57 protein-coding genes (2 of these 57 cut by a window edge) are annotated in these 55,657 nt (G+C 65.2%); 21 read left to right on the top strand and 36 right to left on the bottom strand.

The features are described 5' to 3' along the window. The 10 genes from YU9_RS45080 to sdhC form a co-directional block, all read right to left on the bottom strand. A protein-coding gene (locus tag YU9_RS45080; RefSeq protein WP_063623713.1) for an OmpA family protein crosses the window boundary here: on the bottom strand, window positions 1-1,915 show its 5' portion. 284 nt of this gene lie to the left of the window's left edge; only the first 1,915 of its 2,199 coding nucleotides appear in the window; it begins with the start codon at window positions 1,913-1,915; its stop codon lies beyond the left edge, outside the window. Window positions 1,916-2,101: 186 nt separating this feature from the next. Continuing rightward, complete coding sequence (locus YU9_RS49850; protein WP_027573045.1) at window positions 2,102-2,341, bottom strand: hypothetical protein; 240 nt, start codon at window positions 2,339-2,341, stop codon at window positions 2,102-2,104. A gap of 84 nt (window positions 2,342-2,425) precedes the next feature. Further along, entirely contained in the window at window positions 2,426-2,812 is a 387-nt protein-coding gene (locus YU9_RS0111945) for a VOC family protein (protein ID WP_027573044.1), read from the bottom strand. A 25-nt stretch (window positions 2,813-2,837) separates the two neighbouring features. Further along, window positions 2,838-3,662, bottom strand: a complete 825-nt coding sequence (locus tag YU9_RS0111940; RefSeq protein ID WP_027573043.1) for an FkbM family methyltransferase — start codon at window positions 3,660-3,662, stop codon at window positions 2,838-2,840. Window positions 3,663-3,876: 214 nt separating this feature from the next. Further along, a complete protein-coding gene (locus YU9_RS0111935) occupies window positions 3,877-5,829 on the bottom strand; it encodes an ABC transporter ATP-binding protein/permease (protein ID WP_027573042.1) in 1,953 nt (650 codons plus the stop codon). Between the two features lie 54 nt (window positions 5,830-5,883). Next, on the bottom strand, window positions 5,884-8,037 hold the full coding sequence (locus YU9_RS0111930; RefSeq protein ID WP_027573041.1) for a hybrid sensor histidine kinase/response regulator: 2,154 nt from the start codon (window positions 8,035-8,037) through the stop codon (window positions 5,884-5,886). Window positions 8,038-8,224: 187 nt separating this feature from the next. Beyond that, entirely contained in the window at window positions 8,225-9,007 is a 783-nt protein-coding gene (locus tag YU9_RS0111925; protein ID WP_027573040.1) for a succinate dehydrogenase iron-sulfur subunit, read from the bottom strand. A gap of 107 nt (window positions 9,008-9,114) precedes the next feature. After that, on the bottom strand, window positions 9,115-10,944 hold the full coding sequence (gene sdhA / locus YU9_RS0111920) for a succinate dehydrogenase flavoprotein subunit (protein WP_027573039.1): 1,830 nt from the start codon (window positions 10,942-10,944) through the stop codon (window positions 9,115-9,117). A 2-nt stretch (window positions 10,945-10,946) separates the two neighbouring features. Further along, the gene (sdhD, locus tag YU9_RS0111915) at window positions 10,947-11,351 is read right to left on the bottom strand and encodes a succinate dehydrogenase, hydrophobic membrane anchor protein (RefSeq protein ID WP_027573038.1); all 405 of its coding nucleotides are present in this window, start codon (window positions 11,349-11,351) and stop codon (window positions 10,947-10,949) included. Then, on the bottom strand, window positions 11,348-11,746 hold the full coding sequence (sdhC, locus tag YU9_RS0111910) for a succinate dehydrogenase, cytochrome b556 subunit (RefSeq protein WP_027573037.1): 399 nt from the start codon (window positions 11,744-11,746) through the stop codon (window positions 11,348-11,350). Before sdhC ends, sdhD begins: the two co-directional genes overlap by 4 nt. Window positions 11,747-12,256: 510 nt before the next feature. On the opposite strand from sdhC, the gene YU9_RS0111905 reads away from it, so the two are divergent. Next, on the top strand, window positions 12,257-13,117 hold the full coding sequence (locus tag YU9_RS0111905) for a sulfite exporter TauE/SafE family protein (protein ID WP_027573036.1): 861 nt from the start codon (window positions 12,257-12,259) through the stop codon (window positions 13,115-13,117). Window positions 13,118-13,235: 118 nt separating this feature from the next. Here YU9_RS0111905 and YU9_RS0111900 read toward each other — a convergent pair whose 3' ends face one another. Continuing rightward, a complete protein-coding gene (locus YU9_RS0111900; protein WP_027573035.1) occupies window positions 13,236-14,765 on the bottom strand; it encodes a malonyl-CoA synthase in 1,530 nt (509 codons plus the stop codon). A gap of 87 nt (window positions 14,766-14,852) precedes the next feature. Between YU9_RS0111900 and YU9_RS0111895 the strand changes: the two genes are divergently transcribed. The 4 genes from YU9_RS0111895 to YU9_RS0111880 all read left to right on the top strand — a co-directional run bounded on the left by YU9_RS0111895 (window position 14,853) and on the right by YU9_RS0111880 (window position 18,055). Next, window positions 14,853-15,614, top strand: coding sequence for an SDR family oxidoreductase (locus tag YU9_RS0111895; protein WP_027573034.1), 762 nt, complete (start codon window positions 14,853-14,855; stop codon window positions 15,612-15,614). Window positions 15,615-15,893: 279 nt separating this feature from the next. After that, window positions 15,894-16,448: a fasciclin domain-containing protein gene (locus tag YU9_RS0111890; protein WP_027573033.1), complete on the top strand. Its 555-nt coding sequence runs from the start codon at window positions 15,894-15,896 to the stop codon at window positions 16,446-16,448. A gap of 183 nt (window positions 16,449-16,631) precedes the next feature. Beyond that, a complete protein-coding gene (locus tag YU9_RS0111885) occupies window positions 16,632-17,261 on the top strand; it encodes a cytochrome b/b6 domain-containing protein (protein ID WP_027573032.1) in 630 nt (209 codons plus the stop codon). A gap of 11 nt (window positions 17,262-17,272) precedes the next feature. Next, complete coding sequence (locus YU9_RS0111880; protein WP_027573031.1) at window positions 17,273-18,055, top strand: molybdopterin-binding protein; 783 nt, start codon at window positions 17,273-17,275, stop codon at window positions 18,053-18,055. 120 nt (window positions 18,056-18,175) lie between these two features. Here the strand turns inward: YU9_RS0111880 and YU9_RS0111875 are convergent, their stop codons facing one another. Continuing rightward, window positions 18,176-19,375, bottom strand: a complete 1,200-nt coding sequence (locus YU9_RS0111875; RefSeq protein ID WP_027573030.1) for a YbfB/YjiJ family MFS transporter — start codon at window positions 19,373-19,375, stop codon at window positions 18,176-18,178. Window positions 19,376-19,620: 245 nt separating this feature from the next. On the opposite strand from YU9_RS0111875, the gene leuB reads away from it, so the two are divergent. Next, on the top strand, window positions 19,621-20,733 hold the full coding sequence (gene leuB / locus YU9_RS0111870) for a 3-isopropylmalate dehydrogenase (RefSeq protein WP_027573029.1): 1,113 nt from the start codon (window positions 19,621-19,623) through the stop codon (window positions 20,731-20,733). 182 nt (window positions 20,734-20,915) lie between these two features. On the opposite strand, the gene YU9_RS0111865 is transcribed toward leuB, so the two are convergent. Then, the gene (locus tag YU9_RS0111865) at window positions 20,916-21,299 is read right to left on the bottom strand and encodes a hypothetical protein (RefSeq protein WP_027573028.1); all 384 of its coding nucleotides are present in this window, start codon (window positions 21,297-21,299) and stop codon (window positions 20,916-20,918) included. Window positions 21,300-21,455: 156 nt separating this feature from the next. Continuing rightward, a complete protein-coding gene (locus YU9_RS0111860) occupies window positions 21,456-22,238 on the bottom strand; it encodes a hypothetical protein (RefSeq protein WP_027573027.1) in 783 nt (260 codons plus the stop codon). 116 nt (window positions 22,239-22,354) lie between these two features. Between YU9_RS0111860 and YU9_RS0111855 the strand changes: the two genes are divergently transcribed. Continuing rightward, window positions 22,355-23,389 (top strand): aspartate-semialdehyde dehydrogenase, encoded by a 1,035-nt coding sequence (locus tag YU9_RS0111855; protein WP_027573026.1) that lies wholly within the window; start codon window positions 22,355-22,357, stop codon window positions 23,387-23,389. Between the two features lie 236 nt (window positions 23,390-23,625). Here the strand turns inward: YU9_RS0111855 and YU9_RS0111850 are convergent, their stop codons facing one another. After that, a complete protein-coding gene (locus YU9_RS0111850) occupies window positions 23,626-24,270 on the bottom strand; it encodes a carbonic anhydrase (RefSeq protein WP_027573025.1) in 645 nt (214 codons plus the stop codon). A 104-nt stretch (window positions 24,271-24,374) separates the two neighbouring features. On the opposite strand from YU9_RS0111850, the gene YU9_RS0111845 reads away from it, so the two are divergent. Together YU9_RS0111845 and YU9_RS41335 are read left to right on the top strand one after the other, a co-directional pair. Further along, window positions 24,375-25,253, top strand: coding sequence for a CoA ester lyase (locus tag YU9_RS0111845; protein WP_027573024.1), 879 nt, complete (start codon window positions 24,375-24,377; stop codon window positions 25,251-25,253). 179 nt (window positions 25,254-25,432) lie between these two features. Beyond that, on the top strand, window positions 25,433-26,911 hold the full coding sequence (locus YU9_RS41335; RefSeq protein ID WP_051380380.1) for a tetratricopeptide repeat protein: 1,479 nt from the start codon (window positions 25,433-25,435) through the stop codon (window positions 26,909-26,911). 135 nt (window positions 26,912-27,046) lie between these two features. Here the strand turns inward: YU9_RS41335 and YU9_RS0111835 are convergent, their stop codons facing one another. From YU9_RS0111835 to YU9_RS0111825, 3 genes are all read right to left on the bottom strand, one after another. Beyond that, complete coding sequence (locus tag YU9_RS0111835; protein WP_027573023.1) at window positions 27,047-27,832, bottom strand: hypothetical protein; 786 nt, start codon at window positions 27,830-27,832, stop codon at window positions 27,047-27,049. Window positions 27,833-27,913: 81 nt separating this feature from the next. Continuing rightward, window positions 27,914-28,519, bottom strand: a complete 606-nt coding sequence (leuD, locus tag YU9_RS0111830; RefSeq protein ID WP_027573022.1) for a 3-isopropylmalate dehydratase small subunit — start codon at window positions 28,517-28,519, stop codon at window positions 27,914-27,916. A gap of 228 nt (window positions 28,520-28,747) precedes the next feature. After that, entirely contained in the window at window positions 28,748-29,146 is a 399-nt protein-coding gene (locus YU9_RS0111825; protein ID WP_027573021.1) for a metallopeptidase family protein, read from the bottom strand. Window positions 29,147-29,302: 156 nt separating this feature from the next. Here YU9_RS0111825 and YU9_RS0111820 point away from each other — a divergent pair, with 156 nt between their 5' ends. Together YU9_RS0111820 and YU9_RS0111815 are read left to right on the top strand one after the other, a co-directional pair. Continuing rightward, window positions 29,303-29,584, top strand: coding sequence for a hypothetical protein (locus YU9_RS0111820; protein WP_027573020.1), 282 nt, complete (start codon window positions 29,303-29,305; stop codon window positions 29,582-29,584). Between the two features lie 52 nt (window positions 29,585-29,636). Further along, entirely contained in the window at window positions 29,637-29,903 is a 267-nt protein-coding gene (locus tag YU9_RS0111815; RefSeq protein WP_027573019.1) for a hypothetical protein, read from the top strand. On the opposite strand, the gene YU9_RS0111810 is transcribed toward YU9_RS0111815, so the two are convergent. Continuing rightward, window positions 29,900-30,199, bottom strand: coding sequence for a DUF1330 domain-containing protein (locus YU9_RS0111810; RefSeq protein WP_027573018.1), 300 nt, complete (start codon window positions 30,197-30,199; stop codon window positions 29,900-29,902). The genes YU9_RS0111815 and YU9_RS0111810 overlap by 4 nt on opposite strands. A 179-nt stretch (window positions 30,200-30,378) precedes the next feature. Between YU9_RS0111810 and YU9_RS0111805 the strand changes: the two genes are divergently transcribed. After that, window positions 30,379-30,918: a hypothetical protein gene (locus YU9_RS0111805; protein WP_027573017.1), complete on the top strand. Its 540-nt coding sequence runs from the start codon at window positions 30,379-30,381 to the stop codon at window positions 30,916-30,918. Window positions 30,919-31,016: 98 nt separating this feature from the next. Here YU9_RS0111805 and YU9_RS0111800 read toward each other — a convergent pair whose 3' ends face one another. The 7 genes from YU9_RS0111800 to ffh form a co-directional block, all read right to left on the bottom strand. Next, window positions 31,017-31,226 carry a hypothetical protein gene (locus tag YU9_RS0111800; RefSeq protein WP_027573016.1) on the bottom strand — a complete coding sequence of 70 codons (210 nt, stop codon included), beginning with the start codon at window positions 31,224-31,226 and terminating at the stop codon, window positions 31,017-31,019. 90 nt (window positions 31,227-31,316) lie between these two features. Continuing rightward, window positions 31,317-32,723, bottom strand: coding sequence for a 3-isopropylmalate dehydratase large subunit (gene leuC, locus YU9_RS0111795; RefSeq protein WP_027573015.1), 1,407 nt, complete (start codon window positions 32,721-32,723; stop codon window positions 31,317-31,319). A gap of 406 nt (window positions 32,724-33,129) precedes the next feature. Continuing rightward, complete coding sequence (gene rplS / locus YU9_RS0111785; protein WP_027573014.1) at window positions 33,130-33,510, bottom strand: 50S ribosomal protein L19; 381 nt, start codon at window positions 33,508-33,510, stop codon at window positions 33,130-33,132. A gap of 109 nt (window positions 33,511-33,619) precedes the next feature. After that, window positions 33,620-34,375 (bottom strand): tRNA (guanosine(37)-N1)-methyltransferase TrmD, encoded by a 756-nt coding sequence (gene trmD / locus YU9_RS0111780; protein ID WP_027573013.1) that lies wholly within the window; start codon window positions 34,373-34,375, stop codon window positions 33,620-33,622. A 125-nt stretch (window positions 34,376-34,500) separates the two neighbouring features. Further along, on the bottom strand, window positions 34,501-35,058 hold the full coding sequence (gene rimM, locus YU9_RS0111775) for a ribosome maturation factor RimM (RefSeq protein WP_027573012.1): 558 nt from the start codon (window positions 35,056-35,058) through the stop codon (window positions 34,501-34,503). A gap of 9 nt (window positions 35,059-35,067) precedes the next feature. Next, on the bottom strand, window positions 35,068-35,400 hold the full coding sequence (gene rpsP / locus YU9_RS0111770) for a 30S ribosomal protein S16 (RefSeq protein WP_027573011.1): 333 nt from the start codon (window positions 35,398-35,400) through the stop codon (window positions 35,068-35,070). 86 nt (window positions 35,401-35,486) lie between these two features. Then, window positions 35,487-37,034 (bottom strand): signal recognition particle protein, encoded by a 1,548-nt coding sequence (gene ffh, locus YU9_RS0111765; RefSeq protein WP_027573010.1) that lies wholly within the window; start codon window positions 37,032-37,034, stop codon window positions 35,487-35,489. A 434-nt stretch (window positions 37,035-37,468) separates the two neighbouring features. Between ffh and YU9_RS0111760 the strand changes: the two genes are divergently transcribed. Then, window positions 37,469-38,533: an MBL fold metallo-hydrolase gene (locus tag YU9_RS0111760; protein WP_027573009.1), complete on the top strand. Its 1,065-nt coding sequence runs from the start codon at window positions 37,469-37,471 to the stop codon at window positions 38,531-38,533. A 177-nt stretch (window positions 38,534-38,710) separates the two neighbouring features. Next, window positions 38,711-39,121: a hypothetical protein gene (locus tag YU9_RS0111755; protein ID WP_027573008.1), complete on the top strand. Its 411-nt coding sequence runs from the start codon at window positions 38,711-38,713 to the stop codon at window positions 39,119-39,121. 89 nt (window positions 39,122-39,210) lie between these two features. Here the strand turns inward: YU9_RS0111755 and YU9_RS0111750 are convergent, their stop codons facing one another. Next, window positions 39,211-39,912: an SIMPL domain-containing protein gene (locus tag YU9_RS0111750; RefSeq protein ID WP_027573007.1), complete on the bottom strand. Its 702-nt coding sequence runs from the start codon at window positions 39,910-39,912 to the stop codon at window positions 39,211-39,213. 5 nt (window positions 39,913-39,917) lie between these two features. After that, window positions 39,918-40,691 (bottom strand): GyrI-like domain-containing protein, encoded by a 774-nt coding sequence (locus YU9_RS45665; RefSeq protein ID WP_027573006.1) that lies wholly within the window; start codon window positions 40,689-40,691, stop codon window positions 39,918-39,920. Window positions 40,692-40,938: 247 nt separating this feature from the next. On the opposite strand from YU9_RS45665, the gene dapF reads away from it, so the two are divergent. Both dapF and mtaB read left to right on the top strand, forming a co-directional pair. Further along, a complete protein-coding gene (gene dapF / locus YU9_RS0111740; RefSeq protein ID WP_027573005.1) occupies window positions 40,939-41,814 on the top strand; it encodes a diaminopimelate epimerase in 876 nt (291 codons plus the stop codon). After that, the gene (gene mtaB / locus YU9_RS0111735) at window positions 41,814-43,067 is read left to right on the top strand and encodes a tRNA (N(6)-L-threonylcarbamoyladenosine(37)-C(2))-methylthiotransferase MtaB (RefSeq protein ID WP_027573004.1); all 1,254 of its coding nucleotides are present in this window, start codon (window positions 41,814-41,816) and stop codon (window positions 43,065-43,067) included. The genes dapF and mtaB overlap by 1 nt, the downstream gene beginning before the upstream one ends. Window positions 43,068-43,225: 158 nt before the next feature. On the opposite strand, the gene YU9_RS0111730 is transcribed toward mtaB, so the two are convergent. After that, window positions 43,226-44,335 (bottom strand): DUF2336 domain-containing protein, encoded by a 1,110-nt coding sequence (locus tag YU9_RS0111730; protein WP_027573003.1) that lies wholly within the window; start codon window positions 44,333-44,335, stop codon window positions 43,226-43,228. Window positions 44,336-44,618: 283 nt separating this feature from the next. Then, the gene (locus YU9_RS0111725; RefSeq protein WP_027573002.1) at window positions 44,619-45,320 is read right to left on the bottom strand and encodes an RluA family pseudouridine synthase; all 702 of its coding nucleotides are present in this window, start codon (window positions 45,318-45,320) and stop codon (window positions 44,619-44,621) included. Between the two features lie 58 nt (window positions 45,321-45,378). Between YU9_RS0111725 and ftsY the strand changes: the two genes are divergently transcribed. Together ftsY and YU9_RS0111715 are read left to right on the top strand one after the other, a co-directional pair. After that, on the top strand, window positions 45,379-46,323 hold the full coding sequence (gene ftsY, locus YU9_RS0111720; RefSeq protein WP_027573001.1) for a signal recognition particle-docking protein FtsY: 945 nt from the start codon (window positions 45,379-45,381) through the stop codon (window positions 46,321-46,323). A 122-nt stretch (window positions 46,324-46,445) separates the two neighbouring features. Beyond that, entirely contained in the window at window positions 46,446-47,048 is a 603-nt protein-coding gene (locus tag YU9_RS0111715; protein WP_027573000.1) for a septation protein A, read from the top strand. 30 nt (window positions 47,049-47,078) lie between these two features. On the opposite strand, the gene YU9_RS0111710 is transcribed toward YU9_RS0111715, so the two are convergent. The 5 genes from YU9_RS0111710 to ccmA form a co-directional block, all read right to left on the bottom strand. Continuing rightward, window positions 47,079-47,672: a DsbE family thiol:disulfide interchange protein gene (locus YU9_RS0111710; RefSeq protein ID WP_027572999.1), complete on the bottom strand. Its 594-nt coding sequence runs from the start codon at window positions 47,670-47,672 to the stop codon at window positions 47,079-47,081. Beyond that, window positions 47,669-47,854: a heme exporter protein CcmD gene (gene ccmD, locus YU9_RS0111705; protein ID WP_027572998.1), complete on the bottom strand. Its 186-nt coding sequence runs from the start codon at window positions 47,852-47,854 to the stop codon at window positions 47,669-47,671. Before ccmD ends, YU9_RS0111710 begins: the two co-directional genes overlap by 4 nt. Continuing rightward, entirely contained in the window at window positions 47,851-48,582 is a 732-nt protein-coding gene (locus YU9_RS0111700; RefSeq protein ID WP_027572997.1) for a heme ABC transporter permease, read from the bottom strand. Before YU9_RS0111700 ends, ccmD begins: the two co-directional genes overlap by 4 nt. Window positions 48,583-48,659: 77 nt before the next feature. Beyond that, on the bottom strand, window positions 48,660-49,328 hold the full coding sequence (ccmB, locus tag YU9_RS0111695) for a heme exporter protein CcmB (protein WP_027572996.1): 669 nt from the start codon (window positions 49,326-49,328) through the stop codon (window positions 48,660-48,662). Between the two features lie 328 nt (window positions 49,329-49,656). Then, complete coding sequence (gene ccmA / locus YU9_RS0111690) at window positions 49,657-50,259, bottom strand: heme ABC exporter ATP-binding protein CcmA (protein WP_027572995.1); 603 nt, start codon at window positions 50,257-50,259, stop codon at window positions 49,657-49,659. Between the two features lie 242 nt (window positions 50,260-50,501). Between ccmA and acnA the strand changes: the two genes are divergently transcribed. The 3 genes from acnA (at window position 50,502) to YU9_RS0111670 (ending at window position 55,220) form a co-directional block, all read left to right on the top strand. Beyond that, window positions 50,502-53,222: an aconitate hydratase AcnA gene (acnA, locus tag YU9_RS0111685; RefSeq protein WP_027572994.1), complete on the top strand. Its 2,721-nt coding sequence runs from the start codon at window positions 50,502-50,504 to the stop codon at window positions 53,220-53,222. Window positions 53,223-53,455: 233 nt separating this feature from the next. Beyond that, the gene (locus YU9_RS0111680; protein ID WP_027572993.1) at window positions 53,456-54,232 is read left to right on the top strand and encodes a thioredoxin family protein; all 777 of its coding nucleotides are present in this window, start codon (window positions 53,456-53,458) and stop codon (window positions 54,230-54,232) included. A gap of 619 nt (window positions 54,233-54,851) precedes the next feature. Next, complete coding sequence (locus tag YU9_RS0111670; protein WP_027572991.1) at window positions 54,852-55,220, top strand: DUF2794 domain-containing protein; 369 nt, start codon at window positions 54,852-54,854, stop codon at window positions 55,218-55,220. Between the two features lie 145 nt (window positions 55,221-55,365). On the opposite strand, the gene YU9_RS0111665 is transcribed toward YU9_RS0111670, so the two are convergent. Next, on the bottom strand, window positions 55,366-55,657 hold the 3' portion of the coding sequence (locus tag YU9_RS0111665) for a GNAT family N-acetyltransferase (protein WP_027572990.1). The gene runs 239 nt beyond the window's last position; 292 of the gene's 531 nt are visible here — the last part of the coding sequence; the start codon falls outside the window, past its right edge; its stop codon occupies window positions 55,366-55,368.

The following is a 55,657-nucleotide window of genomic DNA, read 5'->3' as shown; positions in this document are numbered from 1 at the left end:
CCTCGCGCGGATTGCGCTGGATCGCCTGGTTGAGGCCGTCGGCGATCACCTGCAGCCGGGCCGCCTGGTCCGGCGGGATGGTCCACGATCCCGTCTCGAAGTTGATCGTGTTGACGTCGATGCTCGGCATCTGCATGCGGACATTGGGGCTGTAGCGGATCTCGTCGAGCGAGTAACGCCGCTCGATCCGCTGCACCGGCGGTGCCTGCATGGTCGCGTAGATCACGTCCGGCGACGCCTCCTCGGCGTCGACGATGTAGCGATCATAGGGAATGTTCACGACCGGCGGCGGCACGTCGACATAGAAGCCGCCGACTGCGCGCGGATCGCGGTAGCTGTTGTCGATGATGACGATCTCGCGTCCGCCGGGGTCCCTGCGGATTCGACGCAGCAGCGAGCCGTCCGGACCGACGACGGTGATCACCTCGCTGCCATCGGGGCGGATCACGACGGTGCGGGTTTCGCCGCCGACGGTATCGGTGCGGATGTCGCGGGCGCCATAGCGGAAGCGATAGAGATCGTTGCCGCGGACATAGGCCTGCCCGCCCGGATCGCGGATGATGATGCGGTCCGGCTCGGTGTAGACGGTGCGGCCGCCTTCGACGACCTCGCGTCGCTGGTTATGGAGATCGGCGATGGTGGCGCCGATCACGGCGCCGGCCACCACGCCTGCACCGATCGCGAGCGGCGTCAGGTCACGCTGCGGCGGACGCGGCGGTGGCGGCAGCGGTGCTGCAACGGTGGGAGCGGCCTGGAACGCCGGTGCGACCGTCGGCGGCGCGTATTGCGCCCGGTTCGGCGGCGGTGCTGCGGCGGGCGAGCCGGGGACGACCGTCGGCGCCGCGGCGCCGGCCGGAGCTGTGGGCCGGGGCGGGAGGTTGCCGGCCTGAGGCGGCGCAGCCGGAGTTCCGGCAGCGGGCGCACCGGCAGGAGGCGTTCCACCCTGCTGGCCGGGGGTTGGCGTCGCCGTCGGGGTCGGGGTTGCGCCGGGAGCGGGCGTTGCCGACCCCGGACGTCCGGCCGGCGGCGTCGGAGTGCTGCCGGGAGCCGGCGTCGCGGTTGGAGCGGGCGTGGCGCCGGGGGCCGGCGATCCCGCCGGCGGCGGCGAGCCAGGGCGTGCGCCGGGCGGAGGTGCGCCGGGGCGGCCAGCCGGCGGCGCGCCAGGCGTGCTGCCCGGAGCCGGCGTTGCAGTCGGCGCAGGTGTCGGCGTGGGTGTCGCCGTCGGAGCAGGCGTGGCTGCCGGCGCAGGCGCGCCGGGGCGGGCCGTGGGCGCAGCTGTCGGAGCAGGCGGTGTTGCCGTGGGCGCAGGCGTCGGTCGAGCCGATGGAGGCGCTGGCGGGGGCGGCGGAGGCGTCGGAGTCGGGCGAGCCGCAGGCGGCGGCGTGGCGGGCGCGTGCTGCTGCGGAGCCGCGGCAGGAGGCGGTGCCGGCGGCGTGGGAGTCGGGCGCGCGGCCGGCGGCGCCGGAGGGGGCGGCGTCGGGGCGTGCTGCTGCGGCGCTGCAGCCGGCGGCGGCGAAGGCTGCTTCGGGGCGGCGGCCGGCGGCGGCGGTGAAGGCTGCTTCGGAGCGGCTGGCGGCGGGGGCGGCGGAGGCGCCGGACGGGCCGCAGGTGGAGGCGGTGGCGGCGCTGCCGGGCGTGGCGGTGCGGCTGCCGGCGGGGGCGCTGCGGGCGGGTGAGGCGGCGCAGCCGCGGGCGGCGGTGCCGCCGGGCGCGCGGGTGCTGCAGGCGGAGCGGCCCCTGGCGGTCCCTTCGGCGGCTGCTTCGGTTTTCCGTCAGGGCCCGTCTCTTGAGGCTGGGCCGGCTGGGCCTGCGCGACCACGAGCGGCGAAGCGCCTTGCGCATGCGATGCGGTGTTGGCCAATTGCATCGCGGTCAGAGCCGTCGTCGCAAGCAGCACGAAACGAAGGTTGGTCATGGTGGTGAACTTCCCCGGAAGGTTCTTTGACGAAGTGTTGGGATGAACAGCTACGCGTTAGGCCGCATTGTGGCGGGCGAAGCGACCGCGGCCCGATTTATTTCTGCACGCAAATCACCTCACTATGGTGACGTTCATTGCGCATTCAGACGCAGGTTGCAATCGCCTCACCTGTGATGCTTCGCCTCATACGCGATCCTGCGGAGTTGCGTCCGTCGCAGGATTTGGCGTGAGCGGACCGTTCGGTCCGCGTCGTGGAATCTCTTCCGGCATATGGCCGGGCAATTCATCCGGCCGCGGTGCTTCGCCGGGCTCGCGCGTCGGCGGCGCGATGTCGGGTTGCGGATTGCCCGGCGGAATTCCCGGAGGCGGCTCGGTCGGAGTCCCCGGTGTTGCCGGCGGAATCTCAGGCGGCTCGATTGGCATCGGCACCTTCGTGATCAATTGTCCAGAGGACGATAACGATGATGCCGTGCCGATGTTCCCTTTACGCGTGACCTGGAACGCGGCTTATTCGGGCGCGTGACAGACGGCCTCGATATTGTGGCCATCGGGATCGAGCACAAACGATCCGTAATAGTTCGCATGATAATGCGGGCGGACGCCCGGAGGCCCGTTGTCGCGGCCGCCGGCCGCGATCGCCGCCTTGTAGAAGGCATCCACAGTGGCGCGGTCCTTGGCTGCGATCGCAATGTGCACCGGCTTGTTCATGGCGCCTTCCGCGCCGAACCAGAAGTCCGGCTTGCCGTCGGCGCCGAAACCTGCGGCCGCAGCGTGACCGGCCTGCTCGGCCGTCACTTCCATGATCAGGCCATAGCCGAGCGGCGCCAGCGCCCTTGCATAGAACGCTTTCGCGCGCTCATAGTCGGAGACCGAGAAACCCAAATGGTCGATCATCGCTAGCCTCCCTTGTTTGTCCTTGTCAGCGTGACAGGAACGTATTGCTCCGTGTCTTGCGTGCGATCGTAAAGCCGCGCGCGACCATGTCGGCAATACAATCCTGCTGCCATTCGTTTTGTGACAGGTGTTCGATCACCACCGCGCGCGGCCAGAGCGATTGCGGCGCGTCGCGGAAGAAGCCGATCAGCACGCGGTCCTCAAAACCCTCGACGTCGATCTTGAGCGAATCGACTTGGCCGACGCCGGCCTCCTCGAGAATGCGCATCAAGCGCAGCGACGGCACCTTGATGGCCTCGGCACTGGCCGTGCCGGTGACGACATGGGTGGCGCCGAGATTGCCGCCACCGCTCTCGATCATCAGCTCGCCGTCGCTGTCGCCGGCCGCGGCCTGCACCAGGCGCACCTGCGGCGTCTTCGAGGCGGCGTGATTGAAGGAGAGCCGCCCAAACGTCAGCGGATGCGGCTCGATCGCGACCACCTTGCCTGATGGCCCGACCTGCCGCGCCATCACCAGTGCAAAGGTGCCGACATTGGCGCCGACATCGACGAACACGCCGCCCGCAGGGGTGTGCTGGCGCAGGAAATCGAGCTCGTCGAGATTGTAGTCGGGGTTGAACAGCGCGCCGCGCTCGGTCGCGCTGCCCTGATGATAGAAGCGGAACGAGGCGCCCTGATATAGCACGTCGACCGGACCGCTACGCAGCAGATTGACCAGCCGCGACATCCACGGCCGGAACGCGCCGCGCTTCAGCCCCGACGCTTGCGCGAGGCGAATAATTGCAGCCTGCGCCGCGTTGGGCGCAAACGCGCCGAATGGCGCGGACGAATGGGCGTTGTCGGACGTCAAGCAGCAGGTCCTCGTTGCAGGCGGCGCATGCATAGCCGGTTTTGATGGGGGCCACAATTTCGGTGTCGTCCCGGGCAAGCGCAAGCGCGGATCCGGGACCCATACCCACCGGACGTCGTTATGGCGCGAGATGCCCACTCCGGGTCTTCGCCACACCAATCCTGTGGCTGGGTCCCGGATCGGCGCGCGCTTGTCCGGGACGATGGAGAGAGCCTCACGCCGCCTTCTTCGGGGGCTTGCGCTGGCGCAGGAAGCGCCCGAGCAGCTTGCGCTTGCCCTTGCGCGGAATCAGGTCGACGTCGCTGACGAGCTTGGCGCCGCCCTTGCGGCGCTCCAGCACGATCTTGCGGCTGTGGAAAGCCTCCAGCTCGGCGCGATGCGCGACGCTGACGATGGTCGCCTTCGGCAGCTCGTCGGTGACCATCTTCATCATCTTGTCCTGGCTCTTCTCGTCGAGCGCCGAGGTCGCTTCATCGAGCACGACGATATCAGGGCGGTGCAGCAGCAGCCGCGCGAAGGCGAGGCGCTGCTTCTCGCCGCCCGACAGCGTCTGGTCCCAGGGGCCTTCTTCCTCGATCTTCTCCTTGAGATGATCGAGGCCGACCTTGTGGAGGGCCTCGCCGATCTCCCTGACGGTCCAATCCTCCGCAGCCCCGGGATAGGCGACGGCGCGGCGCAGCGATCCGGATGGCACGTAAGGCCGCTGCGGCAGCATGAACAGCCGCCGGTCGGGATGAAAGTTGACGCTGCCGTCGCCCCACGGCCATAGCCCCGCAATGGCGCGCACCAGCGTGCTCTTGCCGGTGCCGGATTCTCCGGCGACCAGCAGCCGTTCGCCGGGCTCGATCACCACCTCGGTCTCGCCGACCACCGCGGTGCCGTCATCGAGCGTGACGGAGAGATCGCGCAGCTCCAGCATCGCCTTGTGCGTCTCGCCGCGCTTGATGCGGCCGAGGCCGTCGCCCTGCTCGGCACGCTCGAGCGCGTCGAGCGACATCATCAGCGAGGCGATGCGGCGCGCACAGGCGTTCCAGTCGGCCAGCCGCGGATAATTGTCGACCAGCCAGCCGAACGCGCTCTGCACGATGGTGAAGGCGGAGGCCGCCTGCATCACCTGCCCCAGCGTCATGCTGCCGTCGAGGTATTTTGGTGCGCAGAGCAGGAGCGGCACGACCGGCGCAACGAGGCCCGACCCCTGCGACACCAGCGTCGTGCGCATGTGCTGACCGGCCAGCCGCGCCCATTGCCGCAAGACGCTGGTGAAGTTGCGGTCGAGGCCGTCGCGCTCCTCCTGCTCGCCGCCGAGCAGCGCGATGCTCTCGCCGTTCTCGCGCACGCGCGTCAGCGTGTAGCGGAAATCGGCTTCGGCCTGGTTCTTGTCCCCGGAGACCTGCACGAAGCGCCGGCCGATCACCACGATCGAGCCGGACGCGATCGCGGCGTACAGGATCGCGGCGATCACCAGGAAGCCGGGGATGGTGATGGTGGAGCCGCCGAGCGTGACGGTGAGTGCACCGCCGATGGTCCAGAGCACGACGATGAAGGTCACCGCCGACAATAGCGCGGACGTCACGCCGGCGAGGAAATCGACGGGCGAGTCGGTCGCGATGCGCAGGTCCTCGGCGATGCGGTATTCGGGATTCCCGTGATCGCCGCCGACGAGGTTCAGCTGATAGTAGCGCCCGTTGGCGAGCCATCGCGTCAGCACGCTCGCGGTCAGCCAGGCGCGCCAGCGCCGCTGGATTCCCATGCGCGCGAACACCTGGGCGACGCCGAGCGCGATGCTGCCGATCGCGAGCGGGAAGAACACCGCCGTGAGATGGAAGACACTCGTCGCATCGCGCTGCTCGATGGCATCGAAGATCGCGCGATTCCAGACATTGATGCCGTATTGGAAGCAGACGGTGAGGACGATCAGCACGCCGAGACCGATCGAGAACGGCCAGGCGAGGCGGTCGCCGTTGTGGCCCCAGAAGCCGCGCGCGCTGATCCAGAACCGCGTCAGCAGATAATCCTTGCGGGCCTGCTCGGCTTCCTCGGGTGAGAGCTCGGGGTCGGGTTCGACCAGCTCGGGCGGCGGCGGTGTCACTTCATCGCCGTTCTCGCCTTTGGTCTCGACAATGGGCGGCTGTTTACTCTGTTCGCGCGTCGCGGCCGGCTTGTGCATGAGCTGACAACGCAAAGGGAAATCAAACGGTTCCCTTGAGTTCCGGCCAGCGAATCACTCGGCGGCGCCGTCGCGCACGCGCCGCGGCCGCGCAGCCTGGTGCAGAACGCGCGACAATTCCTCGATCGAATAGGGCTTTTGCACGAGATCGAAGCCGGCGGCGCCGTCCTGTGACAGGGCCTGGCTGTAGCCGGTGGTCAGCACGACCGGCACGCCGATGCCCCGGCCGCGGATCGCCTGCGCCAGATCGAGCCCGGTCATCCCGGGCATCACCACGTCCGAGAACACGACATCGAAACGATCTGCGTCCACGGCGAGCTCGGCGAGTGCGTCGGTTGCATTATCGACCAGCGTGATGGTGTAGCCGAGTCCGGTGAGGCCATCGGCGGCGAAATTGGCAAGCTCGATATTGTCCTCGACCACCAGCACCGACATGCCGCTGCCGGCCACCGCCGGCGCAGTGTTGGGCGCCTGGCGCTGCGGCAGCAGGTCCGGCGGCACGCGCGGCAGGTAGAGCGAGAAGGTGCTGCCGTGCCCAACCTCGCTCGTCACGGTCACTTCGCCGCCGGACTGCCGGGCGAAGCCGAACACCTGGGACAGGCCGAGACCGGTGCCGTGGCCGACCTGCTTGGTGGTGAAGAACGGCTCGAAGATGCGCCCTAATCGCGCGGCGGGAATGCCGACGCCGGTGTCGCTGACGGTCACGCGGACGAAGCCATGGTCTGCTGAGGTCTGGCCGGCCGAAAGCTGCGCCAGCGTGTCCGCAACGGTCGTTGTGGCCTCGACCTTGAAGACGATCCTGCCTTTGCCCTGCATGGCATCGCGCGCATTGGTCGCCATGTTGATCAGCGCGGTCTCGAATTGGCTCGCATCGGCATTGACGAGGCACGGTTCCGCCGGCAGCTGCATGACGATCTCGATCGCGGGACCCAGCAGCGTGGCGAGCATATCGTGCAGCGACTGCACCCGCGCACCGACGTCGAACACCTCCGGCTTGAGGGTCTGGCGCCGCGCAAAGGCGAGCAGCTGCGAGGTCAGCTTGGCCGCGCGCGCCACCGAATCCGCAATCGCCGTGATGTAGCGCTGCCGTCTCTCCTCGGTCAGCTGCGGGCGGTTCAACAGATCGACCGAGGCGCGGATCACGGTCAGGAGGTTGTTGAAGTCGTGGGCGACGCCGCCGGTGAGCTGGCCGAGCGCCTCCAGGCGCTGGCTGTGCTTGAGCGCCTCCTCGGCTTCGCGCCGCTTTGCAGCTTCAGCCTGAAGATGCTGGGTGCGCCGCAACGCGAGCGCCAGCAGCAGAAACAGCAGCGCGGTGGCGGGAATGCCGAACACCAGATGCTGGCCCATGGTGGCGAACCAGCGCGCGCGGATCGCCGAGGTCTCGAGCCCGGCGCTGACATAGATCGGATATTCGGCGACACGCCGGTAGGCGATGCGCCGCTCGATGCCGTCCGAGGGCCAGGCGATGGTCATGAGCCCCTGCGCGGGGTGCGCGGCGATCTCGCGGCCGACCGGTCCGCCCGGATCGAGGCGGAGGTCACGGTCGAGCCGCGGGAAGTGCGCCAGCACGACGCCGTCGGTGCGACCCATCGCGAAGAAGCTGCCGGGATCGGAGCCGATCCTGGCGTAGAAGCTCTCGAAATATTCCGGCAGGACGGAGGCCTGGATCACGCCGATGAAGCGGCCGTCATCGGAGTCGCGGCGACGGCTCATGCCAAAAAAGCGCGCCCCCTGGTAGGGCGGACGTGGGGTCAAGGCCATGCCAATGAAAGTGCCGATGCTCTGGTCGATATGGGCATAGAAGTAATCGCGGTCGGCAAAGCTCAGGTCCGGCGGTGGCGAGACAAGGCTGTTGACCAGCGCTTTTCCGTCCGCATCGAAGATCCAGGCCGATTTGAGCTGCGGCAACGAATCGGTCAGGCGCTTCAGCCGGCGATGCAGTGCCGGTTCTCGCGCGCGGATGGCCTCGTCCGGCAAGCCGCGCACGACCTCGTTGAGCTCGGCGAGGCTGCGGTCGATGGTCTCGAACACCTTGAGCGCGTGCTCATGCGCGACATCGACCGTGCGCTCGATCTCCCGGTCGGCGATATCCTTGGTCGATGTGTAGGAGATCGTGGCGGCAACGACGAAGAGCGCAATCGGCAGCGCCAGGGATGCCGCCATCATCCACTGCAACAGCCTCAGCGAGTTGCGTTGCGCCCTCTGCACAGTCGCTCCGTCCCGGGTAGGAGCTTAACCGAATCTTGTGCAGGGGAGGAAGTAGCTTGTGTTGGAACCGCTGGTTGCGATCCGAAAATTTGCCCGCGAAGCGGGACGGAGAAAATTCTGCTCGAATTGATCGCAATTGCAGAACACCCCGGCCGGTCTGGCCCGGGTGGAAGGGATGGCCTTCGTCTCAGATCTGCCGCTCGACCATCTTGAGCTTGAGCTCGGCGATGGCTTCGGCCGGGTTGAGGCCTTTCGGGCATGCCTTGGCGCAGTTCATGATAGTGTGGCAGCGATAGAGCCGGAACGGGTCCTCGAGATTGTCGAGCCGCTCGCCGGTCGCTTCATCCCGCGAATCCGAGACCCAGCGGTTGGCCTGGAGCAGCGCGGCGGGACCGAGATAGCGCTCGCTGTTCCACCAATAGCTCGGGCAGGAGGTCGAGCAGCAGGCGCACAGGATGCACTCATAGAGGCCGTCGAGCTTCTCGCGGTCCTCGTGGCTCTGGCGCCATTCCTTCTGCGGCGTCGGCGAGGTCGTCTTCAGCCACGGCTCGATCGAGGCGTACTGCGCGTAGAAATTGGTGAGGTCAGGGACGAGGTCCTTCACCACCGGCTGGTGCGGCAGCGGATTGATCTTCACGGCACCGTCCTTCACGTCGTGCATCGAGCGGGTGCAGGCCAGCGTGTTCTGGCCGTCGATGTTCATGGCGCAGGAGCCGCAGACGCCTTCGCGGCAGGAGCGGCGGAAGGTCAGCGACGGGTCGATGTGGTTTTTGATCCAGATCAGGCCGTCCAGCACCATCGGACCGCAATCATTGGTGTCGACGTAATAGGTGTCGACGCTCGGATTTTTGCCGTCGTCCGGATTCCAGCGATAGACCTTGAACTCGCGGAGCTCGGTCGCGCCCGCGGGCTTCGGCCAGGTCTTGCCGCCAGTGATCTTGGAGTTCTTCGGAAGTGCGAATTCAACCATTGCTCTAACCTTTCGTCATTCCGGGGCGATGCGCAGCATCGAACCCGGAATCTCGAGATTCCGGGTCTGGTCCTTCGGACCATCCCGGAATGACGGCTAATGTTCGATCAATACACGCGCGCCTTCGGCGGGATGTACTGCACGTCGTTGGTCATGGTGTAGTCGTGAACCGGGCGGTACTCGATCTTGACCTTGCCGGTGTCGTCCAGCCAGGCCAGCGTGTGCTTCATCCAGTTCTTGTCGTCGCGCTCGGAGAAGTCCTCGCGGGCATGCGCGCCGCGGCTCTCGGTGCGGTTGGCGGCCGAGTTCATGGTCACCACCGCCTGCGAGATCAGATTATCGAACTCCAGAGTTTCGACGAGGTCCGAATTCCACACCAGCGAGCGGTCGGACACCGCGATGTCGGTGATGCCGCTGTGGACTTTTGCGATCAGGTTCTGGCCTTCGCTCAGCACTTCGCCGGTGCGGAACACCGCGCAATTGTTCTGCATCACGTGCTGCATGCCTTCGCGCAGCTTCGCGGTCGGCGTGCCGCCGGAGGCGTAGCGGTAATGGTCGAGACGGCCGAGCGCCATCTCGGCCGAGTTCGCCGGCAATTCCGGCTGCTTGGCATTGGGGGTGAGCTTCTCGGCGAGGCGGAGCGCTGCGGCACGGCCGAACACGACGAGGTCGATCAGCGAGTTGGAGCCGAGGCGGTTGGCACCATGCACGGAGACGCAAGCGGCTTCGCCGATCGCCATCAGGCCCGGGATCACCGCGTTGTCGTCGCCGTCCTTCTTGGTCAGCACTTCGCCGTGATAGTTGGTGGGGATGCCGCCCATGTTGTAGTGCACGGTCGGCACGATCGGGATCGGCTCGCGCGTCACGTCGACATTGGCGAAGATCTTGGCAGATTCGGAGATGCCCGGCAGCCGCTCGGCCAGCACCGCGGGATCGAGATGGTCGAGGTGCAGGAAGATGTGGTCCTTCTTCTTGCCGACGCCGCGTCCCTCGCGGATTTCGATCGTCATTGCGCGCGAGACCACGTCGCGCGAGGCGAGGTCCTTCGCCGACGGCGCATAGCGCTCCATGAAGCGCTCGCCCTCGGCGTTGACGAGATAACCGCCTTCGCCGCGGGCGCCCTCGGTGACGAGGCAGCCCGAGCCGTAGATGCCGGTCGGGTGGAACTGCACGAACTCCATGTCCTGCATCGGCAGGCCGGCGCGCAGCACCATGCCGCCGCCGTCACCGGTGCAGGTGTGCGCCGAGGTGCAGGAGGCATAGGCGCGGCCGTAGCCGCCGGTCGCCAGGATCGTGGTCTGGGCGCGGAAGCGGTGCAGCGTGCCGTCGTCGAGCTTGAGCGCGATGACGCCGCGGCAGGTGCCCTGATCGTCCATGATCAGGTCGATGGCGAAGAACTCGATGAAGAACTCGGCCGCGTGGCGCAGCGACTGGCCGTACATCGTGTGCAGCATGGCATGGCCGGTGCGGTCGGCGGCGGCGCAGGTGCGCTGCGCCTGGGCCGTGCCGAACTCGGTGGTCATGCCGCCGAACGGGCGCTGGTAGATCTTGCCGTCCTCGGTGCGCGAGAACGGCACGCCCCAATGCTCGAGCTCGTAGACCGCCTCCGGCGCGTTGCGCACCATGTATTCGATCGCGTCCTGGTCCCCTAACCAGTCCGACCCCTTCACGGTGTCGTACATGTGCCAGCGCCAGTCGTCCTTGTGCATGTTGCCGAGCGAGGCCGAGATGCCGCCCTGCGCCGCGACCGTGTGCGAGCGGGTCGGAAACACCTTGGTGATGCAGGCGGTACGCAGTCCGGCCTCGCTGCAGCCGACCACGGCGCGCAGGCCGGCGCCGCCGGCGCCGACCACGACGACGTCATAGGTGTGGTCTTCGATCGGATAGGCTTTGCCGTTGGTGGCGGGAGCGCCCGTGCCATTCGTTGTGGCGGCCATGGTTACACTCCGGAAGAAAGTTTCAGGATCGCATAGGTCGAGGCGAGCGCCACGGCGACCGAGAAGAAGTTGTTGAGCATGATCGCGCTGAGCTTCAGCTTCTCGTTATGGACGTAGTCCTCGATCACCACCTGCATGCCGATTTTCATGTGCCAGGCGCAGGCGAGGATGAAGAGGAGCAGGATCACCGCGACAGGAATGGAGCTGAGAATCTGCGCGGCGCCGACCTGATTGCGGCCGAGCAACATCATGATGATCACCAGCACCGGGATCATCAGCAGCGTCATCGCGACGCCGGTGATGCGCTGGCGCCAGAAATCGGACGTGCCCGAATGCGCGGCGCCGAGATTGCGGACGCGGCCGAGCGGGGTACGCATGCTGCGCTTCGGCGTATCGGTTGCGCTCATCGTCCACCTCCGATCGCATAGGCGATGATCCAGATCAGCACCGTCAATGCGATGCCGCCGATCAGGGCGCCCCAGGTCAGCGCTTCCCGCTCATTGGCCTTGAAGCCATAGCCGAGATCCCACACGAAATGCCGGATGCCGCTCAGCATATGGTGCATCAGCGCCCAGGTGTAGCCGAACACGATCAGACGGCCGATGATGCTGCCGGTGAAGGCCTGGACGTGCGCGTAGGCGGCCGGGCCGGAGGCCGCGGCGATCAGCCACCAGACCAGCAGCAGAGTTCCGACATAGAGGGCGATACCGGTGGCGCGATGGACGATGGACAGAGCCATCGTCAGCGTCCAGCGGTAGACTTGCATGTGTGGTGAAAGCGGTCGTTCGATCCGTGCGGTCATGGGCTTTGATGTTGTATGGCGGCCCTTGAGGGCGCGCGCGGGGATCGCGAAAGGTCGGCTCTATTTACGGAGTCGATTTCGCCTGCGCAATCACCAAATGGCCATAAATCGAACGTGGGTTCAGCTCTATGGCCTTGATGAACCAAGGCCAATCAGGGCCTTGGTATACCAGGCCGCCGGTCCGCCAGCAAACAATCGAGCATTGATTCATCTCTTGCGGGCCGGCCAAGGCGCATTGAAATCACTATTGGAACGCCTCTAAGCGCCGGCGGTTCGAATGTCGCTCGAGCCAGCCACGTCATGACGCCGGACGCCGCTTAGGCAAACCACAAGCCATCTTCGGTTTCCGCCATGTGCACCGATCTCCGCGCCATGGCGGATATGCGCGACCTGCATCCCACCCCCGACCGCGGGCGCGACGTGTCGACCGGGCAAATCAGATCCCCTACAGCTGGACCTGCGGCCGAATCCGAGCGGACGATTCGGGCGCGCCGCCGGAGCAGGTCAGGGGTGATTGCGGGTCTTGATATCAGGGAGATCATCGAGCTCGCGCTGCTGCTGATCGCAACCGGCGCACTTTCCGGATTCCTGGCCGGCGTGTTCGGCATCGGCGGCGGCGCTATTCTCGTGCCGGTGTTCTACGAATGCTTCCGCATCGCCGGCGTGCCGCTCGAGGTGCGCATGCCGCTCTGCGTCGGCACCTCGCTCGCGGTGATCATCCCGACCTCGATCCGTTCGTTCCAGGCCCACTACAAGCGCGGCGCCGTTGATATGAGCATCCTGCGCGCATGGTGGCTGCCGATCCTGATCGGCGTCGTCGCCGGCAGCGTGGTCGCGCGCTACGCGCCGGAGCGGCTGTTCAAGATCGTGTTCGTCTGTGTCGCCTGGTCCGCCGCGGTCCGGCTCATCTTCGCGCGCGAGACCTGGAAGCTCGGCGATAATCTGCCGAAGGGCCCGTTGATGCGCGTCTACGGCTTTTGCGTCGGAATACTCTCGACGCTGATGGGCATCGGCGGCGGCCTGTTCTCGAATCTGTTGATGACCTTCTACAGCCGTCCGATCCACCAGGCGGTCGCGACCTCGTCGGCACTCGCGGTGCTGATCTCGATCCCCGGCGCGCTCGGTTACATCTATGCCGGCTGGCCCGCGGCGACGACTTATCCGGCCGTCGCCGCGCTGCAAATCCCGTTCGCGCTCGGCTACGTCTCGCTGATCGGCGCCGTGCTGGTGATGCCGATGAGCCTCGTCACGGCACCGCTTGGGGTGAAGGCCGCGCATGCGATGTCGAAGCGGACGCTGGAAGTCGCGTTCGGCTGCTATCTGTTCATCGTTGGCAGCCGGTTTGTGATGAGCCTGGTAGGCGGGCAGTAGCCGTAGAACTCCGTCATTGCGAGCGCCGCGAAGCAATCCAGAATCTTTCGGCGGCGGGCAGTCTGGATTGCTTCGTCGCAAGGGCTCCTCGCAATGACGGGGAAAGAGCCGAATCCCCTCACTTCTTCGCGTAAATATCCTTGTACGTATCCCGCAGCACGTTCTTCTGCACCTTGCCCATGGTGTTGCGCGGCAGCTCGTCGACGACGAAGACGCGCTTGGGCATCTTGAATTTTGCCAGGCGCCCGTCGAGCGCCTTCAGCACCGAGGCTTCGCTGACGTCGGCACCCTTGTTGCAGACCAGCACCGCCGTGACGCCTTCGCCGAAATCGGCATGCGGCACGCCGATCACGGCGGACTCCACTACGCCCGGCATGGCGTCGATCTCGCTCTCGATTTCCTTCGGGTACACGTTGAAGCCGCCGGAGATCACGAGATCCTTGCCGCGGCCGAGAATGTGGACGTACCCCTTGGCGTCGATCTTGCCGAGATCGCCGGTGATGAAGAAGCCGTCGTCGCGGAATTCAGCCTTGGTCTTCTCCGGCATGCGCCAGTAGCCCTTGAAGACGTTCGGGCCCTTCACCTCGATCATGCCGATCTCTTCGCGCGGCAATTCCTTGCCGGTCTCGGGATCGGTGACGCGGAGGGAGACGCCAGGCAGCGGGAAGCCGACCGCGCCGGGCACGCGCTCGCCGTCGTAGGGGTTCGACGTGTTCATGTTGGTTTCGGTCATGCCGTAGCGCTCGAGCACGGCATGGCCCGTGCGCGCCGACCATTCGCGATGGGTCTCGGCGAGCAGCGGCGCCGAGCCCGAGATGAACAGCCGCATATGTTTTGTGGTCTCGCGCGACAGCGCCGGATTTTGCAGCAAGCGCGTATAGAACGTCGGCACGCCCATCAGCACCGTGGCGCGCGCCATCAGCTTGATGATCAGGTCCGGATCGAGCTTGGGCAGGAAGATCATCGAGGCGCGGGCGAACAGCGTCACGTTGGTCGCCACGAACAGGCCGTGCGTGTGGTAGATCGGCAGCGCGTGGATCAACACGTCCTTGTCGGTGAAGCGCCAGTAGCCGACGAGCGAGAGCGAGTTTGATGCGAGATTGTCGTGTGTCAGCATCGCGCCCTTGGAGCGGCCGGTGGTGCCCGACGTGTAGAGGATCGCGGCGAGATCGTCATTCGCGCGGGGCACGGTCGTGAACTCGCTGCTCGCCTTGTCAGCGGCCTCGGTCAGTGAGCCCTTGCCATCGGGCCCGAGCGTCTCGACCTTGGCTTTCACCTTGGCGGCGATCGGCGCGAGCCCGTCCGCCTTCGAGGGATCGCAGATCACCAGCGACGGCTCGGCATCGCCGATGAAGTAGTCGAGCTCGTTCAGCGTGTAGGCGGTGTTGAGCGGCAGATAGACCGCGCCGGCCCGCACCGTGGCGAGATACAGCACGATATTGGCGACGGATTTCTCGACCTGCACGGCGACGCGGTCCCCAGGCTTCACGCCGCGCGCGACCAGCACGTTCGCCATTTGCCCGGCGCGCGCGATCAGATCGCCATAGCTGATATGGGCGCCATCATGCGTCTCGATCGCAAGCCGTTTGGGATCGTTCACGCCGTCGAACAGGCGGGAAAACAGGTTGGCGTTGGCAGCTTGGTTCATGCAACATTCCTCGCCGGCGAAGGCCGGTCAAAAACCGAGGGCTGGATTAGCAAAAACCGCCCCGATGAAGCAACGGAGACAGTTGGCATGACAAGAAACGGGAAACGCGTGGCCTGGGTCACGGGCGGCGGCAGCGGGATCGGGGAGGCTGGCGCCGAGGCGTTAGCTGCCGACGGCTGGACGGTGGTGGTATCCGGGCGGCGCAAGGACGCCCTGGATACGGTGATTGCTAGGATCAGTAACGCGGGCGGAGCGGCCGAGGCCATTGCACTCGACGTGGCCGACGCCGCAGAGGCCCAGAAGGCGGCCGATCAGATCGTCGCCAGGCACGGCCGCATCGACCTCCTCGTCAACAATGCCGGCATCAATGTTCCCAAGCGCAGCTGGAAGGACATGGAACTGGAGGGCTGGGACAAGCTGGTCCAGGTCAATCTCAACGGCGTGCTCTATTGCATGCGCGCGGTGCTGCCGACGATGCGCAAGCAGCAAGATGGCTCGATCATCAACGTCTCGTCCTGGGCCGGGCGCCACGTCTCGAAGATGCCGGGCCCGGCCTACACCACGACCAAGCACGCGGTGCTGGCGCTGACCCATTCCTTCAACATGGACGAATGCGTCAACGGCCTGCGCGCCTGCTGCCTGATGCCGGGCGAAGTCGCCACCCCGATCCTGAAGCTGCGTCCCGTGGTGCCGAGCGAAGCGGAGCAGGCCAAGATGCTGCAACCCGAAGACCTCGGCCGCACCATCGCCTTCATCGCCAGCATGCCGCCGCGCGTCTGCATCAACGAGCTGCTGATCAGCCCCACGCATAATCGCGGATTCATTCAGACGCCGAACAACAGGGATTGAGGCGCGTAGAGCACGCCGCAATCTCCGCTCGTTGTCCCGGATCAGCGCTTCGCTTGTCCGGGACGACGGCGGAGTATGTGGATCGCGCATCCACCCCACGAACATCCGCGCCTATAGTTTCACGCATCACAAAGAATTTTTCCCCGAAACCGCATCGCAAACCGTCCCGTAGTTCGGTCCAACGACGGCACTGCTGCATCACTTCACACTGTCGCAGCCGCCGTTGTTGCCCAACTCAACACCGGCCCCGCCGGTCACAATTCAATCGGGAGACTTTCCATGTCGAAGCGCATTGCCTATCTCGCTGCCGCCGCCTTCAGTGCCCTCGCCATCACCGCGACCGTGGTCGCGCCTGTGCGCGCCGAGGAGAAGACCGTCATGGTCGGCGGCGCCGCGATGTTCCCGTCCAAGAACATCGTTCAGAACGCGGTCAACTCGAAGGATCACACCACGCTGGTGGCGGCGGTGAAGGCGGCGGGCCTGGTGCCGACGCTGGAGAGCAAGGGCCCGTTCACGGTGTTCGCGCCGACCAACGCCGCCTTCGGCAAGCTGCCGGCCGGCACCGTCGACAATCTGGTCAAGCCCGAGAACAAGGCCACGCTGACCAAGATCCTCACCTACCACGTCGTGCCCGGCAAGCTCGAAGCCTCCGATCTCACCGACGGCAAGAAGCTGAAGACAGCGGAGGGCGAGGAACTGACCGTGAAGAAGATGGACGGCAAGACCTGGATCGTCGATGCCAAGGGCGGCACCTCCATGGTGACGATCTCCAACGTCAACCAGTCGAACGGCGTCATCCATGTGGTCGACACCGTGCTGATGCCGGCGACGTAACACCGCGTGCCCCTGTTTCATCCCCCGAACAGGGCGCTTTGAGACGGCGAGCCGGGGGCCCCCGGCTCGCTTTTTTGTGACCGCAATAGCCTCACGGCATCGATTCGATGGCTGACAGGGCGTAACGAAAGCGGACGCAACGGCGTATAATTGTTGTCACGCGACCTTCAGGACGGAACCACCATGGCGAGCCTCACAGTCACCGACGAGCAGGTCAGGGCCACCCCGGCCAAAGTGATCCAGCCGGCCTGGGTGCGGGTCATGCACTGGATCAACGCCCTCGCCATGATCCTGATGATCCTGTCGGGCTGGCAGATCTACAACGCCTCGCCGCTGTTCGGCTTCAGTTTCCCGCGCGAGTACACGCTCGGCGGCTGGCTCGGCGGCGGCCTGCTCTGGCACTTCGCCGCGATGTGGCTCTTGATGATCAACGGCCTCGCTTATCTCGTCACCGGCCTTGCCACCGGCCGTTTCCGCAAGAAGCTGCTGCCGATCACGCCATCGGGCGTGCTTCACGATGTCAGGGCCGCCCTGACTTTCAAGCTCGGCCATGACGATCTCACCGTCTACAATTACGTGCAGCGCCTGCTCTATGCCGGCATCATCGTCGTCGGCGTGCTGATCGTGCTCTCCGGCCTCGGACTGTGGAAGCCGGTGCAGCTCTATTATTTGGTGATGCTGTTCGGCGACTATCCGACCGCGCGCTACGTCCACTTCTTCTGCATGGCCGCGATCTGCGCCTTCCTCGTCATCCACGTCCTGCTCGCGTTGCTGGTCCCGAAGAGCCTGCGCGCGATGATCATCGGGCGTTAAGGGAGTAAGTCATGGCCAAGCGCTCATTCCTGATCCCCGGCGTCGACAAACGCCTCTTGATCAAGGACTCCATCAAGACGATGCCCGACGTGACCCGCCGCCGCTTCATCGCGGGCGGCGCCAGCCTCGGCGCGCTGACGCTGCTCACCGGCTGCGACGTCGTCGATTCCTCTTCGGCCGAGGAGATGCTGAAGCAGGTCTCGAAATTCAACGACGCGGTGCAGGCCTTCATCTTCAATCCCGATGCGCTGGCGCCGACCTTCCCCGAAAGCGCGATCACGAAGCCGTTCCCGTTCAACGCCTATTACGATCTCGACGACGCGCCCGATATCGATGGCAAAGACTGGAAGCTCGAGGTGCGCGGCCTCGTCGACAACAAGAAGTCCTGGACGCTGGACGAACTCTATCAATTGCCGCAGGTCACGCAGATCACCCGCCACATCTGCGTCGAGGGCTGGAGCGCGATCGGCAGCTGGACCGGCACGCCCTTGCGCGATTTCTTAAAACTGATCGGCGCCGACACCCGCGCCAAGTACGTCTGGTTCCAGTGTGCCGACAAGGACGGCTACAACTCGCCGCTCGACATGCGCAGCGCGCTGCATCCGCAGACCCAGATGACGTTCAAATATGCGAACGAGATTTTGCCGCGCGCCTACGGCTTCCCGATGAAGATCCGCGTGCCGACAAAGCTCGGCTTCAAGAACCCGAAATACGTCGTCTCGATGGAAGTCACCAACGACTACAAGGGCGGCTATTGGGAAGACCAGGGGTACAATTCGTTTAGTGGGAGCTAGCGAGGCTGCCGTAGGGTGGGTTGGCTTTGCGGATGCGCGAAGCGCAGTCCGCAAGGCGTAACCCACCTCTTTGGTTTCTGCGGTGACAGAAGTGGTGGGTTACGCTGGCGCTCACCCACCCTACGGCACCGGTTGTTTGGCCGGCCCCACCTTGCGCTGGCATAGCGCCGCCACCGCCCCCAACGCCAGTAGCACGGCCGACACATTCAGCGCGTAGCTCAAGCTCCCCAGCGCATCCGTGATCGCGCCGACCACGATCGGGCCGAGCGTCTGGCCGACGCCGAACGAGATCGTCATCGCCGCGATCGCGGTCGGCCACACCTCTGGCGGATAGTTGAAGCGCACGAAGGCGGTGGTCGAGCCGACCACGGCGAAGAAGGCGACGCCGAACACGACGGCCGAGACCGCGAGCCAGGCCGGCGAATGTCCGAGCATCGGCAAGGCGGCACCCAGCGCGTTGGTGCCGAGGATGATCGCGGTGGCGAGCCCGCCGCGGTCGAGCGCCAGCACGCCGCGCCAGGCCCACGGCGTTACGAAGGCGGACAGCCCGATCAGGCTCCAGAACGCCGCCTGCGCCGCGGCCCCGCCGCCGCCGTCGCGCACATAGGCGATCATGAAGGTCATGTAGGCGATGTAGCCGGCGCCGAACAGGAAGTAGCCGGCCAGATAAATCAGCACAGGCAAAATCGCGAACGACGCGTGACCGCCTTCCGAGAAGCGGACACTGCTCTCGATGCGGATCAGGAACAACGGGATCGTCATCGCGACCGACAGCAGCGTCAGCGCCCACCACACGATCCACCATGAGCCGGGTCCGAAATATTGCAGCGTGAACGGGGCGATCAGTCCCGAGGCGAGAATGCCGATGCCCGGGCCGGCGTAGAACAGGCTCAGCAGGAAATTGGCCCGCTCCGGCCGCGACTGCGCAACGGTCGCAGCCAGCGCGCCGCCGGCGACGAAGCCCGCCGCCGCGCCCAAGCCCAGCACGAGGCGCGCCAAGCTCAGCGCGACGAAATTGCCTGACAGCGCGCAGGTGGCGAGCGCGGCAACGCAGGCGAGGGTTCCGCCGCGGATCGCGGCCGCCCAGCCGACGCGCTGGATCAGCCTGGATGCCACAAGCGCGCCCACGAGGTAGCCGACAGCGTTGATGGTGTTCATGAAACCGGCCGCCGAGTAGGACCAGCCGAGGTCCTCCCGCATGTCGGGCAGCACCAGCGCATAGGCAAAACGGCCGATGCCGAGCCCGACCGTCGCCGCCAGCGACAGCGTCAGGATCAGCCGCGCAGGATGCGGGTTCGGTGGACGGTCAGGGGCGTGCAAGGGGTACTCCGGCATGCGCAGTGTGGCAGGCCCTGCCCGTCTTGCACAGCCGCGAGGCGGCAATGGTGTCTTGCCAAGCGCGCAACGCCGCTCTAGCACTCCGGCCACCCGTCATTCCGGGGCGCGCCTCTTGGCGCGAACCCGGAATCCATTTCCCCGCTTGCGCTGTGGCCCGATGGATTCCGGGTTCGCTCGCCTTGCTCGCGCCCCGGAATGACGACGCAGAGTTAAGAAGGAAATCGACCATGGCGACCCACAAATTGCTGCTGCTCCCCGGCGACGGTATCGGCCCCGAGGTGATGGGCGAGGTGAAGCGGCTGATCGATTGGCTCAATTCGGCCGGGATCGCCAAGTTCGAGACCGACACCGGCCTCGTCGGCGGCTCGGCCTATGACGCCCACAAGGTCTCGATCTCCGAGGGCGACATGGCCAAGGCCAAGGACGCTGACGCCGTGATCTTCGGCGCGGTCGGCGGCCCGAAATGGGATGCGGTGCCCTATGAGGTGCGCCCCGAAGCCGGCCTGCTCCGCCTGCGCAAGGATCTCGCGCTGTTCGCCAATTTGCGTCCCGCCGTGTGCTATCCGGCGCTGGCGGATGCCTCCAGCCTGAAGCGCGAGGCGGTCGAGGGCCTCGACATCGTCATCGTGCGCGAGCTCACCGGCGGCGTCTATTTCGGCGAGCCCAAGACCATCACCGACCTCGGCAACGGCCAGAAGCGCGCCATCGATACCCAGGTCTACGACACCTATGAGATCGAGCGCATCGGCCGCGTCGCTTTCGAGCTTGCCAGGAAGCGCAAGAACAAGGTGACGTCGATGGAGAAGCGCAACGTCATGAAGTCGGGCGTGCTCTGGAACGAGGTCATGACCCAGGTTCACAAGCGCGAATATCCGGACGTGACGCTCGAGCATCAGCTCGCCGATTCCGGCGGCATGATGCTGGTGAAATGGCCGAAGCAGTTCGACGTCATCGTCACCGACAATCTGTTCGGCGACATGCTCTCCGACATCGCGGCGATGCTGACCGGCTCGCTCGGCATGCTGCCCTCGGCCTCGCTCGGCGAGGTCGACGTCAAGACCAAGAAGCGCAAGGCGCTGTACGAGCCCGTGCACGGCTCGGCGCCCGACATCGCCGGCAAAGGCCTCGCCAATCCCATCGCGATGATCTCGTCCTTCGGCATGGCGCTGCGCTACTCCTTCGACATGGGCGATCTCGCCGACAAGGTCGACGCGGCGATCGCCGCCGTGCTCGCCAGCGGCCTCCGCACCGCCGACATCAAGTCGGAGGGCACCACGGCTGCGTCCACCACGCAGATGGGCGAAGCGATCCTGAAGGAATTGCAGAAGCTGCACGCGTAAGCGGCGCTCGCCGTCATTCCGGGGCGATGCGTAGCATCGAACCCGGAAATCTCGAGATTCCCCGGTGCGCAATTGCGCACCTGAGGTCTGGTCCTTCGGACCATCCCGGAATGACGGTGCGAGAAAAAACAAAAATGGCCGGGCGTTGCGCCCGGCCATTTTGATTCAGAAAGATCCGTCGCTCAGTACAGCGGGAAGTTCTGCGGATAGCCGCCGACATCCTGCGGCGGCGAGAGCGGCTGGCGGTCGATCGGGCGGTTGAGGTTCTCGCGGGCGAAGGACGGATAGCCCACTGCCGGCGGGAAGGCGTAGTCGGAGAACTTGCGGTCGCCCGGATTGACCTCGGTGCCGCCGTCGAGCCAGGAGCGCTTGCTCACATAGATGCGGGTGCGGCCCTGCTGATAGACCGCGTTGGGGCCGCTCGGGCCGTAATAGGGGCGGCCGCGCTCGTCATAGCGCTTGGTCCTGGTGTCGGCGGAGGCCGGCGTCGCGACGGACATGGCAATCACGGCGCCCGCCGCAAGCCAGGTCGCCAATTTGTTCGCCGCAGAAAATTTCGAGCTCATCACGTCCCCTTCAGGCGGCAAGCCGCCAGTCGATTTCACCCCATACTAGCCCGCCCGGGGTGACCGCAACTAGGTCAATTGGGTCACACCAGCTCGGAATAATCGTGCGTGCCGGCAAAAGTTGCATGCAAACCAGCCACTTGAGCTTGATGCCGGTCAAAGCGCCCCACGCAATTGCGCATTCGCCGCGCCGAGCAGCCAGTCCGACGAGCCCTGCGAATCGCAGGACCGGCGCTTCAGCTCGGCATGGGCGAACATTTCCGCCAGCTTCGGCTCGTTGCCCGAGGCCAGCAGCGTCAGCCGGTTCAACGTGCAGGCGATCGCCGCGCGCGTCGCGGGCACGCTGCCGCCCTGGCAGGAGAAGCCGGAGATCTGCAAGCCCGGCTCCTCGCTGCGCTTGAGGTAGCCGAGGCAGGCCCCCTTCGCCGTGCCGATTGGCCGGAACAGGACGGCGGGCCCGAATTTGGTGTCGATCAGGCCAGCCTGCTCGAGCAGGGTGGCCGTACCCAAGCCCATCCGGGCGGCCAGACCCGCGGCCGCCGGCCGTGTCACGTCGAATTCGGCGCCTTGGCGGTAGATTTCGAGCTCGGCCACAGGCTTGTCCGCCGTGTCGGTCCAGCGCAGCACGTCCCGTCGGCCGCCTTCGGGATGTCTGAGGATGGTGTAAGAGGCTGTTTTCTCTGATGAATCGAGCCGGCTGATGGCGAAGGCCGGGTGCGAACGGTCGGCCACGCTCCAGCCCGGCTTGTCCGCCGGCTCATCGTCGTGCAAGTCAGGCAGCTGGCCGAGCGCTGCGAGGGCGAGGATGGCAAACAGGGCGAGCGCCCCCACATAGGCGATCAGGCGCGCCAGCGTGCCGACGACCTCGTCGGCGAAGGCTAAAAGCGTCAGCTGGATCTGGGTAGGGCTAACGGCCGTGCTGGCCTCAGGCGACTGCATCCACGGCCTTCAGGCATGGTCCCACGTTGTCTTGCGGCCGGTTCTCGCATAGAAGCGCTGCTCTTCCTGTTTAAGCGTCAGCTTCAGGAACGGGCTTTTTCATCGGAGAGTGAACGATGGGTTACAAAGTCGCAGTCGTCGGCGCGACCGGCAATGTCGGTCGGGAAATGCTCAACATCCTCGACGAGCGCAAATTCCCCGCGGACGAGGTCGTGGCCCTGGCGTCGCGCCGCAGCGTCGGCGTCGAGGTCTCCTATGGCGACCGCACCCTGAAGGTCAAAGCGCTCGAGCACTACGACTTCTCCGACGTCGATATCTGCCTGATGTCGGCGGGCGGCTCGGTGTCGAAGGAATGGTCGCCGCAGATCGGCGCCGCCGGCGCGGTCGTGATCGACAATTCCTCCGCCTGGCGCATGGACCCGGACGTGCCGCTGATCGTGCCGGAGGTGAACGCGGCCGCGACCGAAGGCTTCAAGAAGAAGAATATCATCGCCAACCCGAACTGCTCGACCGCGCAGCTCGTCGTCGCGCTCAAGCCGCTGCACGACAAGGCCGGCATCAAGCGCGTCGTGGTCTCGACCTATCAATCGGTGTCGGGTGCCGGCAAGGACGCGATGGACGAATTGTTCTCCCAGACCAAGGCCGTCTACACCAATGACGAGCTGGTCGCGAAGAAATTCCCCAAGCGCATCGCCTTCAACGTCATTCCCCACATCGACGTCTTCATGGAGGACGGCTACACCAAGGAAGAGTGGAAGATGATGGCGGAGACCAAGAAGATCCTTGATCCCAAGATCAAGCTCTCCGCCACCTGCGTGCGCGTGCCTGTCTTCGTCGGCCACTCCGAGGCCGTCAACATCGAGTTCGAGAATCCGATCAGCGCGGACGAAGCGCGCGAGATCCTGCGCAAGGCGCCCGGCTGCCTCGTCATCGACAAGCAGGAGCCCGGCGGCTACGCCACTCCTTACGAAGCGGCCGGCGAGGACGCGACTTACATCAGCCGCATCCGCGAGGACGCGACGGTGGAGAACGGTCTCGTGCTGTGGTGCGTGTCCGACAACTTACGCAAGGGCGCAGCGCTCAACGCGATCCAGATCGCGGAAGTGCTGATCAACCGCAAGCTGATCAGCGCGAAGAAGAAGGCGGCGTAAGGCTTCGTTCGGCTGTCACTCTCGTCGTCCCGGACAAGCGCGCCAAAAGCGCGCGCCGATCCGGGACCCCAGCGCGAGCGCTTGCGCTCGTCGCGATAACCACAGGACGTGGTTTGGCGAAGACTCGTGGTGACCAGCTCGCGCGACAACGCAAGCCTGTGGCTATGGGTCCCGGATCGGCGCTTGCGCTTGTCCGGGACGACGATCTCGTTTGACGCGCCAGTTTACGAAATCGCTCAAGCCACGCTTTGCGCGTTGCGAAATTCCTTCGCCTCTTTGTCCAGCACGAACAGCGATCCCTCCGCGACGCCGAAATAGGCGCCGTGGGTCTGCATCTGGCCGCTCTCCACGGCCTTGCGCACGAACGGGAAGGTCATCAGGTTCTCGAGGCTGCGGAACACCGCGGCCTTCTCGATGCGCTCGACGAACTGCGCCATGGTCTCGTGGGCGCGCTGCTCGACCACCTCGCCGGGCTTGATGAACATCTGCATCCATTTGCCGATGAAGTCGCCGGGCGTCAGCGGCTCGATCTTGTCGACGAAGGCGCGGATGCCGCCGCATTGCGCGTGGCCGAGCACGACGATGTGCTTCACCTTCAGCACCGTCACCGCATATTCCAGCGCCGCCGAGACGCCGTGCGCATTCTCGTCGGGCTGATAGGTCGGCACCAGATTGGCGATGTTGCGGACCACGAAGAGCTCGCCCGGGCCGACGTCGAAGATCACTTCCGGCGAGACGCGGCTGTCGCAGCAGCCGATCACCATCACTTCCGGCGACTGCCCCTTCACCGACAGCTCGCGATAGCGGTTCTGCTCGGTCGGCAGCCGCTGGGTGGCAAATGCCTTGTAGCCTTCCAGCAAATGCTTCGGGAATGTCGTCATGGCCTATGCCTAACCATATACCGCTGGGGTGAACAAGCCTTTCGAATGGGCAGGCCAAGTGCTATCGGCTGAGGTCAGACGACAGACGAGGAAGGAACGCTTGCATGACCCGCCCGCGCCGCAGCCATCTGTTCATGCCCGGCTCCAACCCCCGCGCGCTGGAAAAGGCGCGCAATCTTCCCGCCGACGGCCTGATCCTCGATCTGGAAGACTCCGTCGCCCCCGAGGCCAAGGCGGTGGCCCGCGACGGGATCGCCGCTGCGATCGCCGCCAAGGGGTTCGGCAAGCGCGAGATCCTGATCCGCACCAACGGCCTCGACACGCCCTGGTGGGCCGATGACGTCGCCATGGTCGCCAAGGCCTCGCCCGACGGCATCCTGGTTCCAAAAGTTTCAAGCATCGAAGATCTCGACACGATCGGCCGCAAGCTGGCCGAGCTCGGCGCCGCGCCAACGGTGAAGGTCTGGGCCATGATCGAGACCGCGCGCGCAGTGCTGCATGCCGAGGAGCTGGCCGCCGCCGGCCGCGATCCATCGAGCCGCCTCTCCGGTTTCGTGTTCGGCCCGAACGACATCTCGCGCGAGACGCGCATCCGCATGCTGCCCGGCCGCGCCGCGATGATCCCGATGATCACTCATTGCATCTTGGCGACGCGCGCCCATGGCCTCGAAATCCTCGACGGCCCCTACAGCGACATCGCCAATTCCGACGGTTTCGCCACCGAATGCGCGCAAGGCCGCGATCTCGGTTTCGACGGCAAGACGCTGATCCACCCCTCCCAGATCGACGCCTGCAACGCGATCTTCACGCCGCCTGAAGAGGAAGTCGCGCGCGCCCGAAAGATCATCGCGGCGTTCGAGCTGCCGGAGAACGCCTCGCGCGGTGCGATCCGGCTCGACGGCGCCATGGTCGAGCGCCTGCACGCCGACATGGCCCGCCGCACGATCGAGATCGCGGACGCGATCGCGGCGATGAAGGGCTGAAGACAGATCCTGGCTCTGGATATCCGCCTGGCGCGGATTTCCCGTCAGTATCGATAAGCCGCTCGCCGGGTGCGCCGGGATTCCTGTAATTTAGATCACACAGTCCGGCTGGTTACTCCGATAAATTTGCGTTGTTTGAATACTGCTTCCCGCCCCCGCTATGACGAGCAGGCTTTCGTATGCTTCGCAAATTATTCTATTGCTTTGCAATTCTTGTCCTCGCGGGCCCCGCGGCCGCCATCGATCGCGTCAAGGGCGACGCCAACCCCGCCATCGCCGCCGCTTCCGAGGCAATACGGCGAGATCCCAAGGACGCGAATGCGTATTACAACCGAGGCAATGCTTATGCCGCCAGCGGCGATACGGATCGCGCCATAGCCGATTACACCGCCACGATCCGGCTCGATCCGGCCTACGCCAACGCCTACTACAACCGGGGCAACGGTTACAGCAACAAGGGCGACATGGACCGGGCCATCGCGGACTACACGGCCACGATCCGGATAGATCCGGCCTATGCCAACGCCTACTACAATCGAGGCAATGCCTACAGCAACAAGGGCGATAGGGATCGCGCCATTGCCGACTACACCGAAGCAGTGCGCCTGCAGCCCTCCAATGCGAACGCGTATTTCAATCGCGGAAACGCCTACGGCACCAAAGGCGACACGGACCACGCCATCGCCGACTACACTGACGCGATACGCGTGGATCCCACCTATGCGAACGCCTATGTCAATCGTGGGCTGGCTTACGAGAAGCGCGGCGATTTCGCCAAGGCGAGGGCCGACTTCAACGCCACGCTTGGATTGACCCATGGCGTCACAAGATGGGCACAGGACAAGGCACGCGAGCGGCTTGCTGTCCTGCCTTCGCGACCGGCAACGGTCTTGGTCGAGAAACCCAGCATCGCCCCGACTGTCGTGGCGTCCGAGGCGCCGAGCAGTGAACGCCGCATCGCCCTCGTCATCGGCAATTCGGCTTATGAAAACGTCGCCGCCCTGCCGAACCCCGTCCGCGACGCAACCCTCGTCGCTGACGTGCTGAGACTGACCGGATTCGAAGCCGTGACTCTGCTGACCAATCTCCGCAAGGATGCGTTGGTGAATGCCTTGCGCGAGTTCGCGGCACGTGCGGAGACGGCGGATTGGGCCGTCGTGTATTATGCCGGACACGGCATGGAGGTCGGCGGAGTCAATTATCTCATTCCGACGGACGCGAAGATCGCGGCAGATCGCGAGATCGGATTTGAAGCCGTGCCGGTCGATCAGGTTCTCAATGCGGCAGAGCGCGCCAGGAAGCTGCGCCTCGTCATCCTTGATGCCTGCCGCGACAACCCGTTCGCAAGCCAGATGAAGCGCACAATGACCGTCGCGTCGCGCTCGGTGTCGCGAGGCCTGGCGCCTGTCGAGCCGGAGGCGGGAACGTTGGTGGTCTATGCCGCCAAGGACGGCGAGACCGCGCTCGACGGTGACGGGATCAACAGTCCGTTCGCCACCGCCTTCGTCAAGAACCTTCCGACGCCGGGCCTCGAAGTCCGCAGGCTCTTCGACTTCGTTCGCGACGATGTCATGGAAGCGACCGGCCGCAGGCAAAAGCCGTTCAGCTACGGCTCGATCTCCGGACGGCAGGACTTCTATTTCGTGGCCGCCAGGTGACTTCGTGCGAGGTGCAATTCAGCGCGGCGCGAGGTCGGCGCGATCGAGCTCTTCATTGGGCCTCCCTCTGCGGAGACACCCTCTTCCCGACCCTCTCCCGCAAGCGGGAGAGGGAGCGCACCTCCAGCGCGGCGGCTAGCCAAATCTCTCCGCCGCCCACGCATACAGGCTGCCGGGGATCGGCTGCTCGCCGCCGCGGCCCTTGGGCGAGATGTGCAGGCCGATGATCTCGGGGTTGGTGACGAGGCCGAGATAGCTCGAGGGATCGAAGAACAGTTTTGGCTCGGCATGCACGGCGTAGAACGACTGCTTCGGGAGGGCGTTCTGCAGCTCACCGGTACGGCGCGCCAGCGCCGTGAGCGCGGCAGGGCCGTAGATCGCGACGCGAATGTCCGAGAGGCGGTTCGAACCGCCGCGCAGGCGGCGCATCATGAAGGTGATGCGATGGCGCACCGACAGCCAGTTCGGCGTCAGCTCCTCCTGCTCCATCAGCTCCTCGAAAGCGGCAACGATGCCGTGCTCGGGCGGAAGATAGAGCACGGAATTGCCGAGCTGGCGCGGCCGCTCCCAGGCGAAGTACGGCTTTGCCGGATCGATCTCGGCGGGCTTCAAGAGCAGCACGTCGGCGTCGAGCCAGAGGCCGAGGCCCTTCGCCATCAGCTTCATGCGGAAGAAATCGCTGAACTGCAGCGTGGTCCAGTCGCGCCAGCTGCCGTCCGGCTGCGGGGGCCGCAAGCGTTCGGAGAACGCGTGCGGCAGGATTGCCTCGGCCTCGGCATTTGCGATGCCCGCCGGCAGGCCGGGAATGGGGTCGAAGCTGTAGACCGTGACCTTGTGGCCGGCAGCGAGTTGCGAGCGCAGACAGGTCTGGCGCAGCGCATCCATCGGGCCATGCCAGAAGGTGACAATCTCGGGGAGCATGAAGAAAAGCTATACGGGATAAGCAGGGCAAAGAAAAAGCCCCGGCGCTGGCGGCACCGGGGCTCGAAGCGAAGAGCGATCTCAGGCCCAGGCGCGTTCGCGCTTGAGCTTGTCCTCATAGCTGTCGATCGAGGCCTTCTTCTCCATGGTGAGACCGATGTCGTCGAGGCCGTTGATCAGGCAGTGCTTGCGGAACGGGTCGATCTCGAACTTGACCTTGCCGCCATCGGGGCCGCGGATCTCCTGGTTCGGCAGGTCGATCGTCAGCGTCGCGTTGGCGCCGCGCTCGGCGTCGTCGAACAGCTTGTCGAGATCCTCCTGCGAAACGCGGATCGGCAGAATGCCGTTCTTGAAGCAGTTGTTGTAGAAGATGTCGCCGAACGAGGTCGAGATCACGCAGCGGATGCCGAAGTCGAGCAGCGCCCAGGGCGCGTGCTCGCGGCTCGAGCCGCAGCCGAAATTGTCGCCGGCAACCAGCACCTTCGCGTTGCGATAGGCGGGCTGGTTGAGGACGAAATCCGGGTTCTCGCTGCCGTCGTCCTTGTAGCGCTGCTCGGAGAAGAGCCCCTTGCCAAGGCCGGTGCGCTTGATGGTCTTGAGGTACTGCTTGGGAATGATCATGTCGGTGTCGACATTGATGATCTTCAGCGGCGCCGCGACGCCTTCCAGCGTGGTGAACTTGTCCATGGTTGCGCTTTCCCGGATGGGTCTAGGGGAACAGGTGTTTATCGCGATCGGGCCGGGAATCCTAGGGCGAATTGGGCATGCCTTACCTCTCCCGCTTGCGGGAGAGGTCGGCGCGTAGCGCCGGGTGAGGGTTCTATCCTCTGGGGAGTGTCCCGTGGAGGAGACACCCTCTCCCCAGCCCTCCCCCGCAAGCGGGGGAGGGAGCGCACCTCCCGCGCGACGCAGCCGTCAATCCGCCTTAGCCTCAATTGCCGCCATGTCGTCGTCCGACAGGCCGAAATGGTGGCCGATCTCGTGGATCAGGACGTGGCGGACGATATGGCCGAGGCTTTCGTCGTGCTCGGCCCAATAATCCAGGATCGGCCGGCGGTAGAGCCAGACCATGTTGGGCAGCCGCGCCACGTCGCCCAAACTCTGCTGGGGCAGGCCGACGCCCTGGAACAGGCCGAGCAGGTCGAACTCGCTCTCGCACTCCATCTCGTCCAGGACCTCCTCGGTCGGGAAGTCGTCGACGCGGACAATCACGCCCTCGCAGAGTTTGCGAAATTCCGCCGGCAGGCGCTCGAACACATCGTGAGCCATCGCTTCCATCTCGGCCAGCGAGGGCGCTTTCAATTCCGTCCACATGCGTCCCTCTTACCGTGGGTTCCGCGCCGATGCATCCCGCATTATAAGCGCGGCGAGGTTGACGGGCGCCGCCAAAACGGGGAGCGTGGGGCCGTCAATGGAACGTTTCAGGTGGGCGGAAAAATGCGAGCGAAAACAGCGCTGACGCTACTGTGCATGGGGTTGTTTTCACAGTTTTGCGTCGGCGCGGAAGCCCAGGCCGCCGGCCCCGAGATTCGCCTCGCCCAGGCGGTGTCGCCGGACGACATGCCCCCGCCACGCAAGCGGCCCCCGGCGCGCTTGCGCGTCACGCCCTATTACAGCCCGGACGGCGTCTATCCGCGCTACAATCCCGGCCCCGACGCAGTCCGCGTCTGCAACGCAACCTATGTGCAGGAATACCGGCCGAGCGGCACGGTGATCGTGCCGCGCGTGAGCTGCTACTGGCGCCGGGGCTGACCAGTTCAGTGCCCGCGCCAGCGCACAGCGCGGAAGCCTCGTGGGGATCGTCATGGCGAGATGGGTTGCATTGGCCGTTGCCGTCGCGCTTGCCGCCGGCCTGCCTCGCGCTTCCGCGGCACCAAGGGTGACGATGCCGGAGGCCTCGGCGGGGATCGCGGTTTTCGATGTGCGACGACACGCGCGAACCCAACACCTGGTGCCACCTGCTGTCCGCCATGATCCACGCTATTACGCGCGGCCCGTCTACTACCATCCCTATCCTTACGGCGTGCCCGCCCCGTTCGTGTTCGGCTACGGGCCGTTTTGGACGCGCTAGCCGGCGGGCGAAAATCCCCTGACCAGCAGCACGGTCGCCTGCGCGCCGGCCTTGCGGTCCCGCGAAATCTCCTCGTAGTCGGGCGAGTTCGAGAAGGCGAGGAATGCGGCCTCGTCGGGAAACGACATCATGACAAGCTTGTCATGCGGCCATGCGCCTTCGAGCACGCGCGGCTGCTCGTCGGCGGCGAGCAGCCGCCCGTTGTACTTTCTGAACACGTCGAAGAACCGCGCCTGATAGCGGTCATAGGCTGCGCGGTCCGTCATCTTCAATTGCGCAATGGCGTAGACAGTCATCTGCAAAATTCCTTCCCATAGCGGCACTGCGTCGCATCGCGGAGCCCAGTGTCGTTCATTCATGGCGCGTTCACATCGCTGTCCGCAACTTAATCCTGGGAGCGACCGCAATTGAACAGCAATGGCGCGGCCGAGACGTGCGCGTCGCAGCTCTGCTGTCCAGATTTAGGGAGGATTCCATGCTGAGGATGTTGGGTCGTAGGGCTAGCCCGATGCGCGTGCTCGGGATCGCGGCCGCCGCGACGCTGATGCTGTCGGCCGGCACCGCGCGTCGCGCTGAAGCACTGAGCTTGATCAATCCGGCAACGTCGCCCACGACGAAAGCCGCGGCCGGCGATCTCGTCACGCAGGTTCGTCACGGCGGCGGCGGGCATGGTGGTGGCGGACATTTTCACGGCGGCGGTGGTTTCCGCGGTGGCGGAGGACATTTCGGCGGCTTCCGCGGCGGCGGCTTCCATGGCGGCGGCTTCCGCGCTGCGCCGGCATTTCACGGCGGCGGCATTCGCTACGGCGGATTTCGTCATTACGGCGGCTATCACCGCTATGGGATTTATCGTCCTCACTACGGCTATCGCCACTTCCACCGGCGCTATTATGTCGGCGGCTATTATCCCTACTACCACTATCCGCGCCGTTGCCGGATCATCTGGACCTATTACGGTCCGCGCCGCGTCTGCCGCTGGCCCCGCTGGCACTATCCGTACCGGTACTATTGGTGATGTGAGTTGACGTCATCCCGGGGCTCGCGGAGCGAGAACCCGGGATCTCGAGATTCCGGGTCTGGCGCTTCCGCGCCATCCCGGAATGACAGCGTTGCCTAAAGCCAATCCTTCAGCTTCCAGGACGAAGCCTTCCACCGCATCAAATTCTCGAGCTTCCACTGCTTGAACATCGCCGGCGGCCAGCGGCTGAGCTTGGAGGTCTCCTCGACCTCCGGCTTCGCGACGATGCGCAATGGCGCCGCGCGCCGCCGGTGCTGGCGCGTGGCCTCGCTGATCAGATCGACATATTCCGGCTTGTTGGCCATGACGTGTCCTCGCGAAACCGTCGCGAGGACACTGTCGGCGCCGCCGATTAACGGCGGTTTGCCGCGATCGCTACAATTGCAGGAACTGGCTTAGCGCCAGTCCCGGACGTCGACGAAGTGACCTGCGATCGCCGCGGCCGCCGCCATCGCCGGCGACACCAGATGCGTGCGGCCCTTGAAGCCCTGGCGGCCCTCGAAGTTGCGGTTCGAGGTCGAGGCGCAGCGCTCTTCCGGCTTCAGCTTGTCCGGGTTCATGGCGAGACACATCGAGCAGCCCGGCTCGCGCCATTCGAAGCCCGCCTTGATGAAGATCTTGTCGAGGCCCTCAGCTTCCGCCTGCTCCTTCACGATGCCGGAGCCCGGCACCACCATGGCGTTGACGTTCGCTGAAACGGTCTTGCCTTCAGCAATCTTGGCTGCCGCGCGCAAGTCTTCGATGCGGCCATTGGTGCAGGAGCCGATGAAGACGCGGTCGAGCTTGATGTCGGTGATTTTCGTGCCTGCGGTCAGGCCCATGTATTTCAGCGCGCGATGCTTGGAGATGCGCTTGGCCTCGTCCTCGATCTTGTCGGGATCGGGCACGATGCCGGTGACCGAGATCACGTCCTCAGGGCTCGTGCCCCAGGTCACGATCGGCGGCAGTTTTACAGCATCGAGGCGCAGCTCGTGGTCGAAATGCGCGCCTTCGTCGGAGCGCAGCTTCTCCCAATAGCGCATCGCCGCGTCCCAGGCCGCGCCCTTCGGCGCCTTCGGCCGGTCGCGCAGGAAGTCGAACGCCTTCTGGTCGGGCGCAACCAGGCCGGCGCGCGCGCCGCCTTCGATCGACATGTTGCAGACCGTCATGCGGCCTTCCATCGAGAGCGCGCGGATCGCTTCGCCCGCATATTCCAGCACATAGCCGGTGCCGCCGGCGGTGCCGATCTCGCCGATGATGGCGAGGATGATGTCCTTGCCGGTCACGCCCTCCGGCAACTTGCCGTCGACGGTGACGCGCATGTTCTTGGCCTTCTTCTGGATCAGCGTCTGCGTCGCCAGCACGTGCTCGACCTCGCTGGTGCCGATGCCGTGGGCGAGCGCGCCGAACGCGCCATGCGTCGAGGTGTGGCTGTCACCGCAGACGATCGTGGTGCCCGGCAAGGTAAAGCCCTGCTCGGGGCCGATGACGTGGACGATGCCTTGGCGCTTGTCGAACTCGTTGTAATATTCGATGCCGAATTCCTTGGCATTCTCGGCCAGCGCCTTGATCTGCTCGATGCTTTCAGGATCGGGGTTCGGCTTGGTGCGGTCGGTGGTCGGCACGTTGTGGTCGACGACGGCGAGCGTCTTCTCGGGCGCATGCACCCTGCGCCCCGTCGCGCGCAGGCCTTCGAACGCCTGCGGCGAGGTCACCTCGTGCACCAGATGGCGATCGATATAGAGCAGGCAGGTGCCGTCCTCGGCTTCGTGCACCAGGTGGTCGTTCCAGATCTTGTCATAAAGGGTGGTCGGCTTGGACATGAGCTTGAGCTCCGAAGAATGTGTGTAAGCGATGAGCGCGGCAGGCCGCGCGGGCAACAAAATCGTCAGCGCAGCTTTTAGGCTGCGCGACTAAGCTCTGACGTTGCCGAGGTCGCGAAGCGTCCGAAGAACCGGCCAGGCAGCCGCGAGCGATCATCGATGACGATGCGCTGGACGGGGGCGAAGCTGGTCAGATCTGGAAACATTCTAGAAGCTATATAGCACGCGGAAATTAAAGCGCGAGAGCTTCGAATTCGTCATTGCGAGCGCAGCGAAGCAATCCAGAAATGCATCCGCGGAGACAGGCTGGATTGCTTCGTCGCAAGGGCTCCTCGCAATGACAGGGCAAACAAAAAAGCGCGGAGCCGAGCCCCGCGCTTTCGAAAAACTCGCCTGGTGGCGGAGCTTACTCGCCGACGGCAGCCGCGCGGTCCTGCTTCTCGACGATGCGGGCCGACTTGCCGCGGAGATTGCGCAGGTAATAGAGCTTGGCACGACGCACCTTGCCGCGGCGCACCACCTTGATCGAGTCGATCATCGGCGACATCACGGGGAACACGCGCTCCACGCCCTCGCCATAGGAAATCTTGCGGACGGTGAAGCTCTCGTTGAGACCGCCGCCGGAACGGCCGATGCAGACGCCCTCATAGGCCTGCACGCGGGTGCGGTCGCCTTCGACGACCTTCACGTTGACGATCACGGTGTCGCCGGGGCCGAATTCCGGGATGTCCTTACCGGCGGACAGCTTGTCGAATTGCTCTTGTTCGAGCTGCTTGATCAGGTTCATGGGTAAATCTCCATCGGCGCGCCCAGCCTTTGAAACGGGGGCTGCGCGAAATTCGTCTATCCAGCCATTGCGGATTTGGCCGCTCCTATAAGGCAAGCCGGAGCGTTTGTCACCCGTCTGTCTTGTTTTTTGGCGTTTTTTGGCGGCCGGCCCGATTCGGGGGCTTGGGTGGTATCTGGGCCCACAAATCCGGCCGCCGGGCCGCCGTCAGGGCCTCGGATTGCGCCCGCCGCCAGCTGGCGACCTTGGCGTGGTCGCCGGAGGTCAGGATGTCAGGGATCGGAGCCCCCTCGAACAGCTGGGGACGCGTGTATTGGGGGTATTCGAGCAGCCCGTCCGAAAAACTCTCGTCGGTTCCCGAGGCCTCCTTGCCCATCACCCCCGGCAGCAGCCGGACGCAGGCGTCGATCAGGGCCAGGGCCGCGATTTCACCCCCCGAGAGCACGTAATCGCCGATCGAGACCTCCTCCAGCCCGCGCCCGTCGATCACCCGCTGGTCCACCCCCTCGAATCGTCCGCAGATGATCAGGGGGCCGGGGCCCTTGGCGAGCTCGACGACACGGGCCTGAGTCAGTGGCCGACCGCGCGGGCTCATGAGCAGGCGGGGTCGCTCAGGGCCGATCCCGGCTGCATCGATCGCGGCCGCCAGAACGTCCGGCCGCAGCACCATGCCCGGTCCGCCGCCGGCCGGCGTGTCGTCGACGCTGCGATGGCGGTCGGTCGCGGAGGCCCGGATGTCCCGCGCTTCGAGCGCCCAGAGCCCGGCGGCGAGCGCCCGGCCGGCCAGGCTCACGCCGAGCGGTCCCGGAAACATCTCCGGAAACAGCGTCAGCACGGTCGCGCGCCAGGGTGAAGGGTGGGTCATTCGATCTCAGTTCTCGTCGTCCCGGACAAGCGCGCCTCACGCACGCAGATCAGGGACCCATAACCACCGCAGCCAGTTTTGCGATGGTTGAAGCCTCCAGCTTAGCCAAAAACCACGGCTTGTGGTTATGGGTCCCCGCCTTCGCGGGGACGACTCGGAGCGAGAGCTTCGTCCCGCTCCTCGCCCTCGATCTCCTGCGGCAACGCGATCACGACGCGGCCGCCTTTGAGGTCGACCTCCGGCACCACGGCGTTGGAGAACGGCAGCAGCATCGTCGGGCCCTTGAGGGGCGCGATCTCGATGATGTCGCCGGCGCCGAAATTATGGATGGCGAGCACGCGGCCGAGCGTCTCGCCGTCGGTGGTGACGGCGGCGAGCCCGATCAGATCGGTGTGGTAATATTCGTCCGCGTCCGTCGCGGGCAGTTTTTCGCGCGGGACGTAGAGCTCGATGCCGTTGAGGCGCTCGGCCTCATCGCGGGTCGCGACACCCTTGAACGTCGCGACCAGATGGTCCTTGGCCTCGCGGACCTCTGCGATTTCGAACTGGCGCCTGCCGTCCTTGGACAGCAGCGGACCATAGCGCCTGACGGCAAAGGGATCTTCGGTGAAGGTCCACAGCTTGACCGCACCGCGCACACCATGCGCGGCGCCGATCCGCGCGACGCAGACCAGCGCCGACATGTCTTAGCCTTAGCCCTTGGCGGCGGCTTCGGCCTGCGCCTTGCGCTCCTTGCGCGGCACGGCCTTCTGCGGATTGTTGCGTGCTTCGCGCTTCTTGACGCCGGCGGCATCGAGGAAACGCGCCACGCGGTCCGACGGCTGCGCGCCCTTGGCGACCCAGGCCTTCACCTTCTCCAGGTCGAGCTTCAGGCGCGCCTCGTTGTCCTTCGGCAGCAGCGGATTGAAATAGCCGAGACGCTCGATGAAGCGGCCGTCGCGCGGAAAGCGCGAATCGGCGACGACGACGTGATAGACGGGACGCTTCTTGGTGCCTGCGCGGGCGAGCCGGATAACAACGGACATTCAGTTCTCCTTCAAAGTACGTTTTGTTCGGTTGATTGGTATTCCGCGTCACGTAAGACCTGTTGCGGTCCCTCGCGACGAATTCCTCATTTCTTCTTGCCTGGGAAACCGCCGAGGCCCGGCAGCGTCGGCTTGCCGCTCAGCCCGGTCAGTCCAGGAAGGTTGGGCAGGCCGCTGCGAAGGCCGGGCGGCAGATCCTTCGGCAGGTTGGGCAAGCCTTGCCCGCCGCCGCTCTGCATCTTCTCCTGCAGCGCCTTCATCTCTTCGGGCGAGGGCATCTTCATGCCGCCGCCGAAGCCCATCGCCTGCGCGATGCCGGCGAGCGGGCCGCGCTTGCCCGAGCCCATGGCCTTCATCACGTCGGCCATGTTCCGGTGCATCTTCAGGAGCTTGTTGACGTGCTCGACGCTCTGGCCGCTGCCGGCGGCGATGCGCTTCTTGCGGCTGGCCTTGAGCAGGTCCGGATGACGGCGCTCCTCGCGCGTCATGGAATCGATGATCGCGACCTGGCGCTTCAGGATCTTGTCGTCGATGCCGGCCGCGGCGATCTGGTTCTTCATCTTGGAGATGCCGGGCATCATGCCCATCAGGCCGCTGATGCCGCCCATGTTGGACATCTGCAACAGCTGCTCGCGCATGTCGTTGAGGTCGAACTGACCCTTGCGCATGCGCTCGGCGGTGCGCGCGGCCTTCTCCGCATCGATATTGGCGGCGGCACGCTCGACCAGCGAGACCACGTCGCCCATGCCGAGGATGCGGCCGGCGATACGATCAGGATGGAAATCTTCCAGCGCGTCGGTCTTTTCACCGGTGCCGATCAGCTTGATCGGCTTGCCGGTGACCGCGCGCATCGACAACGCGGCGCCGCCGCGGCCGTCGCCGTCAACGCGGGTCAGCACGATGCCGGTGAGGCCGACGCGCTGATCGAACGAGCGGGCGAGGTTCACCGCGTCCTGGCCGGTGAGGGAGTCTGCGACCAGCAGCACTTCATGCGGATTGGCCGCGGCTTTGATCGCCGCCGCCTCCGCCATCATCTCTTCGTCGAGCGTGGTGCGGCCGGCGGTGTCGAGCAGCACGATGTCGTAGCCGCCGAGCTTGCCGGCTTCCAGCGCACGCTTGGCAATCTGCGGCGGCTGCTGGCCGGCGACGATCGGCAGGGTCGGGATGTCGAGGTCGCGGCCGAGCACGGCCAGCTGCTCCATCGCCGCCGGACGGTAGACGTCGAGCGAGGCCATCAGCACCTTGCGCTTGTCGCGCTGGACCAGGCGGCGGGCGAGCTTTGCGGTGGTGGTGGTCTTACCGGAGCCTTGCAGACCGACCATCATGATCGGCACCGGCGGCACGGCATTGACGTCGATGGTCTGGCCTTCGGCACCGAGCGTATTGATCAGCTCGTCATGGACGATCTTGACCACCATCTGGCCGGGGGTGACAGACTTGACGACGGTGGCGCCGATCGCCTGCTCGCGGACGCGCTCGGTGAAGCTGCGCACCACCTCGAGCGCGACGTCGGCCTCCAGCAGCGCCCGGCGCACCTCGCGCATCGCGGCGTCGACGTCCTTTTCGGTCAGCGCACCGCGCCCCGTCAGACGATCGAGAATGCCACCAAGCCGTTCCGACAGATTGTCGAACAATACCGTTGTCCTGTTTAACCTCTCCCCGCCTGCGGAGAGAGGTCGGATCGCCCTTGCGATCCGGGTGAGGGGGTACGGGACCATCCACGCGCATTACACGCGGAGAGAGCCCCTCACCCCGGCCCTCTCCCCGCAAGAGCGGGGCGAGGGAGAAGAAACCAAACACCTTTGCGCCCGAGGGCGCACAGCGCTGTCGGGCGTTGACCTCCAGCCTCGAGGGCCGGTCGGCGGGTCGAAAAGAAAGCCTTTCCGAGAAAGTGGCGGGGTTAAACGCCGCTCACGCCCAAAAGTCAAGGAAAGTTAGGGTGCCGGCGTGCCTTTGGTAGGGCAAGATGCTGAAAATGTGATCCTTTTGGCGACGGGTTCCTTTTCCGTCGGGCCCGCCCATATAGCCGCTGATGCCTTACCGTTCCGACCATCCCTAGTAGCCCGTCGTGCCCGTCACCCGCCGCCGCCTATTCGGACTGCTCGCCGGAGCCGGTGCTCTGGTCGGCGTCCCCTCCTTCTGGATGTCCAGCATGAAAACCTATGACGGCCCCGCCTCCGACCATTTCAACGGCCTGCACTTCTTCGATCCGGACGGGGCGCCGCCGAAGTCGCTTCGTGAGGTGCTGCGCTGGCAGTTCGGCGGCGGACGGCAGCGCGCGAAATGGCCGGACTGGGCCCCCAGCCCTCATGCCGACACCCCGCCGGAGCGTGTCGACGGTGACAAGGTGCGGCTCTCCTTCGTCGGCCACGCCAGCTGGCTGATCCAGGCCGGCGGTCTCAACATCCTGGTCGATCCCGTCTGGTCGATGCGGGTCTCGCCGGTCGCCTGGGCCGGACCGAAGCGGCACAACGATCCCGGCATCGCCTTTGAGAGACTGCCGAAGATCGATGTCGTGCTGGTCTCGCACGGGCACTACGATCATCTTGATATCGTGACGCTGTCGCGGCTCACCAAGAATTTCGCTCCGCGCGTGGTCACCCCGCTCGGCAACGACGTCACGATGCGCAGCGCCGATCCCACGATCAAGGTCGAAGCGTTCGACTGGCACGATCGTGTCGAGCTCGGCGAAGGCGTCGCCGTGCATCTGGTGCCGACCCGGCACTGGACCGCGCGCGGCCTGTTCGACCGCAACAAGGCGCTGTGGGCGAGCTTCGTATTGGAGACGCCGGCCGGAAAGATCTACGTCGTCTGCGATTCCGGCTATGGCGACGGCCGGCACTTTCGCCGCGTCGCCGAGAAGCACGGGAAGCTGCGCCTGGCGATCCTGCCCATTGGCGCCTACGAGCCGCGCTGGTTCATGCGCGACCAGCACATGAACCCCGAGGACGCGGTGAAGGCGCTGGCCGATTGCGGCGCCGAGGCCGCGCTCGGGCATCACCACGGCACGTTCCAGCTGACGGACGAAGCAATCGAAGCGCCGGCCAAGGCGCTGGTCGAAGCGCTCGATACGGCGAAGATTCCGCAGGAGCGGTTCGTGGCGATGATGCCGGGACAGGTGGTGGAGATTTAGGTCGTGTATCCATAAACCCGGCGGCTTGATGCGACGAAAGCAATGTCCGCTTTGCTGCCATAGCGACAAGTGCGTGCGGCTCTGCGCCGTTGAACCAGAAAGCCCATGACGCAACAAAACCACCATGGATTTCTTTTGGTCGGAAGACCTAGATTAATCGATGGATGGAGCCGGCCTGTGGGATTTTTGCTGAGAATTGTGCTTGCAACCGCTCTCGTGAACCTTGCTCCGGCCGTCGCCCAGGCGAAGAATGCCATCGCTTCTCCTGCCTTGCAGAAGGAATTCGATGGCTTCATCGAGAAGTTTCGCGCGGCGCTGAAGGCAAACGATTCCGCCGCCGTCGCCGGTATGACACGATTGCCGTTCATGAACGACGACGCAATTCGCGACGCCGCGCAATTTGGCGCCAAGACCTATCGGACCTCGTTCACGGCGAAAAATCGCGAGTGTATCCAGCGCGGCAAGGCCGTCTACAATCGCGATGACTATAAGAACGACAGTTACTTCGTCTTCTGCGGCGAGCTCATCTTCGTCTTTACCAAGACGCCGGCGGGGTTCCTTTTTACTGATATCAGCGCGAATGATTGATCAGGCAACAATGCTATCCCCTGCCGCCGGACGTATGATCGGGTCGCCGGCCGATTGGTGTTGCGGCGATGCGCCTCTTACAAAAGAGGCTACTGCCCCTGCTTGATCGCCCAGCTCACATTCACCGTTACCGTCAGCGTCTCCTCGCCGGGCGCGACTGCGGCAGGCGCCGCCATCGGAGCTGTTGCCATGCGGCCCTTGAACAGCGGCACCGGGCCACCGCCTTCGGCGACGTTGAGCGGCGGTCCCAACGTCACTCCCGTGGCCTTGGCGTAGATCTCCGCCTTGCGGCGCGCATCCGCCACTGCTTGCTCGCGCGCATCGTCGAGCAGTTTTGAGGCCTGCGTCACCTCGAACGAGATGTTGCCGATGTCGTTGGCCCCGGCGCTGACCAGCGTGTCGATGATGCCGGCCACCTTGGTCACGTCGCGGATCTTCATGGTGACGCGGTTGCTCGCGCGGAAGCCGACCACGGGCGAGGCGCCGGTGGATTTGTTCTGGCCGTATTGCGGCTGCAGCGACAGGCGCGAGGTCTGGTAATCCTTCTCGTCGATCCCTGCGCCCTTCAGCGCCAAGAGCACTTTGCCCATCGCGGCGTTGTTGGCATCGGAGGCTTCCTTCGCCGTCTTGGCGTCGTTGGCGACGCCGGCATCGATGTGCGCGAGATCTGGCGCCACGGAGATCATGGCCTCGCCGCTCACCGTGATGGCGGACGGAAAATCGTCGGCGCGTACGGGCGCGGCGAGCAGCGTGGTGGCAAGGACGGCGGCAAGTAGGGCAGGCTTTTTCATCAGTCTCACTTCAGCGGCACGAAAACGTTGATCACGAGCTTGTCCTCGGCCGTCTTCAGGGGATCGGTGAGGTACTCCTCGATGAAGGTGTCCTTGGCTTCCAGTCTCTTGTCGTCGAGGTGATTGGTGATCGCCTCATAGGTGTTGTCCATGTTGTCGTAGGAGCCGCGATGGACGAATTTCAGCGCCTTGCCTTCAGGCGATTTGCCGATGCTCATGTCCTTGGACAGGTTCTTGGGATCCTGGTCGACCGGGATCTCGGCGAGGAAGGTGAAGCCGGTGTCGTCGGTCGAGGTGTAGACGATCATCGAATTGCCTGATGGCTTGATGCCTTGCTTGTCCAGCAGCGTGTTCAGGGCCTTGAATGCGTCGATCAACGTGTCGAAGGCCGAGTCCCAATTGGCAGTGCCCTTGACCATCACGACCCTCCTGGCCTCGAGCGTGGTCTCGAGGCCAAAGGGATCCGCAGTCTGCACCGGGGCAGGAGTCGCGGCCGCGGCGGGCGGCGGGGCCGTCGGGGCGGGTGACGGTGAAGCGCTCGCTGCGGGCGAAGGCGTCGCCGTTGCCGAAGGCGAGGCGCTGGCCGCCGGCGACGGGCTCGCCGCCGGGGCTGGCGAAGCGCTCGCGGCTGGGGCAGGCGTTGCCGATGGCGCAGGCGAGGGGCTCGCCGACGCGGCCGGCGCCGGGCTGGGTATCTGTGCCGGAGCCGCGGACAGGCCAATCGACATGGCCGCCGCCGGGATCAGCGCGGCCAGAGCGAGACGACGAAAACCAATCATTCTGTTCTCCCCAAGGCCTTGATCCATCAAGGCCCTAATTCATCAAGGCCTTACCCACCAAGGCCTCAACCCGGCCGCGCGTCCCGGTTTGCGCGAACCGTGCCGTTCTAACACGCGAGCGCCGAATTCGTCCCATGACAGATGCGTCATGGCAGGCACCTTGGCCGATGTCCTGGCTCGCGGCCGCAAATCACTGGCCAAGCGGCCGAGGATCGCCATATAAGGCAGGCGAAATTCGGGAATTTTCATGAGCGCGCTGGCCAACCACGCATTTGCCAAGATGAACGGCATCGGCAACGAGATCGTCGTTGTCGACATGCGCGATTCCGCAGGCCGGGTCACGCCGGACGACGCCCGCGCCGTGGCGTCGGCGCATGGCGGCGTTCCCTACGACCAGCTCATGGTGCTGCAGAAGCCGCGGCTCGACGGCACCGAGGCCTTCATCAGCATCTACAACAATGACGGCTCCGAGGCCGGCGCCTGCGGCAACGGCATGCGCTGCGTCGTGCGCCGCATCTTCGAGAAGACCGGGCAGACCACCGCGACCTTCGAGACGGCCGCCGGCCTGCTCAATGCCTGGCAGGGCCCCGCATCCGATCTCTACACGGTCGACATGGGCGCACCGAAGTTCGGCTGGCAGGACATTCCGCTGGCGGAAGAGTTTCGCGATACGCGCTACATCGAATTGCAGATTGGGCCGATCGACAATCCCATCCTGCATTCGCCCTCCGTGGTGAGCATGGGCAATCCGCATGCGGTGTTCTGGGTCGAGGACGTCAACGCCTATGATCTCGGCCGCTTCGGTCCGCTCTTGGAAAACCATCCGATCTTCCCCGAGCGCGCCAACATCACGCTCGCCCATATCGTCGATCGCGAGCACATCACGATCCGCACCTGGGAGCGCGGTGCCGGCCTGACCAAGGCGTGCGGGTCGGCGGCCTGTGCCACGGCGGTCGCCGCCGCGCGGCTGAAGCGCGCCGAGCGCAAGGTCGAGATCACGTTGCCCGGCGGCAAGCTCGGCATCGAATGGCGCGAGCGCGACGATCACGTGCTGATGACGGGCACCGCGACCTTGGAATACGAGGGCCATTTCGATCCGGCGCTGTTCGCGCCGGTCGGCTGATGGCTGTCGACATCGTCACCTTCGGCTGCCGCCTCAACGCCTTCGAGGCCGAGGTGATCCGCAGCAAAGCGGAGAGCGCAGGGCTTTCCGACACCATCGTCATCAACAGCTGCGCCGTCACCAACGAGGCGGTGGCGCAGGCGCGCCAGTCGATCCGCAAGCTGAAGCGCGAGCGCCCCGAAGCGCGCATCGTCGTCACCGGCTGCGCGGCGCAGACGCAAAGCGCGATGTTCGCCGACATGGCGGAGGTCGATCGCGTCGTCGGCAATGACGACAAGATGCGTGCCGAAGTCTGGCGCGAAGCCCGCGATGCATTTGCCATCGGCGCGAGCGAGAAGATCGCCGTCAGCGACATCATGGCGGTGAAGGAGATGGCGCCGCATCTCATCGACGGCTATGCGAGCGGTCTGCCCCGCGTGTTCGTGCAGGTGCAGAACGGCTGCGATCATCGCTGCACCTTCTGCATCATCCCCTATGGCCGCGGCAATTCACGCTCGGTGCCGATGGGCGCAGTGGTCGAGCAGGTGCGGACGCTGGCGGAGCGCGGCCATGCCGAGATCGTGCTGACCGGCGTCGATCTCACCAGCTATGGCACCGACCTGCCCGGCGCGCCGAAACTCGGCATGCTGACCAAGCAGATCTTGCGGCATGTGCCGGAGCTGAAGCGCCTGCGCATCTCCTCGATCGATTCGATCGAGGCCGATGGCGATCTGCTCGACGCCATCGCCGACGACCCGCGCCTAATGCCGCATCTGCACCTGTCGCTGCAGTCCGGCGACGACATGATCCTGAAGCGCATGAAGCGGCGGCATTCGCGCAATGACGCCATCGCGTTTTGCGACCAGGTGCGCCGGCTGCGACCCGACGTCGCCTTCGGCGCCGACATCATCGCGGGCTTCCCGACCGAGACCGAGGAGATGTTTTCGCGCTCGCTCGACCTCGTCGAAGAATGCGGGCTGACTTTCCTCCACGTCTTCCCCTATTCCCCGCGTCCCGGCACGCCGGCCGCGCGGATGCCGCAGGTGGCGGGCGGTGCGATCAAGGAGCGTGCGAAGCGGTTGCGCGCTACGGGCGAAGCGGCGCTGCGGCGGCGGCTGCAAGCCGAGGTCGGCGCGACACGCGATGTGCTGATCGAGAGCGAGAGGCAGGGACGAACCGAGCACTATCTGCCGGTGGCGATTGCAGGCGAGCGGGTGGGGAGCGTGGTGCCGCGAAGGATCGCAGGCTGTGACGGCGAGCGTCTCACTACATAGTCGGTGTCGTCGCCCGGCTTGACCGGGCGACCCAGTACGCCGCGGCTTCTCGATTCAATCGCTGACGTCTCTGGAAACTGGATTCCCCGCTCCAGTGCGCGATTGCGCACAAGGCGGGGATGACACCGCGGATGTGGTGCGCAGTGCACCTCAAGAGTCTACAACGCCCTTACCTGCCAGAACCGCAGTGTCCGCTTTGCGGTCTCCGTCGTCATTTTCGCAAAATGCCCCTGCGCTCTTGCAAGATCCGCCGGCTTCATCGCACCTGTCGCAAAACGGCTTTCGAGCACGGCCACGGTCGTCTCCCAGCCGAGCTGCGCGGCCTTGCACGGCACCAGCAGACCGTCCTCGCGCAGACTCTGCATCAGCGGGCGAATCACCTCGACCGTCGACCCGGACAACGCCGCCAGGGCCGCCACCGTCTCCTCATAGCGCCGCTGTCTGGCGAAGCCGAACAGCGTCGCCTCATTGAGCTGGCCGCTCGCCTTGAGATTCGCAATCGCGCGCTTGGCGCCTTCGAAATCGCGCACCCCGGACATCTCGCGCTCAACGCCGATGGTGACGGCTGCGATCGCGCTCTGGATTTCCTCGAACAGATGCGCCGGGGCGCGCGACAATAGGCGGGTGCGCACGGCATCCGTCGCCGAGCGCAGAAATTGGCGGCGCAGATCCGACGGCAAATCGACGCGAACGCCGACGCTCACGGCAAGCTCAGGATCACTCTCGGCCTGGCCGACGATGATGGCAAATCCGCCTCCGGAGACGCGTGCGCCGGGATTCGCGGTGAGCCGCCGGCTGACGCTGGGATAGCGGCGCGCCAGCAGCGCGTCGGTGACGATCTCCTTCAGCCACCAGCGGCCGGCGACCGCGAGCAGATGCGGCTCGCCCTTGCTTGAGGCGATCTTCACCAGCTCGCCATCGTCGAGGCGCGCGGATTCCTGCAGCACGGGACCGGCGATGCGGATCTCGTCATTGTTGGCGAGGCGGCGCATCACGGACGGCGGCGCCTGGGCGATCGGCGCCAGCTGCGCGCTGATCTCGGCGAGTGCCACGCGTGCGCCCATATCGGCAATGGCGCGCAGCTCGATGGTGCCAATCAGGCGCTCGAGCACGTCGTCGAACAGCGCGATCTGCTCGTCGTCGAAATTGCCGGCGGAAGACAGGAACAGGTCGGTGACGCGCCGGGCCGTCTCCAGCCCCTTGTCCGGCGAGCCCATCCGAATCGCGGATTCGACCTCGTCGATGATCGATAGCCCGGCCTTGGTCATCACGCGCGGCTCGTCCTGAGCGGTTACGGAAGCTTTTTCTAAGCAACCGTGATCATTAGAGGCGAGCGCTGAAGGTTTGGTAAACCATGGGGGGCCGACGGCTGGGACGCTTCGGCGAGATGCAGCTGCGAAAGCGGTGCGCTCCCTCCCCCGCTTGCGGGGGAGGGTTGGGGAGAGGGTGTCTCCACAACGGGACTATCCCCAAGAGGAGAAAGCTCTCACCCGGCGCTACGCGCCGACCTCTCCCGCAAGCGGGAGAGGTGAACGACAGCGGCACGCGCCGCTATTCCCCATTCCACCCGCAAGCCCTGAGCTTCTCGTGCATGTGGGGCGGGGCCGGAGCGACCACGCGGACCGGCTCCTTGTTCCGGGAGATCGGCACCACGATCTCGCGGGAATGCAGGTGCAGCTTCGGCTCGCCGAAGCGCGGGCCGTTGCCGTAAATGTTATCGCCGAAGATCGGCCATCCGCTCTCGGCCGAATGCACCCGCAATTGATGGGTCCGGCCGGTGACGGGTTCCATGGCGAGCCAGGTGAAACCGTCGCCCCGGCCCATCACCTTCCAGTTGGTGATGGCCTTCTGCCCCTCCGGATCCGGCTTCTGCCACCAGCCGCGCTCGGCATTGAGCCGGCCCAGCGGCATGTCGATGGTGCCTTCGTCTTCGGCAGGGCCGCCCTCGACCACGGTCCAGTAGGTCTTGCCGATCTTGCCGTGCTTGAACAGCAGGCCGAGCGACGCCGTGGCTTTGCGATGGCGGCCGAGCACGAGGCACCCCGAGGTGTCCTTGTCCAGCCGGTGGGCCAGCACCGGCGGCCGCGGCAGGCCGAAGCGCAGCGCGTCGAAGCAGGCTTCCAGGTTCGGCCCGCCCTTGGGGCCGCGATGCACCGGCAGGCCGGCCGGCTTGTCGATCACCAGCATCAGCCCGTCGCGATGGAGCACGCGCGCCAGGATTTCGTCTGATGTCAATTGGGGAACATCGAGCAAGGATAACGACTTTCGGTCAAGACTTTCGTTTACAGGCCGGAACGGCTAACACGCCACCATGAACGATACCACCTCCGACACCCCCAAACTGAGCTGGTGGCGCCGCCTGTCCAACGGGCTGAAGCGCACCTCGTCCTCGCTCGGGACCGCGGTCGCCGACCTCGTCACCAAGCGCAAGCTCGACCGCGCCATGCTCGACGACATCGAGGACGTGCTGTTGCGCGCCGACCTTGGCACGCAGGTCGCGGTGCGGATCGCCGACGCTGTCGGTGCAGGGCGTTACGACAAGGCAATCTCGGCGGACGAGGTCAAGGACGTCGTCGCGACCGAGGTCGAGAAGGTGCTGGCGCCGGTGGCAAAGCCGCTCGAGATCGATGCAGCCAAGAAGCCGTTCGTCATTCTCGTCGTCGGCGTCAACGGCTCCGGCAAGACCACCACCATCGGAAAGCTGTCACAGAAATTCGCGTCCGAAGGCCGCAAGGTCATGCTCGCCGCCGGCGATACGTTTCGCGCCGCCGCGATCGAGCAGCTCAAGGTCTGGGGTGAGCGGACCAAGACGCCGGTCATCGCGGGCGCGCAAGGATCGGATTCGGCCAGCCTCGCCTTCAACGCGCTCACCGCGGCGAAGGAACAGAACATCGACGTGCTCCTGATCGACACCGCCGGCCGTCTGCAGAACAAGGCCGAGCTGATGAACGAGCTCGAAAAGGTCGTGCGCGTCATCCGCAAGGTGGATGACACTGCGCCGCATGCGGTGCTGCTTGTGCTTGACGCGACTGTGGGCCAGAACGCGCTGTCGCAGGTCGAGGCCTTTCATCGCACCGCTGGCGTCACCGGCCTCGTCATGACCAAGCTCGACGGCACCGCGCGCGGCGGCATTTTGGTGGCGCTCGCGGAGAAGTTCAAGCTGCCGGTGCATTTCATCGGCGTCGGCGAAGGCGTCGACGATCTCGCGCCGTTCACCGCGCGCGATTTCGCCCGCGCCATTGCCGGAATCGAATAGCTTCATCCTTCGAGGCGCCGCTTGCGCGGCTCCTCAGGATGAGGTCGTGCCACATAAGAGGTCCTCATCCTGAGGAGACCGCGAAGCGGTCGTCTCGAAGGATGGGAGAGACGGAAGAGAGAATGGACAAGACCCAGCCGCATCCGCTGTTCAAGCTTGCGACCGAGCTCGGTCCGCTGCTCGTGTTCTTCTTCGTCAATGCGAAGTTCAATCTGTTCGCCGCGACCGGCGCCTTCATGGTCGCGATCGTGGCGGCGATGGCCGCCTCCTATGTGGTGACCCGCCACATCCCGATCATGGCGATCGTGACGGGCGTGATCGTGCTGGTGTTCGGCACGCTGACCTTGGTGCTGCACGACGAGACCTTCATCAAGGTCAAGCCGACCATCATCTATGGCCTGTTCGCCGCGATCCTCGGCGGCGGCCTGTTATTCGGCCGCTCTTTCATCGCCGTGATGTTCGACCAGATGTTCAATCTGACGCCGCAGGGCTGGCGTATCCTCACGCTGCGCTGGGCGCTGTTCTTCGCCGGCCTTGCGGTGCTGAACGAGATCATCTGGCGTACCCAGAGCACGGACTTCTGGGTGAACTTCAAGGTGTTCGGCGTCACCCCGATCACGATGATCTTCGCCATCGCCCAGATGCCGTTGACCAAGCGCTACGGGATCGCGCCAGCATCGCTGGAAGCGAGCGAGGCGGAAGCGGGGGATGTAAGGAAGGGGTAACGGTCTCTCCGCTCGCAATGACGGACTTGGCTAAGACCCCGCCTTCAACGCCTTCTCCAGCTGCGGCAACAACACCGTCCGCAAATTGTCCGGCGTGATCGGGCCCACCAGCTTGTAGACGATGGTGCCCTCGCGGCCGACGACAAACGTCTCCGGCACGCCGTAGACGCCCCATTCGATCGAGGCGCGGCCGTTGGCGTCGACGCCGACGCGGCTGAACGGGTTGCCGTAGCGGCCGAGGAACCGGCGTGCGTTATCGGCGGCGTCCTTATAATTGATGCCGACCAGCTGGAAACGCTTGTCCTTGGCGAGCTCGGTCAGCAGCGGCGCCTCGTCGTGGCACGGCACGCACCAGGACGCCCAGACATTGACGAGGCTGACCTGGCCCTTGAACGCGGCGGGATCGAGCCCCGGCACCTGCGCATTGTCGGCCTGCAAGCCCTCGAGCGGTGGCAGCATGGTCTGCGGCGCCGGCCGGCCGATTAGCGCCGAAGGAATTCGCGAGGGATCGCCGCTGCCGAGCCGGAACCAGAACAGCAGCGCAAGGCCGAGGAAGGCGATCAGCGGCAGCGCCATCAGGAAGGTGCGGCGCTGCGGCGGAGTGGAGCCCGACTGATCGCTCATCGCAGCTCCGTCGCGTTGCGGCCTGAGCGGCGGGTGATGCCGCGCTCCTCCAGCTCGCGCAGGCGCTGCGTCTGGCTGCGATAATCGAGCATGACCCAGCCAATCAGGATCACGACCACGAGAGCGGCAGCTGCGTAAGACGTCACGATGAAAGACGCGTAAGGACCAAGTGACATCGTCATGCGGCCTTCTGGCTCGCCTGCATCATTTGCAGGGAGCGCACACGGCGGCGCAGGATCTCGTTGCGCATTGCGGCCAGATGCAACGTGACGAACAGCAGCGTGAAGGCGATCGCCATCACCAGCAGCGGAATCAGGAAGGATTTGTCGAGCGTCGAGCCGCCCACGCGCATCACCGACGCGGGCTGATGCAGCGTGTTCCACCAGTCGACAGAGAACTTGATGATGGGCAGGTTGATCGCGCCGACCAGCGTCAGCACCGCCGCGGCGCGCGCCGCGCGCGCGGGATCGTCGACCGCGCGCCACAGCGCCATCAGGCCGAGATACATCAGGAACAGGATCAGCACCGACGTCAGCCGCGCATCCCATTCCCAATAGGTGCCCCACATCGGCCGGCCCCACAACGAGCCCGTGAGCAGCGCGAGGAAGGTGAAGGCGGCGCCGATCGGCGCTGCCGCTTTCGCCGCGACGTCGGCGAGCGGATGCCGCCACACCAGGGTGCCCAATGATGCGATGCTCATCACGCCCCAGACGAACATCGACAGCCAGGCATTGGGCACGTGGATGAACATGATCTTGACGGTCGCGCCCTGCTGATAGTCGTCCGGCGCGTATGCGGATTGATAAAGGCCGATGGTGAGCAGGATGACGGTCGTGGCCGCGAGCCACGGCAACACCCGCGCTGTCAGCGCGAGGAACCGCGTGGGGTTGGCGAGGTCGATCAGCGACATGGTAAACCTGATAATCACCGGGGGCCGCTCAGGCAATCAGCATAAAAGCGGGCAGCGAAAGTTGATCGGGGTCAAGGTCAGTCCAGTCCATGCCGCAGGCTCGCCGCCGCCGCGAACGGGCCGATCACGAGGCTGATCAGCGACAGTGCGCACAGGATCGAGAACGGCGCGCCGAAGGTCATGGGACCAACGATCACCGCCTGCGAGGCCGCAACCCCGAAAATCAGCACCGGAATCGACAGCGGCAGCACCAGCACGGCCATCAGCAGCCCGCCGCGATGCAGCGTCACCGCCAGCGCCGCGCCGATCATGCCGGTGAAGGTCAGGGCCGGCGTGCCCGCCAGCAGCGTCAGCGCCACCGCAACCGTGGCGACCATGTCGAGGTTGAGCAAGAGGCCGAGCACAGGGGTTGCGACAATCAGCGGCAGGCCGGCGGCCAGCCAATGCGCCAGCGCCTTGGCGGCGCAGGCAAGTTCCAGCGGGGTCCGGCTCATCGTGATCAGGTCGAGTGAGCCGTCCTCATGGTCGGCCATGAACAGCCGATCCAGGGTCAGCAGGCTCGCCAGCAGCGCGCCGAGCCACAGGATCGCCGGTCCCAGCCGCGACAGCAGCGCCAGATCCGGGCCCACGGCGAACGGCATCAGCACCACCACGGTCAGGAAGAACAGCACTCCGATCAGCGCCCCACCGCCGACGCGGAGCGCGATCCTGATATCCCGGCGGATCAGGGCGGACAGGGCGGTCATTGGGGGCTCCCGTTCTGCCCCAAGGGCGGTGTGCTCCCTCCCCCGCTTGCGGGGGAGGGCTGGGGAGAGGGTGTCTCGACAACGAAGACTTCCCCAGAGGAGAGAACCCTCACCCGGCGCCATAGCCGATGCAAAGCATCGGCGTTTTCAAGGGACGGCGGCCAAGGGCCGCCTATGCCGACCTCTCCCGCAAGCGGGAGAGGCGAGGGAGCCCGCGGCGACGCCTCCTTCTCTGCATCGGCCTTCGCTAAAGCTTCGGCGGACAAGAGGGGGGAGGGAACGGAGAGTTTCGGGCCCAGCCGCTTGGAAAGCTGAGGGTGCATCGGAATCACGCGACACCCCCGATCCGCAGCTCCCGCGATTCGATCCCCAGCGGGGCATGGGTCGCCGCGATGATCATGCCGCCGGCGGCCAGATGCTCACGCATCAGGCCGCCGAACATGTCCTGGCCGGCCACATCCAGCGCGTTGGTCGGCTCATCCAGCAGCCAGACCGGACGGCGGACGGTCAGCAGCCGGGCCAGCGACAGCCGGCGACGCTGGCCGGCCGATAGGAAGCCCGCGGGCAGATGGGTGGCATGGTCAAGGCCGACAGTCGCGAGGCTCTCGGCGAAGTCAAAACGCTCGCCGCCGAGAAAATCAGCCCAAAACGTCAGATTTTCGGCCACGCTCAGCGCCGGCTTCAGGGCATCGCGATGGCCGAGATAGTGGCATTGCTCCGGCAATGTCAGCTCGGCGTCGCCGCCGTCGAGCGCGATCGTCCCGCCGGCGGGAATCAGCAGGCCCGCGATCAGCCGCAGCAGCGAGGTCTTGCCCGATCCGTTGCGGCCCATCACCGCCAGGGCTTCGCCCGAGCTGGCCGCGAAATCGAGCCCGGCGAACACTTCGCGGCCGCCCCGCACGCATCTGAGCCCGTGACCTGCCAGCCGCATCTCGCCTCGTTTCAACCCGCTCACGGCCAGGCCTCAGGAAATCTTGGGGTAGCGCATGGGAATTTTTGGCTCAGCAATTGCTGCGGCACGATTGTGGCTGTGGCGGCGCGGTTAGAAAGCTTCTATAAGCCCGGAACTACTTGATGCAGCAACTCAACCTGCCCCTGCAAGCGGCCCAGCCTGATACGCTGACGGTGTTAAAATACCCTGCCGGGTATAACTAACAATTGGGATCTCCTTTCATGACCTCGCTCGACAGCTTCAAATGCAAAAAGACCCTCAAGGTCGGCGCCAAGACCTATGTCTATTACAGCCTGCCCACGGCCGAGAAGAATGGTCTGAAGGGAATTTCCAAACTTCCCTATTCGATGAAGGTCCTGCTCGAGAATCTGCTGCGCAACGAGGACGGCCGCTCGGTCAAGAAGGAAGACATCGTCGCGGTCTCGAAATGGCTGCGCAAGAAGTCGCTGGAGCATGAGATCGCCTTCCGCCCGGCGCGCGTCCTGATGCAGGACTTCACCGGCGTGCCGGCGGTGGTCGACCTCGCCGCGATGCGCAACGCGATGCAGAAGCTCGGCGGCGATGCGGAGAAGATCAATCCGCTGGTGCCGGTCGACCTCGTCATCGACCACTCCGTGATCGTGAACTTCTTCGGCGACAACAAGGCCTTCGGCAAGAACGTCACCGAGGAATACAAGCAGAACCAGGAGCGCTACGAGTTCCTGAAGTGGGGCCAGAAGGCGTTCTCGAACTTCTCCGTCGTGCCGCCCGGCACCGGCATCTGCCACCAGGTCAATCTCGAATATCTGGCCCAGACCGTCTGGACCAAGAAGGAGAAGATGACGGTCGGCAAGAAGACCGGCACCTTCGAGGTCGCCTATCCCGATTCGCTGGTCGGCACCGATTCCCACACCACCATGGTGAACGGTCTCGCCGTGCTCGGCTGGGGGGTCGGCGGCATCGAGGCGGAGGCCTGCATGCTCGGCCAGCCGCTGTCAATGCTGCTGCCGAACGTCGTCGGATTCAAGCTGAAGGGCGCGCTGAAGGAAGGCGTCACCGCGACCGACCTCGTGCTGACGGTGACGCAGATGCTGCGCAAGCTCGGCGTCGTCGGCAAGTTCGTCGAGTTCTTCGGCCCCGGCCTCGACCACCTCTCGGTCGCCGACAAGGCGACCATTGCCAACATGGCGCCCGAATACGGCGCGACCTGCGGCTTCTTCCCGGTCGACGCCGCCGCGCTCGATTATCTCAAGACCTCCGGCCGCGCCGCGGCGCGCGTCGCGCTGGTGCAGGCCTATGCCAAGGCGCAGGGCCTGTTCCGCACTGCCAAATCGCCCGATCCGGTGTTCACGGAATTGCTGACACTGGACCTCGGCGACGTCGTGCCGTCGATGGCCGGTCCGAAGCGTCCCGAAGGCCGCATCGCGCTGCCCTCGGTGGCCGAAGGCTTCTCGCTCGCGCTCGCCAGTGAATACAAGAAGGCCGAGGAGCCGGCGAAGCGTTTCCCGGTCGAAGGCAAGGACTTCGATCTCCGTCATGGCGACGTCGTGATCGCGGCGATCACCTCCTGCACCAACACCTCGAATCCCAGCGTGTTGATCGGTGCGGGCCTGCTCGCGCGTAACGCGGCGGCCAAGGGCCTGAAAGCGAAGCCGTGGGTGAAGACCTCGCTCGCCCCGGGCAGCCAGGTCGTGGCGGAGTATCTCGCCAATTCCGGCCTCCAGAAGGATCTCGATAAGGTCGGTTTCAACCTGGTCGGCTTCGGCTGCACCACCTGCATCGGCAATTCCGGTCCGCTGCCGGAGGAGATCTCGAAGTCGATCAACGACAACGGCATCGTCGCCGCTGCCGTGCTCTCCGGTAACCGCAACTTCGAAGGCCGCGTCTCGCCGGACGTGCAGGCGAACTATCTGGCCTCGCCGCCGCTGGTCGTTGCGCACGCGCTCGCCGGCAGCGTCACCAAGAACCTCGCCACCGAGCCGCTCGGCGAGGGCAAGGACGGCAAGCCGGTGTACCTGAAGGACATCTGGCCGACGGCCAAGGAGATCAACGCCTTCATGAAGAAGTTCGTGACCGCGTCGATCTTCAAGAAGAAATATGCCGACGTGTTCAAGGGCGACACCAACTGGCGCAAGATCAAGACGGTCGAGAGCGAGACCTATCGCTGGAACATGTCTTCGACCTATGTGCAGAATCCGCCCTACTTCGAAGGCATGAAGAAGGAGCCGGAGCCGGTCACCGACATCGTCGAGGCGCGCATCCTCGCCATGTTCGGCGACAAGATCACCACCGACCACATCTCGCCGGCCGGTTCGATCAAGCTCACCTCGCCCGCCGGCAAATATCTCAGCGAGCACCAGGTGCGCCCCGCAGACTTCAATCAGTACGGCACGCGCCGCGGCAACCATGAAGTGATGATGCGCGGCACCTTCGCCAACATCCGCATCAAGAACTTCATGCTGAAGGGCGCGGATGGAAACATCCCTGAGGGCGGCCTGACCAAGCACTGGCCAGACGGCGAGCAGATGTCGATCTACGACGCCGCGATGAAGTACCAGGAAGACAAGGTGCCGCTGGTGGTGTTCGCCGGCGCCGAATACGGCAACGGCTCCTCGCGCGACTGGGCCGCCAAGGGCACGCGCCTGCTCGGCGTGCGCGCCGTGATCTGCCAGAGCTTCGAGCGCATCCACCGCTCCAACCTGGTCGGCATGGGCGTGCTGCCGCTGACCTTCGAGGAAGGCACCTCCTGGCAGTCGCTGGGCCTGAAGGGCGACGAGAAGGTGACCATCCGCGGCCTCGTCGGCGACCTCAAGCCGCGCCAGAAGCTGATCGCGGAGATCGTCTCCGGCGACGGTTCGCTGCAGCGCGTTTCGCTGCTCTGCCGCATCGATACGCTGGACGAGCTCGACTACTACCGCAACGGCGGCATCCTACACTACGTGCTGCGCAAGCTCGCGGCGTAAGCGCGGATTTGTGAACGATGGCTCACTGCGAAGTGAGTAGAAGCCTAAACGAAGGCGGCCTATCAAAGGCCGCCTTCGCGCGTTTGCGGCATGCTTCAGACGGGCCCGCCCGGCGGAAAACCTCCCTTGGACGGTTGCCTGGACGGACGAAAGTGCCGCGCCCCCGTAAGACTACGGTGACCATCAGGCGATAAGATTTTCCCTCTCACGAGCAATGGTGTGCGGCGTTCGACATGACAACAATGACGGCTACTTATCCGATTTCGCGCTGGTCTGGTGCCCTCTGGTCGGGAGCTCTCGGCATCTGTGCGATCATCGCCGTCATCCGCCCCGCCGAGGCTGATCCCCGCGCCGTTGTCGAATTGTTTACCTCGCAGGGTTGCTCGTCCTGTCCGCCGGCCGACCAGATCATCGGCGATCTCTCCAAAGATCCCTCGGTCATCGCGCTGAGCATGCCGATCGACTATTGGGACTATCTCGGCTGGAAGGACACGCTGGCGGATTCGCGCTTCTCTGCACGGCAGCGTGCCTATTCGCGCATGCGCGGCGACCGCGAAGTTTATACACCGCAAGTCGTCGTCAACGGCTCCACGCATGTGATCGGCAGCGACCGCGCCGGCATCGAGGGTGCGATCGGCAAGACCGACAAGGGCACCGGCGTGATGAGCGTGCCGGTGACGATGTCACTCTCGGGCAAGCAGATCAACGTCTCGGTGGCCGCAAGCAAGGAGCCCGCGGTCTCGCGCGGCGAAGTCTGGATCTGCTCGATCGCCAAGTCGGTGCCGATCGCTATCACCCGCGGCGAGAATCGCGGACAGCAGGTCACCTATCACAACGTGGTGCGCAACCTGCTCAAGGTCGGCGACTGGACCGGCCGTCCGGAAAGCTGGACGGTGCCGATCGAGAACCTCACGCGCGACGGCGTCGATGGCGCGGTGGTCTATGTCCAGGACGGCAGCCGGGAGAAGCCGGGCCCGATGCTCGGCGCGGCGTACACGTCGCTGCACTGATTCGAATTTCCTTCCAGCGCTGCGTTCGCTCTCACTCCTCGTGGTGAGGAGCGCGCCCTTGCGCGCGTCTCGAACCATGAAAGGCCCCGCCGATGCAGCTCGGCCCTGCATCCTTCGAGACGCCGCGCAAAGAGCGCGGCTCTCAGAATGAGGGGAGAGAGTTCTCGCGCTGATGAGACGAAGGCCGGAACCATCCCGACACAAACAAAAAAGGACCAACTTGCGTTGGCCCTCCTTGCCGTGCGTACAGACCCGATCCTGTTCGACCCCGGGGGGCTGGGGGCTGAGGAATCCGGAACCGAAAGGACCGGGTCAACGCACGTGCACCTTTTCGCAATGCAGGGCGGCAGGCGCTTGGCGGAAAAGCGGCGAGACTAAGATTCTTGAGCACGATCCCGTGACGGTTTGCCGCGAAAGAGTTCCACCCCTGCGTGTGGTCCGATTGGCACCCGATTCCACCGGTTGAGCCGCTCGGCTCGTTGGGCTCTGAGCCGAGTTCCATCGAGAGGCCTTGCGGAGGACAGCGGTTGGCGCAATCATGCAACTGTCATGATCCGCGGTTTCCGGGGACGGTCTTCGCGGACGCGGGTCATTGCCGTGCGATGAGGAGGCGCTTCCCATGAGCCTGATGTCGGAGGATGCCGATCCGAGCGAGCATCGCGCGGCGGCGCGCCCCGCCGCGAATGCGCAGCCGAACCGGGTGACCTTCAACCGGCTCGAGCTGCACCGTATTCTCAATCTCTATGGCCGCATGGTCGCCGACGGCGAGTGGCGCGACTACGCCATCGACTTTCTGAAGGACCGCGCCGTGTTCTCGGTCTATCGCCGCGCCTCCGAAGTGCCGATCTATCGCATCGAGAAGGATCCGCGGCTCGCGCGCAAACAGGGCATGTACAGCGTGATCTCGGCGACGGGCCTGATCCTGCGCCGCGGCCATGAGCTCGAGCGGGTGTTGCTGGTGATCGATCGGAAGCTGGCGGTGGTGTGACGACCTTCGGTCGTCATTCCGGGGCGCGACGAAGTTGCGAACCCCGGCGCGCGATTGCGCGCCTGAGAATCTCGATCCATATCGCTCGCTCATAACTTCCGGATTCCGGGTTCGCGCTTCGCGCGCCCCGGAATGACAGGCGCCCTTAATTCCCCGGCACCGTGCGCGCGCCCTCGCCGAGGTCACGCTGCATCATCACGGTATCGAGCCATCGGCCGAATTTCAGCCCGACATTGGGATGCGTGCCGATCATCTTGAAGCCGCACCGGGTGTGCACGCCGATCGATCCGGCATTGGCGGAATCGCCGATCACGGCGATCATCTGGCGGAAGCCGCGCGCCTCGCATTCGGCGATCAGCCGCTCCAGCAGCGCAGAGCCGACACCGCGGCGGTGGAAAGAGGGATCGAGATAGATCGAGTTCTCGACCGTGAAGCGG

The sequence above is a fragment of the Bradyrhizobium sp. WSM1743 genome, assembly GCF_000473065.1.
In the GTDB taxonomy this organism is placed as follows: domain Bacteria; phylum Pseudomonadota; class Alphaproteobacteria; order Rhizobiales; family Xanthobacteraceae; genus Bradyrhizobium.
This window is presented reverse-complemented; position numbering and strand designations above follow the sequence as displayed.

Coding starts and splice junctions, on each gene's coding strand:
- YU9_RS0111880 (WP_027573031.1), top strand. CDS start 17,273: ATGGCCAAGCGCTCATTCCTGATCCCCGGCGTCGACAAACGCCTCTTG.
- YU9_RS0111865 (WP_027573028.1), bottom strand. CDS start 21,299: ATGAGCTCGAAATTTTCTGCGGCGAACAAATTGGCGACCTGGCTTGCG.
- leuB (WP_027573029.1), top strand. CDS start 19,621: ATGGCGACCCACAAATTGCTGCTGCTCCCCGGCGACGGTATCGGCCCC.
- YU9_RS0111860 (WP_027573027.1), bottom strand. CDS start 22,238: ATGCAGTCGCCTGAGGCCAGCACGGCCGTTAGCCCTACCCAGATCCAG.
- YU9_RS0111895 (WP_027573034.1), top strand. CDS start 14,853: ATGACAAGAAACGGGAAACGCGTGGCCTGGGTCACGGGCGGCGGCAGC.
- YU9_RS0111925 (WP_027573040.1), bottom strand. CDS start 9,007: ATGGTTGAATTCGCACTTCCGAAGAACTCCAAGATCACTGGCGGCAAG.
- YU9_RS0111820 (WP_027573020.1), top strand. CDS start 29,303: ATGGGGTTGTTTTCACAGTTTTGCGTCGGCGCGGAAGCCCAGGCCGCC.
- YU9_RS0111900 (WP_027573035.1), bottom strand. CDS start 14,765: ATGAACCAAGCTGCCAACGCCAACCTGTTTTCCCGCCTGTTCGACGGC.
- YU9_RS0111710 (WP_027572999.1), bottom strand. CDS start 47,672: ATGAGCGATCAGTCGGGCTCCACTCCGCCGCAGCGCCGCACCTTCCTG.
- YU9_RS0111885 (WP_027573032.1), top strand. CDS start 16,632: ATGGCGAGCCTCACAGTCACCGACGAGCAGGTCAGGGCCACCCCGGCC.
- ccmB (WP_027572996.1), bottom strand. CDS start 49,328: ATGACCGCCCTGTCCGCCCTGATCCGCCGGGATATCAGGATCGCGCTC.
- YU9_RS0111845 (WP_027573024.1), top strand. CDS start 24,375: ATGACCCGCCCGCGCCGCAGCCATCTGTTCATGCCCGGCTCCAACCCC.
- rplS (WP_027573014.1), bottom strand. CDS start 33,510: ATGAACCTGATCAAGCAGCTCGAACAAGAGCAATTCGACAAGCTGTCC.
- acnA (WP_027572994.1), top strand. CDS start 50,502: ATGACCTCGCTCGACAGCTTCAAATGCAAAAAGACCCTCAAGGTCGGC.
- YU9_RS0111750 (WP_027573007.1), bottom strand. CDS start 39,912: ATGAAAAAGCCTGCCCTACTTGCCGCCGTCCTTGCCACCACGCTGCTC.
- YU9_RS0111810 (WP_027573018.1), bottom strand. CDS start 30,199: ATGACTGTCTACGCCATTGCGCAATTGAAGATGACGGACCGCGCAGCC.
- sdhA (WP_027573039.1), bottom strand. CDS start 10,944: ATGGCCGCCACAACGAATGGCACGGGCGCTCCCGCCACCAACGGCAAA.
- mtaB (WP_027573004.1), top strand. CDS start 41,814: ATGGCTGTCGACATCGTCACCTTCGGCTGCCGCCTCAACGCCTTCGAG.
- ccmD (WP_027572998.1), bottom strand. CDS start 47,854: ATGACGATGTCACTTGGTCCTTACGCGTCTTTCATCGTGACGTCTTAC.
- YU9_RS0111935 (WP_027573042.1), bottom strand. CDS start 5,829: ATGCACAAGCCGGCCGCGACGCGCGAACAGAGTAAACAGCCGCCCATT.
- YU9_RS0111890 (WP_027573033.1), top strand. CDS start 15,894: ATGTCGAAGCGCATTGCCTATCTCGCTGCCGCCGCCTTCAGTGCCCTC.
- leuC (WP_027573015.1), bottom strand. CDS start 32,723: ATGTCCAAGCCGACCACCCTTTATGACAAGATCTGGAACGACCACCTG.
- YU9_RS0111715 (WP_027573000.1), top strand. CDS start 46,446: ATGGACAAGACCCAGCCGCATCCGCTGTTCAAGCTTGCGACCGAGCTC.
- YU9_RS0111945 (WP_027573044.1), bottom strand. CDS start 2,812: ATGATCGACCATTTGGGTTTCTCGGTCTCCGACTATGAGCGCGCGAAA.
- dapF (WP_027573005.1), top strand. CDS start 40,939: ATGAGCGCGCTGGCCAACCACGCATTTGCCAAGATGAACGGCATCGGC.
- YU9_RS0111855 (WP_027573026.1), top strand. CDS start 22,355: ATGGGTTACAAAGTCGCAGTCGTCGGCGCGACCGGCAATGTCGGTCGG.
- YU9_RS0111730 (WP_027573003.1), bottom strand. CDS start 44,335: ATGACCAAGGCCGGGCTATCGATCATCGACGAGGTCGAATCCGCGATT.
- YU9_RS41335 (WP_051380380.1), top strand. CDS start 25,433: ATGCTTCGCAAATTATTCTATTGCTTTGCAATTCTTGTCCTCGCGGGC.
- ccmA (WP_027572995.1), bottom strand. CDS start 50,259: ATGCGGCTGGCAGGTCACGGGCTCAGATGCGTGCGGGGCGGCCGCGAA.
- YU9_RS0111805 (WP_027573017.1), top strand. CDS start 30,379: ATGCTGAGGATGTTGGGTCGTAGGGCTAGCCCGATGCGCGTGCTCGGG.
- YU9_RS0111800 (WP_027573016.1), bottom strand. CDS start 31,226: ATGGCCAACAAGCCGGAATATGTCGATCTGATCAGCGAGGCCACGCGC.
- YU9_RS49850 (WP_027573045.1), bottom strand. CDS start 2,341: ATGCCAATCGAGCCGCCTGAGATTCCGCCGGCAACACCGGGGACTCCG.
- rimM (WP_027573012.1), bottom strand. CDS start 35,058: ATGTCGGCGCTGGTCTGCGTCGCGCGGATCGGCGCCGCGCATGGTGTG.
- ftsY (WP_027573001.1), top strand. CDS start 45,379: ATGAACGATACCACCTCCGACACCCCCAAACTGAGCTGGTGGCGCCGC.
- sdhC (WP_027573037.1), bottom strand. CDS start 11,746: ATGACCGCACGGATCGAACGACCGCTTTCACCACACATGCAAGTCTAC.
- YU9_RS0111680 (WP_027572993.1), top strand. CDS start 53,456: ATGACAACAATGACGGCTACTTATCCGATTTCGCGCTGGTCTGGTGCC.
- YU9_RS0111815 (WP_027573019.1), top strand. CDS start 29,637: ATGGCGAGATGGGTTGCATTGGCCGTTGCCGTCGCGCTTGCCGCCGGC.
- YU9_RS0111825 (WP_027573021.1), bottom strand. CDS start 29,146: ATGTGGACGGAATTGAAAGCGCCCTCGCTGGCCGAGATGGAAGCGATG.
- YU9_RS0111835 (WP_027573023.1), bottom strand. CDS start 27,832: ATGCTCCCCGAGATTGTCACCTTCTGGCATGGCCCGATGGATGCGCTG.
- rpsP (WP_027573011.1), bottom strand. CDS start 35,400: ATGTCCGTTGTTATCCGGCTCGCCCGCGCAGGCACCAAGAAGCGTCCC.
- YU9_RS45665 (WP_027573006.1), bottom strand. CDS start 40,691: ATGATTGGTTTTCGTCGTCTCGCTCTGGCCGCGCTGATCCCGGCGGCG.
- trmD (WP_027573013.1), bottom strand. CDS start 34,375: ATGACCCACCCTTCACCCTGGCGCGCGACCGTGCTGACGCTGTTTCCG.
- sdhD (WP_027573038.1), bottom strand. CDS start 11,351: ATGAGCGCAACCGATACGCCGAAGCGCAGCATGCGTACCCCGCTCGGC.
- leuD (WP_027573022.1), bottom strand. CDS start 28,519: ATGGACAAGTTCACCACGCTGGAAGGCGTCGCGGCGCCGCTGAAGATC.
- YU9_RS0111670 (WP_027572991.1), top strand. CDS start 54,852: ATGAGCCTGATGTCGGAGGATGCCGATCCGAGCGAGCATCGCGCGGCG.
- YU9_RS0111850 (WP_027573025.1), bottom strand. CDS start 24,270: ATGACGACATTCCCGAAGCATTTGCTGGAAGGCTACAAGGCATTTGCC.
- YU9_RS0111700 (WP_027572997.1), bottom strand. CDS start 48,582: ATGTCGCTGATCGACCTCGCCAACCCCACGCGGTTCCTCGCGCTGACA.